This is a genomic window from Rhizobium sp. BK379 (assembly GCF_014193955.1).
In the GTDB taxonomy this organism is placed as follows: domain Bacteria; phylum Pseudomonadota; class Alphaproteobacteria; order Rhizobiales; family Rhizobiaceae; genus Rhizobium.
Genome location: NZ_JACIAD010000002.1, coordinates 1,016,787 through 1,071,555, shown reverse-complemented (window position 1 = coordinate 1,071,555; position 54,769 = coordinate 1,016,787). Strand labels below are relative to the sequence as shown.

Below are 54,769 nucleotides of genomic sequence, written 5' to 3'. Positions count from 1 at the left end.
TCATGGAGGGCGCCGGCCCCGTCAGCATCGTTGCCGCCGAGTTGCGCGAGCTGGAAGCGGCCATGTCCGATCCTGATCGCATGGACGAGATGGAAGAGATCATCGAGCGCTATGGCGAAGTGCAGGCACGCTACGAGGAACTGGATGGCTATGCGCTGGAAGGCCGCGCCCGCGAAGTTCTGGACGGCCTGAGCTTCAGCCAGGAGATGATGGACGGCGATGTTGGCGCGCTTTCGGGCGGCTGGAAGATGCGCGTGGCGCTCGGCCGCATCCTGCTGATGCGTCCCGACGTGATGCTGCTCGACGAACCGAGCAACCATCTGGATCTCGAGAGCCTGATCTGGCTGGAAGAGTTCCTGAAGACCTATGAGGGCGCGCTCTTGATGACCTCGCACGACCGCGAGTTCATGAACCGCATCGTCACCAAGATCATCGAGATCGATGCCGGCTCGCTCAACAGCTATTCCGGCGACTACGGCTTCTACGAGCAGCAGCGGGCACAGAACGAGAAGCAGCAGCAGGCGCAGTTCGAGCGTCAGCAGGCGATGCTTGCCAAGGAAATCAAGTTCATCGAGCGCTTCAAGGCGCGCGCCAGCCACGCTTCGCAGGTGCAGAGCCGCGTCAAGAAGCTGGAAAAGATCGAACGCGTCGAGCCGCCGAAGCGCCGCCAGACGGTGGCCTTTGAATTCCAGCCGGCGCCGCGCTCGGGCGAAGACGTCGTCAACCTCAAGAACGTGCACAAGAAATACGGCAGCCGCACCATCTATGAAGGGCTGGACTTCATGGTCCGCCGCAAGGAGCGCTGGTGCATCATGGGCGTCAATGGCGCCGGCAAATCGACGCTTCTGAAACTGGTGACAGGCACGGCCGAGCCGGATACCGGCAGCGTGGCGCTCGGTGCCAGCGTCAAGCTCGGCTATTTCGCGCAGCACGCCATGGACCTGCTGGACGGCGAACGCACCGTGCTGGAATGGCTTGAAGATTCCTTCCCGCTTGCCGGCCAGGCGCCGCTGCGCGCGCTTGCCGGCTGCTTCGGCTTTTCGGGTGATGACGTCGACAAGCGCTGCCGCGTGCTGTCCGGCGGCGAGAAAGCCCGCCTCGTCATGGCCCATATGCTGTTCGACCCGCCGAACTTCCTCGTGCTCGACGAGCCGACCAACCACCTCGACCTCGATACCAAGGAAATGCTGATCAAGGCGCTCGCCGATTTCGAGGGCACGATGCTCTTCGTTTCGCACGATCGCCACTTCCTGGCAGCCCTTTCCAACCGCGTGCTGGAGCTGACGCCTGATGGCATCCACCAGTATGGCGGTGGCTATACCGAGTATGTCGAGCGCACCGGTTACGAAGCGCCCGGCATCCACGCTTAACGGCTGAACGCGTTTACACCGTTCAATTCCGCCGAGAGCGCCCAGAGACGGGCAGCCTCGTCGGGATCGACGGCGTAGGCGCGCACACTGGTCTCCGCCCCGTTGTCGGAGATGGATGCGATATCGCAGTTGGCGCAGTAGAGGCCGCCGAAGCCTGCAAGCTGTGGTGAGGTCGCGGCCCAGACCTGTGTTGCGGCACCCTGCTCGGGTGTCTTGAAGGTCGGGTCGATGGCATTGCCGTCAGCGTCGATCCAGCCGGCGGCGACCATATCCTCTTTCTTCAGATGCCGCTGCAGCGGCGTCAGGATCTTGCCAGGATGCAGCGAGAATCCACGCACGCCGGCATCCTTGCCCAGCCTGTCCAGATGTACGGCGAAGAGCGCATTTGCGGTCTTCGCCTGCCCGTAGGCCTGCCATCTGTCGTAGCCACTATTGAACTGGATATCGTCCCAGCGGATCGGCGTGATGCCGTGAGCGGCTGAGGAGACGGAGACGATACGGCCTCCTTTTGATATTGCCGGCCAGAGGCGATTGACGAGTGCGAAATGGCCGAGATGGTTGGTGGCGAACTGCGCCTCCCAGCCCGGGCCTACCCGCGTTTCCGGGCAGGCCATGATGCCGGCGCTGTTGATGACGATATCGGCCTTGCGGCCGGAGGCCACGAAGCGCTCGGCAAACTGCCGCACGCTTTCGAGATCGGAAAGATCGAGTCTGTCGACCTCGATATTGGTGGTGCCCGAGAGCGCCTTGGCCGCCACTTCCGACTGACGTGCGCCGACAAGCACATGTGCGCCGGCCCGCGACAGCGCCTTCGTCGTCTCCAATCCGAGGCCGGAATGTCCGCCGGTGACGATTGCCAGTTTGCCTGTGAGATCGATGCCGACGAGCACGTCTTCGGCCGTCGAGCGAGCGCCAAAACCGGAACCGATGGGGTGTTGTGCGTTTTCCATGGATGTCTCCTTCTCTATTTTCGCCCGGAGACTAATATGGTGGCGGCCATACGATCTATGCGTTAGAGTCCACGATATGTTTGCGATCGTCCGGATTTCCCGATGACCTCCGTTTCCATGGATCCACTTTCCGATGTGCTGGCGCTCTTGAAGCCGAAAAGCTACGTCTCGCTCGGGCTCGATGCCGGCCGCGACTGGGCGATCGATTTTCCGCCACCGCAGGGTATCAAGTTCAACGCCATCCTCTCAGGCGGCTGCTGGCTGGAGGTGGATGGTGTCGCCGAGCCTGTTCGACTGGAAGAAGGCGATTGTTTTCTGCTGACGCAGAGCCGGTCCTTCCGGATGACGAGCGATCGCAGCCTTGAGCCAATCCCGGCTGACGACATCTACGCGCATGCGAAGGATGGTGTCGCGGTCTGCAATGGCGGCGGCGCCTTCTTCCTCGTCGGCAGCCGTTTCGGCTTTTCCGGCGCCGGCGCCGACCTGCTCGTCGGCATATTGCCGCCGGTCGTGCATGTCCGCGAGCATTCGGACCAAGCATCGGTCTTGCGCTTTGCGATCGACCAGATGGCGCGGGAGCTGCGCGGTCGGCACCCTGGCGGCTTCCTGATGACCGAGCATCTGGCGCATATCATGCTGATGCAGATCCTGCGGCTCTATCTCGCGGCACCCGATACGGAGGGCACGGGCTGGCTCTTCGCGCTCGCCGACCGGCAGATCGGCATGGCGATAGGCGCCATGCATGCCGAGCCGGCGCGGCGCTGGACGCTGCAGCAGCTTGCAGCCATGGCCGGCATGTCGCGTTCCTCCTTTGCGGAGCGTTTCAAGCAGAAAGTCGGTGCTGCTCCGATGGATTACCTGACGCGCTGGCGCATGATGCTGGCGGGCGAGCGGCTGGCCAACAGCCGCGAACCGATCGGAACGATTGCACTTTCCCTCGGCTACGAGTCCGAAAGCGCATTCAGCACCGCCTTCAAGCGGGTGATGGCGCGCTCGCCACGGCAATACGGCCGGGACGCGGCGGAGTAAAAGACCGCAGGCAGCGGGTCTTGCAGAAACGGCTGTCGTTTCATACCTATACAGAGAATGATATGCGTCCGGCCTTTGCCGGCCCTCGCTGCATTCTGGGCCTTTGTGCCGCGCCTTACGAGGATGAAACCATGAATATCGACAGGATCCTGCGGTCAGTTGTGGCCGTTCGCGCCTCCATCCCCGAAGATGCCTTCACCGCGAATACGCTGGGCACCCGCCGGGAAGGTAGCGGCGTTGTCATCAGGGAAAACGGGCTGGTGCTCACCATCGGCTACCTGATCACCGAGGCAGACGAAATCTGGCTGACCCGCCATGACGGCAAGGTGGTGCCGGGTCATGCGCTCGCCTACGACCAGGAAACCGGCTTCGGCCTCATCCAGTCGCTTGCGCCTCTCGACCTGCCGGCCATCGACATCGGCGACAAGGTCAAGACGACGGTCGGCGACGCCGTGATCTTTGCCGACGGCCTTGGTGAATTCGTGCAGGCCAATATAGTCGCCAAGCAGGAATTTGCGGGCTATTGGGAATATCTGCTCGACGAGGCGATCTTCATCGCACCCGCCCACCCCTCCTGGGGCGGTGCCGCGCTCGTCAGCGACGACGGCAAGCTGCTCGGCATCGGCTCGCTGCGTCTGCAGATGGTACAGGGCGACGAGGTGGCCGACATTAACATGGTCGTACCGATCAACCTTCTGCCGCCGATCCTCGACGACCTGCTCAATCGCGGCCAGATCGACCGCCCGCCGCGCCCCTGGCTCGGTGCCTTTTCGGCCGAAAGCAATGGTGAAGTGGTTGTCATGAGCGTTGCGAAGGGTAGTCCTGCGGCACAGGCGGGTCTGCAGCAGGGCGACGTCATCTCGGAAATCCGCGACGGCGAAGTGGACGGGCTTGCCGATTTCTACCGCAAGGTCTGGGGGAGCGGCCCGGCAGGGGCGGAAATTCCCATGCGCGTGCTGCGAAACGGCCGCGAGGCCTGGCTGCGCATCAAATCCGCTGACCGCAACAGCTTCCTCAAGAAGCCGCTGATGCAGTAATCGGAAATGGAGCGGCGCCATTCGGCGGCATTCAGATGTAAAGTGGCGCCATCCGGCAGCGTCTAGATGTAGAGTGGCGCCATCCGGCGCCAGGCTCCTGCGCGATGCGCCCTGCCATCCCAGAAATGCAACTGATGGCCGACGGCCTTTTCGGCGAGCAGGCGGCTGAGATAGCGGTTGTTGTCGAGGAAGGGATCCTCGTTGCCGATCGTCAGAACGATCTCGACCTGCCGCAGCTTTTCCAGCCGCCAGTCGGACGTGAGACCCGGCAGGAAATGCGTCGGCGTGTGGAAATAGACCGTCTCGTCGTAATAGCCGTCGAAAAGATCACCAAAGGACTCGACCTTCATCGTCAGGTCGTAGCGGCCGGAAAAGGCCACCAGCTTGCGAAAGAGATGCGGGTGGCGGAAGACGAGACTGGCGGCCTGGAAGGCGCCAAGGCTGCAGCCGTGCACGATGGTGCATTCGTGGCCGTTGCGGCTCTCCATCAACGGCAGGACCTCGTTCAGTACATATTCCTCGAACGCGATATGGCGACGGATACGATCGGCCGGGTGACGACCGAAATCGTAGAAGGTCTCGCCCGCCAGGCCTTCGATGCAGAACAGTTGCAAATGGCCGGCCTCGAGCTTGTCAGCGAGGCTGGCGACGATGCCGAGATGTTCATATTCCCAAAAGCGCCCTTCCCGCGTTGGGAACATCAAAACTTTGGCGCCGGCATGCCCGAACACCAGAAGCTCCATGTCACGATGGAGCCGATCGCTGTACCAGCGCAGATATTCTCGGTTCATAGACCCCTGAAAAACCGCCCGACTCGCTCGCGCAGCGCAGTTTGCTGCACTGCACTATCAGCATAGTCGAAATGCCCGGCATCCAGGATGAAGATTTCGTTAAATTTTGACTTCGGCAAAGCGTTCGCAACCGCGAACTGACATGGCGGCGCGACGGCTGGATCGAAGAGGGCCACGGCGGCCAGCATCGGTATGCTGATGCGGGTCGCAGCCGTTGCGGCATCGAAAAGGCGCAGCTTTTCCAAAACACCCGAGTGGGTCTTTGCGTATTCCTGTACCGAGTGGGCGCTGCCTACCGTCGGCAATGTCAGCCAGAGCTTGCGGTTTCCGAAGGTCGGCACCGTCAGATGGCCGCGATCGATCCTGCTGTCGAAGGGAATGGCGAGCGCGCCGATACCGCCGCCGAAGCTGATCCCGCTATAGCCGATATGACCGTCGAGTGAAGGATAAAGGGAGAGCAGCGCCGACACTGCTACCCACAGATCCTCGACGCAGCCGCCGATCACGTAGTGTTCGGGATCATCGATATCATGCAGCACATGCCCGGGGGCGTCGGGCGAAATCGGCGGATGAGCGCTGCGCGACATGCCGCGAAAACAGGGAAAGAGGATTGCGGTTTCCTCGACCGGAATATCGAATTCCGGCTGGTCGCGCCCGCCATAGCCGTGGCCGACGACGAGGCCGCGCCTGACTTCGCCCTTGCGGGGCGTGAGCAGCCAGCCGCCGATGCTGATATCATCAGTGGAGGTGTAGGCGATATCGCGCACTTGCCAATCCGGATGGGTATCCTTGCTCGGGCCCAGGCGCGGCCCGGGCTTGACCGCCAGCGCCTTCTCATAACGCTTCTGCCAGAAAGCATCGAATCCCTCAGGCGCCTCCGGCGGGCGGATGGCCTGCAGATCGGCAAGCGTCATCCCGTAGGTGGGATCGAAGTCGAACGGATAGTCTGTCGGAATGCTCATGCCCTGCTTGTTGCCGCGAAACCGCTCTCGAAGCAAGGTACGCCCTCTGCCCGAAATTGCGTGACAGCCGTGCCCGGCTGGTCTTAACTGGAAACGCACTATGTCTGCCGACTCAGGCGACAACGCGTTCTGGTTTGCGTTCACTTCATCGGTCGGAGGACCGTTTCAAATGAAAATCCTTGTGATCGGCGCAGAGTTTCGATGCCAGCCGCACCCCTTCGCCCGGTTTCACAGCCGGGACATCCCTTGATGACACCATCGGCGTCCATATCGAGGACCAATTGAACAATAGTCTACCGGAGCGCACCTGACATGCTGCTTGGAGCCATTGCCGACGATTTTACCGGCGCCAGCGATCTAGCCAACACCCTTGCCCGCGGCGGCATGTCGACGATGCAGTTCGTCGGCCCCGGCCGCGGCAAGGTCAATTGCGAAGCAGGTGTGGTGGCGCTGAAGACGCGCTCGATACCGGCCGAGGAAGCGGTGTGGCAATCGATGGATGCGGCACGTTGGCTGCTGGATCAGGGCTGTGAGCAGATTTTCTTCAAATATTGCTCGACCTTCGATTCCACGCCTGAAGGCAATATCGGCCCGGTGGCCGAAGCGTTGCAGCGACTGACCGGCGCCAATGTCACCGTCGTCTGCCCGGCCTTTCCGGCAACCGGCCGACGGGTCTTCATGGGTCACCTCTTCGTCAAGGACAAGCTGCTCAGCGAATCCGGCATGGAGAACCATCCGCTGACGCCGATGACCGATCCGGATATCCGCCGCTGGCTGCGGCTGCAGACGCGCGGCGGTGTCGGCGGCATCACGCTCGATACGGTGCGCCAGGGTTCGGAAGCCATCCGCCGCCGGCTGCGCGATGAGCTGACCGATGGCAATCGTCTCATCGTCGTCGATGCGATCGAGGATGCCGATCTACTGACAATCGGCGAAGCCGTCGCCGATCATGAACTCGTAACCGGCGGGTCGGCACTGGCCCAGGGGCTGGCGCGCAATTTCGCCAGGCGCGGCAAGCTCTCCGGCGCCCCGGCCGAAGTGCCTGTCGTCAGCGGGCCTGGTGTCATCCTCTGCGGCTCCTGTTCGCTCGCCTCTCAGAACCAGGTCGCCTGCCATCTCCAGAACCATCCAGGCCTTTCGATCGACCCGGCGGCGATCATGCGCGGCACCATGTCGGTGGAGCATGCCGCCCACTGGGTTGCTTCCAATGCGGCCGACAATCCGATCGTTTATTCCACCTCCTCGCCTGAAGTCGTGAGCTTCGTGCAGCAGCGCTTCGGCCGCGAGGAATCGGCGAAGATTCTTGAGGATTTCTTCGGCGGCCTTGCCAAACGGCTTGCCGATTCCGGCACCCAGCTGATCGTCGTCGGCGGCGGCGAAACCTCAGGCGCGGTGGTCGAGGCGCTCGGCCTCAGGCATATGATCATCGGCGCCGAGATCGATCCCGGCGTGCCGGTGCTGGTATCGGAACGCGGCAACCCGATGCAGCCGATCGGACTCGCGCTGAAGAGCGGCAATTTCGGCTCGCCCGACTTTTTCGCCAAGGCATTGGACAGGATTGCAGGCCATGAGTGAGACCCTACTGCGTGAAGCCATCGTACGCTGGGGAAAATCGCTTTTCGACCGGGGGCTTACGGCCGGCTCTTCCGGAAATATTTCGGTGCGCACCGCAGAAGGCTATCTCGCGACCCCGACCAATTCCTGCCTCGGCTTCCTCGATGCCGAGCGGCTGTCGAAGCTTGATAGCGACGGCAGGCATGTGTCGGGCGATGCGCCGACCAAGGAACTGCCGCTGCATTTCTCCTTCTATGAAAAGCGGCCGCAAACAGGAGCCGTGGTGCACCTGCACTCCACCTATGCGACTGCCCTTTCCTGCCTTGCGGATACCGATCCAAAGGACGCCATTCCGCCGCTGACGCCCTATGTGGTCATGCGCGTCGGCAAGGTGCCGGTCGTGCCCTATACGCGGCCGGGCTCAACCGACGTGAAGCCGCTGATTGCCGAGATTGCGGCCGAACACAGCGCGGTGCTCCTGGAAAATCACGGGCCCATCGTTTCGGCCGCCACGCTCGACTCCGCCGTCTTCGCGATCGAAGAGCTGGAAGAGGCGGCGAAGCTTTCGATCATTACGCGCGGTATGAAGGTGCGGCAGCTGAATGAGGAGCAGATCGCCGACCTCAACCGGCATTTCAAGCTGCGCTAATTCCTGCTCCATTCGGGACGCAAAACCGCTTCTCGCCTTTGGAATTGCTTAGGCAAGCTCAATCAGGAGCGCCCGGTGATCGGAAACTTCGGGCTGTTCGACGACCTCGAAGCGCTCCACCACGACCTCTGGCGTCACCAGCATATAATCGGCAAAGCGCCCTTCCTTCGGATAGAGCGAGGTGCGGGTATCGGTAAAACCCCTGCTGGTGACGAGATCGTTGAGGCCGAGGCGGCCGAGCTTTTCGAAACTTACGCTGTCAGGCAGCACATTGAAATCGCCACAAACGACGAGGCGTTCGTCACCCGGCCAGACGCGTTCGATCAGCTCGACGAGTGCATCCGCCTGGGCATGACGTGCCGGGATGTCGCCCTTGCCGGCGGGATCGCGCAGGCCGTGAAGCTGGGCGATGGTGACGGAAAAGCCGCCGGCATAATCGAACAGGCGGATGCAATGGGCATTGCGCGAGCGCGGATGCTCGCCCCAGCCATCCGGCGAGAAACGGCCATGGATGAAATCCGCCGCCTGCCCGATGACAGGATAGGATCTGCGGACGAAGGTGGCGATCCCGAATTCGGACGGGAAAAGGATCTCGCCGTGAAAGAGGTCGCCGCGCGCAAACGGGCTGAAATAACCGTCGTGATCGGGAAGAACGGCAGCGATTTCGTCATAGAGACGGGCGCGCTGGGCCAACCGAGTGCCGCCGTCGCGATATTCCAGCCATTCCGGCGTATCGGGCGCTGACCGGATCAACTCCTGCAGGCAAAAGACGTCGGCCTCCGCATGCGCGAGATAGTCGATCAGCGGCGCGTGGACGCTGCCGCCCCAGGCATTCAGTGAAATGATACGCAAAGTCGTGCGAGCTCCCTTTCCGGGAGGAGACTAGCAGATTCGCCGGCCGATCAATGCCCGGGGCCGCAGTCCATCGGATCAGCGATAGCCAGCGTCATCTGCCGGCTTGCCGGGCTCCTGCACTTCGGCGAGATACCGCCAGCAATCCGGCCGGGTGCCATCGAGATCGGTGAAACCATAGGCATCGGCCAGCTGGAAGCTCGAGAGCGACTGGCCGTTCCATCTGTTGCGATCGGGATCGGCAGCGAGTGCGGCGACGGCTCGGCCGGTGAACCGCGGCGTTTCCGATATGACGAAATGCGGCTGGACTTTTGTACCGTCACGCCAATTTTCTTCCTTAATCCCATAAATTTCCAGCATCATTTCTGAACGCATCCAGCCCGGCGAGAGCGAGACGGCAGTGGCGCCATGGGCTGCCAGATCCTTGGCATGCGCCCAGGCCATGCGGTTCGTGCCTGTTTTCACCAGGTCGTAATAGGGGCAGAGGCGATAATGGGTGGCGTTGTAATCCGCCGTGCCATCCGTGACCTCTACCAGAAGGCCCCCCGGCTGCTCGATCATCAGCGCCAGCGCATAGTGGGCGGTGATGAAATGGGTGTCGACTGCAAGCCGCAGCATGCGCAGGCCCTTGTCGAGAGAATGTTCCCAGACCGGTTTGTTCCATTCCGTCAGATGTTCGCCACCCCAGATGTCGTTGACGAGAATATCGAGCCTGCCCTGCTCCGCTCGGATGCGGGCAACCAGCGCTTCGACCTGCTCGGGCACCAAATGGTCCACCTGCACCGGGATGCCGCGCCCACCCTCCGCACTCACCAATTCGGCTGTTTCCTCGATGGTCTCGGGCCGGCCATATTCGGATTGCTGCGCGCGTGTCGTCCGGCCGGTCACATAGACGGTCGCGCCTGCCGCGCCCAGTTCCACCGCAATGCCACGGCCGGCACCACGCGTTCCGCCGGCAACGAGTGCTACCTTTCCATTCAAGTTCACTGTCACTTCGCTGTCCTCCCCGCTAGAAAGAATTGGCCATATCGATCGGCTCACTTGTATATAAACGAATGTTCGTTCATAAATAAGGCGAGTGCAAGAGGGAATTTCATGCCGCGTCCGCGCACGCTTTCCGATGAACAGTTGCTTTCGATCGTTCTCGATGTGATCCAGTCGGAGGGACCGGATGCGGCGACCTTTGCGGCGGTCTCGAAGGCGAGCGGCCTTTCCGGTTCGACGCTGGTGCAGCGCTTCGCCACCAAGGCCGGCATGTTGCGCGCCGCCCTGCTCCACGCCTGGGACCGGCTGGATGCTGAAACCGCCCGACTTGCCGATACATTGCCGAAGACCTCGGACGGAGCGATCGCGCTTCTCGCCGCCCTTTCCCAGGACTATGGAGATAATCCCGCCTCCTATGCGGAAGGCCTGCTTCTGCTGCGCGAAGACTTCCGCGACCCGGTGTTGCGCGCCCGCGGCGGGGCGTGGGGGACCGCACTGATCTCGGCACTTGCCGAGCGTTTCGAGGGGCACAGTCAAGCACAGACCATTGCCAGGCTGATGCTCTCGCAATGGCAGGGATCGCTGCTCTGGTGGGGCTTCTCGTCCGATGGCGCGGTTGCCGATTACGTGGAGCGGGAACTGCGGCTCTTTCTTGCCGCTCTCAAGCCCAAATTAAACTAGGGCCTCCTGCGAGTTCTTATCGTTTGTGGAGGGGCAAACGGCCACGCTATCGACGGTGTGTCGGCCGTATCGCCGGCTGCGCAAAGAGGAACCGTCCGATGAACACAAGACATTGCCTTATCGCCCTCGCCTTGTCGGCGAGCCCGCTTCACGCGGCAGACATGACGGACAAGGCATTCCAGGAGATAGCAGATCGCGTTTTTCAGCCGGTGATCAGGGAATACGACATTCCCGGACTAGCCGTCGGCGTGACGATCAATGGCTCGGAATTCTATTATACCCGCGGGGAAGCCTCGCGCGAGACGAAAGCGCCGGTCACCAGCGACACGATCTTCGAACTCGGCTCTGTCAGCAAGATTTTTAATGTCACGCTTGCCGCCGCTGCCGAACAGCGCGGCCTGCTGTCGCTGTATCAGCCGGTTTCGACCTACCTGCCGGAGCTCAAGGGCAGCGCCTTCGACAAGATCTCCCTCGTCAATCTCGCCACCCATACATCAGGCGGCCTGCCGCTGCAGGTTCCAGACAGCGTGACTGATGATAGCGAGCTGATGACCTACCTGAAGAGCTGGAAGCCGGCCTACAAGGCTGGCACCATGCGCTCCTATTCCAATGTCAGCATCGGCCTGCTCGGGCGTATTGCCGGACAGCGTCTCGGCGGCACCTACCGGCAAGCCGCCGAAGGGCAGCTGTTTCCCGCCCTCGGTCTGAAAAGCACCTTCATCGCGGTTCCGCCTGATGCCATGGATCGCTACGCCTTCGGTTATGGCAAGGCGAACAAGCCGATCCGCGTCGGACCTGGCGTCCTCGACGACGAGGCCTACGGCATCAAGACCACGGCCCGCGACATGATGCATCTGCTGGACGCCAATTTGAAGCCGGACGCTCTTGCACCTGAATTCAGGGCTGCGATCGAGAAAACGCATACGGGATATTTCGATACGGCCTATTACACGCAGGACATGGTCTGGGAGCAATATGCTTGGCCCGTCGCGCTAAAGCAGCTTCTCGACGGCAATTCCGCAAAGATGAGCCTGGAAAGCCAGCCCGTGAAAAAACGGACAAAGCCGCTTGCGCCGCAGACGGCGGTGCTGATGAACAAGACGGGATCGACGAACGGTTTCGGCGCCTATGTCGTGCTGGTGCCGAAGTTGCATATCGGCCTGACGGTGCTGGCGAACCGGAACTATCCGAACACGGTCCGCGCCGAAGCGGGGCTGAAGCTCGTCCAAGCGCTGGAAGCCTACGCGGCGCAATAGCTGTCAAATGGCCGGCCGGGCAAGAATCCCGGCCGGCGTTGTCCGCGGTCACGACACCCTATCCATTCGTGTCAGAGGACAGGACTTCTTCTTCCGTGATATAGGGTCCAACCCCCAATCAGGATGTCCTGCATGTCATGGCAGACGCTCGAAGATCCGCTATACCAGTTTATTGTTCTCGTTCTGGCCAGTGCCGCGGCGCGGTTCATTTTCGGACGGGAACCCGCCTTCCGGCTGATCGCCAACTTCATCTTCTTCGCGCTGCTGACCGTGCTGCTCGTGAAACACGAGATTGCCCCCTATACGTCCGACATGGGCAAGGCCGAAGATCTTTTCCGGCGCATTTTCGTCGGGGTCGCCAAGGCCGTCTGGTGGATCGGTGGCGCAATGGTACTGGCGAGTTCGGTGCGGCTCTTCCTGATCTTCGAGCGCAAGCCGCGCGAGGCACGGCTGCTGCAGGATCTCGTTGTCGGCATCATCTATCTCGGCGCCGGGCTGTCGGTCGTGGCTTACGTCTTCGGCGCACCGATCGGCACACTGATTGCAACATCGGGTGTCTTCGCCATCGTGCTCGGCCTTGCGCTTCAGAGTACGCTGAATGACGTATTCTCGGGCGTCGCGCTCAATCTCGGCAGGCACTACAGCGTCGGCGACTGGATCGTTCTCGAAGACGGCGTGCAGGGCCGCGTGGTGGAGACGAACTGGCGCTCCACCCATCTCCTGAACGGCACAAACGACCTTGTCATCGTACCCAACAGCGCACTCGCCAAGGCGCGGCTGACGAACCTGACCAGCCCTGAAGAAGCCCATGGCGTCTCGCTGAAAATCCGGGTCGTGCCTTCAAGCCCGCCGGCGACCATCGAGGAGACGATGCGCACGGTACTCTTGAGCAGCAACGCCATCCTGAAGTCCCCCGTCCCGACTGTCAGCGTCACCGGGCTTGACAGCAGTGCCATCGAATTCGAGCTCTCCTTCCGTGTCTCCGGACTGGGCGAGGCGACCGCTGCCCGGAACGAAGTCTACGATCTCGTCTATCGTCACATCAAGGCGTCAGGCCTGCAGCTTGCGTCACCTGCAGGGTCGTCGCTTCCCCCAGCTGCGGATCCGCCGGAGGACGCCGGGAAACATCCGAACTCGGCCTGGCGCCTGCTCAACGCCATTCCGCTCTTCTCGACGCTGACGGAAGACGAAAAGGAATCGCTTGCGGCCGACATGAAGCGGCTGACCTTCCGGAAGGATGCGTTGATCGCCACGCAGGATACGTCGCTGACATCATTGATGGTCGTGCGGCGCGGTGTTGCCGTCGTCGAGCGGAAGGAAGGCAACGAGACGATCGAACTCGCCAGAATCGCGCCCGGTGATCTCTTCGGCGAACGCGGCGTGCTGATGGGTGCGCTTGAGCCGGCCAATATCCGTGCGCTGACATCCGTCGTGGTCTACGAAATCGCCAAGGATCACCTCGCGGCGATCATGCAGGAGCGGCCGGCACTTGCCGAAGAGCTTGGTCTGCTGCTGTCTCGCCGGATCGAATCCGAGAAGCATCACTTCAGTGCAGGCGTGTCGGGCGAAGCCAGCCATCCAACGACGCTGACGACGCGCATAAGGCATCTGTTCCAGATACCTCACAGCACCTGGTCATGACGGTCAGCCGGCCTTTTCCTCGGGCTCCTTGGCATCATCTCCGACCGTCAGCGGCCAGTCGACGACGTAATCTTCGAAATCGTCGACAGCGACCTCGTTTTCGCTGATGGTGCGGCCGCGGGCGGAAATCCCGGCGGCATGGACAGTCTCGGGATCGCCTGAGACTAGCGGATGCCACCAATAGAGATCGCGGCCCTCATTGACGAGGCGATAGCCACAGGTCGGCGGCAGCCATGCGATTTCGGGAACGTTTTCCCTGGTCAGCTGAACGCAGTCGGGCACGAAATCCCAGCGGTTCGGGTAGCTGGAACAGCGACAGCTTTCGCTGTCGAGCAGCTTGCAGCGGATGGAGGTGAAATAGACATCGCCGCTATCCCATTCCTCGATCTTGTTCAGACAACAGAGGCCGCAGCCGTCGCAGAGGCTTTCCCATTCCTCGGCATTCATTTCGGCAAGTGTCTTACGCTTCCAGAAGGGCAGATCGTTCATCGTTCGTTTCTTGCAACAGCCGCCCGCAAATTCGCGTGACGACCGTTCAACTCTCTTGTTCTTGTGCGCAAAATCAACCAATTATTCAACTTGCTCCGGCTATCCGGAGAGTTGCGGCCCCTTTCAGGCCCCGCTCCGGCGTCCGGATTTTACGGTGCCGAGCGTGCTCAGGCGGGAATATAGGACGTGCAGGATCCGGACAACCCAAATAATGGGTCAGATGTTGGTTCAGAGGGCCCCGAAAACGGGCAAGGCAAGCAGCAGTCGAAAAACCGTCACCTGCTGCTGCGCATCGATTCGTGGATCGACTCGACCGTCTGGAATGCCGGTTTTCGCGCAGCAGAGATCTGGGAAGACACGACCATCTTCTTCCGCCGCTTCCGCGTTCGCGGCTGGAAACGTGCGGTGTTCGAACTCGCCGGCGAAGGGCTGACGCTCGGCGCCGTCGGCATGGTGCTGATGCTGGCGCTCGCCCAGCCGGCTTTCGAGGCCACCAAGGAAGACTGGCGCAACCGCGGCGATTTTGCCGTCACCTTCCTCGACCGCTACGGCAACATTATCGGCCATCGCGGCGTCATCCACCAGAATTCCGTGCCGATCGACGAGTTGCCGGATTCCCTGATCAAGTCCGTGATCGCCACAGAAGACCGGCGCTTCTTCGACCATTTCGGCATCGACGTGATCGGCCTCTTCCGCGCCATGGTGACCAACGCTCAGGCCGGCGAAGTCGTGCAGGGCGGCTCGACGCTGACGCAACAGCTCGCCAAGAACCTGTTCCTTTCCAACGAGCGCTCGATCGACCGCAAGATCACCGAAGCCTTCCTGGCGTTCTGGCTGGAAGCCAATCTCTCCAAGAAAGAGATCCTCGCGACCTATCTCGACCGGGCCTATATGGGCGGCGGCACATTCGGTGCGGCGGCCGCGGCGCAATTCTATTTCGGCAAGAGCATCACCGATGTGAATCTGGCCGAATCCGCCATGCTCGCCGGCCTGTTCAAGGCGCCTGCCAAATATGCGCCGCATGTGAACCTGCCGGCCGCCCGCGGCCGCGCCAACGAGGTGCTGACCAATCTCGTGCAGAGCGGGCTGATGACCGAGGGTCAGGTGATCGCGGCACGGCGCAATCCGGCCAATGTCGTCGACCGCAACGAGGTGGAATCGCCCGACTTCTTCCTCGACTGGGCCTTCGACGAGGTACAGCGCCTGTCGCCGCGCTTCCACCAGCGCTCGCTGATCGTGCGCACCACGATCGACATGGGCATCCAGCAGGCGGCCGACGATTCCATCGAGACGTCGCTGCGCGAATATGGCGAGGCCTATCACGCCAAGCAGGGCGCGATGGTGATGATCGAAAACGGCGGGGCCGTGCGCGCCATGGTCGGCGGACGCGACTATGGCGAGAGCCAGTTCAACCGCGCCACAAAGGCGCTGCGCCAGCCGGGCTCCTCCTTCAAGGTCTATACCTATTCGGTGGCCATGGAGAGCGGGATGACGCCGAAAACGACGATCATCGACGCGCCGATTTCCTGGGGCAACTGGAGCCCGCACAATTACGAAAACCGTTATGCCGGCCGCATCACGCTGGAGACTGCGATCGCCCAGTCGATCAACACCATCCCGGTGCGCCTTGCCAAGGAAAAGCTCGGCATCCAGCCGATCCGCGCCATGGCCAAGGCCATGGGCGTCGAAACGCCGATCCGCGACGACGTGACGATCCCAATCGGCACGTCCGAGGTGACGGTGCTGGACCAGGCGACCGCCTATGCCGTGTTCCCGACCGGCGGCTATCAGTCCCGTCGCCATGGCATTACGCAGGTTCTCGATTATGACGGCGACGTTCTCTACGACTTCGATCGTGACGAGCCGCCCGCCCGGCGGGTGCTGTCCGAACAGGCCGACAGCTACATGAACCAGATGCTGTCGCGGGTGCCCTATGTGGGCACGGCGCGCAAGGCAGCCCTCGACAACGGTGTCGTCACCGCCGGCAAGACGGGCACGACGCAGGCCTATCGCGATGCCTGGTTCGTGGGCTTCACCGGCAACTATACTTGCGCCGTCTGGTTCGGGAACGATGACTACACGTCGACCAACAACATGACCGGCGGCTCGCTACCGGCCATGACCTTCAAGCGCGCCATGGATTATGCCCATCAGGGCGTCACGCTGCGCCCCATCCCCGGCATCGAAAACCCGCTGCCATCCGAAAAGGATGTCGCCAAGGCACAGGCCAACAAGCCGAAGGACGGCGTGCCAACGCTTGTCCGCCCGCGCATGCTGTCGGTGCAATCGACAAACATTCTCAAGGGTATCGGCGAGAAGCTGAAGGATGCTGCGCCGCTCGAGGTGCAGAAGGTGGCGAGCGCGGAATGATGCTTCCGCTGTTTTAGTCGGACCGCCCTTCGACTTGCCAAGAGTTGGGGGACACATCGCCCCATGGCATTCCACCCTCCCAGAATCAGTGGTAACCCTTTCAACTGATTTGATCTTCAAGTTTGATCTTCAAGGGCGCAAGGTGTTTCGGTTTCCCCTTTTCATCCTGATCACGCTGATCGTCGCCTTCGGCGGCGGCATCATGATTTCGCTTTACGCGCTGGATGCGACGCAGGGATTCGGAGCGATCAAGCTCGGCGCCTGGGAGGCCTTTCCGGAACTCCAGACCGTCGACGCCGACCCCTATGCGAAGTCGCATCGCGCGCGCGCCGGCAAGCTGCTCTATGGCAGCGCCGAAGGCCTGACCTTTACAGCAAGCGTGGACGACAGCGGCGAGCGACTGAACGCTGCCTGCCATTACCGCATCAGCGGCCAGACGCCGCCGGCACGGCTGTGGACTCTGTTTACCGCAGACAATGCCGGCAATCCCGCCTCCCTGCAGCAGGCCCTGCCGGCGGCGCTGAATTCATGGACGGTCCTTCGCCAGCCGGACAGCAGCTTCACCATCGACATTGCGACGCGGGCCGAGCCCGGCAACTGGCTGGCACTGCCGCAAGCCGGTACGTTCCGGCTGGTGCTGACGCTGTTCGACACGCCAACGGCCGGCAGCTCCGGCGTCATCGACCTGTCGATGCCGAAACTGACCAAGATCGGATGCGGCAATGCTTAGGGTGTTCTTTGCCCTTCTCGCCGGGCTTTTCGGCGCAGCGCTTCTGCATCTCGTCATCATTCTGGCACTGCCGCATTTCACCGGCCGCGATGCGGCGACGCGGGTGGAAGCGGAGGGCGATCCGAACAATTTCTATCTGCTGACCGGCCGATATGATGAAGCAGGGCTCGCCAATGGCGATCCCTTCGTGCGCACGGCCGTCTGCTCCTTCGATGTGGGCGAGGATCCGGTGCACTTCACCGCCAAGGGAAATGTGCCCTTCTGGTCGATCGCGATCTATGACAGCGCTTCGAACGAGGTCTTCAGCATGAACGACCGCACCTCTGTCGGCGGCGCTCTCGATGTTCTCGCAGCAGGCCCGATCCAGTTGACGGACCTTCGAAAGAACCTCCCGCAAGAGCTGGAGCAGACGATCATGGTCGAGATGGCGCATCCCGAGGGCTATGCGGTGCTGCGCACGCTGGCGCCGCAGGCAAGCTTCGACGAGGCTGCGCGCGCCTTCCTGACGGAAGCGGGCTGCGAGGAACTCGACGCCCGCTAGGGTTGTTTTCGTGAATTACTTATTCTTGACGCGCGGCGCAGAATGCGCCGGATTTTTCTTCGGGGTTTCGACGATCCGTTCGTAACGGACGCCGGTGAACCAGAGTATTTTTGCTTCACCGGGCTCCTTGCCCGAGCGGCGCGGCGCCTGCGGCAGCCGGTCCGCCAATGCGACTACAATTGCCATTCTCGTCTCCATGCACTGCCCGAGACGGATGAACTTGCGTTGGATTTCACCCTGCCCGCCTTGCTGCGGGCCAGCGCGTCCTCAAGCGCCGGATGAACCGGACCGAGGGCATTCGCGCCTTTCTCACGGCACCTACCGAAATACCGTGATGTTGCGGAGCTTCCACGATCCATATTCCCAAATCGCGTCGTTCCTGTCCGAATTGAGACACACGACCGTTAACAGATTACTAATATTCAGCCGCTGCTTTGGGCAGCCTGCTCGGCACTCAGATAACGCGCAGAACGGTTGTTTGGTTTCAGCCGCGGAAAAGAAAAGACAGGCTGAAAGCCGTCCGATAAAATTAGAGATAATTCATATAGTTAATGGCTCCCCGCCAATGAAACGGCGCCCAAGCCCCCACTGTTGCAAATATGCATCATTAAAATATGAATTGCGGCCAGGATGGATGGGTGTATCGTAACTCCATCGGCCCAAAGCTTTTAAGGCGATGGCCGCTTGGAAGTCACACGTGCTCTTGCTGTCATACGGAGAGCAGCCCATGCCCTTTTTATATGGTTGCGCATTCACGTCAGAGGATTTGGACGTGTTAAGTGGCGTGCTAAATGCGTGGTGCGCTGAAAGACATATCGACATCAGAAGTGTCGAGGCGCAGTTCGCTGCTTCGACCGCGCTCGACCTCTACCAGTCGGGCCACCACGAACACGACAAGCTTCTGTCGGCACTCAACGGCCGCACTGGCCTATAGATTATTTGCCGGCTATTTATCCGCATGTCTGGAAACTGCGAATGCCCGTGTTCCGGGGGCAGGTGATTTTATTTTGCCGGCTTACTATTATGCGACACGCGAAACGTGTATATTTCTGTTGCATTTTAATAGAATCTTCAGCATGCATTAACCGTGCCGGTGTAGGATTTGTTCATAACCGTATGGTCTGACGCGCGTCCCGCCAGCGCTTGTCGGCCCACGGTGTCCCGCTTGTTCTGCGTTTTCAGGGTGTGCTTGTGCGTGACCGGTTTCGAGACCTAGAGGGCCCGTTGGCCATCAGGAAGAAGGACGTGGTGTTAATGGCGACTGTCAGCAGTTTCGAGAACCTGTCACATCCGACACGCTCCGAACTGCGCCAGTTTGCCGAACTCTTCATGCCACTTTTCCAGGCATCCTCCGAGGAAGCACGGCGCCAGGCCGTCGCCGCACTTTCCCAATGCGAGAACATGCCGGCAGCAGTCGCCCTCTTTATCGGCAACCAGCCGATCGAAATCGCCGCTCCTTTCCTCACCTCCTCCAAGGCAATCGGCGACGATACGTTGATCACGATTGCCCGCACCCACGGTGCCTCGCATGTGAAGGCGATCGTCAGCCGGGACTCTCTCTCGCCCAAGGTCATCGATGCGCTGGTGGCATTGCGACAGGCCGAGCCGCGTCCTTCCGCCGCCACGCCTGCCGAACAGCTGCCCATGCCTCTTTCGCCGATGCCTGCTCCGCCGGAAATGGACCAGGAAGAAGCCCAGCGTCTCGCCAATGAAGAGGCGCTGCGCGAGCGCATCCGCGGCCTTGCCGGCCATCTCGGCCGCGATGACGACGACCGGCTTGGCCTTCGTTCGCTATCCGATATTCAGGAGGCGCTGCTGGTGCGCTTTGCCCGCTCTCGGGAAGCCACGCATTTCGCCACCGCACTTGCCGATGCGCTTTCCGCCAGCCGCTGGCTTGCTGAACGTATCATGCTCGACCTCTCCGGCCAGCAGCTCGCGACGACGTTGACAAGCCTTGGCATGGGCTTTCTTGACTCCGTCTTCGTGCTGGAAAAGCTCTATCCGCATCTTGCCGAGGTGCAGCACAATGTCAGCCGCGCCTTCCTCGTCCTCGATGCGCTGGACCCGGAAGAGTGCCATGCTCGTGTCGAGGCCTGGCGGCGGGCCGACAGCTACACCTACAATCCGGACAGTCCGGCCGCAGCCAAGCCGGCGCCCGCAGCCCAGGCGCAGGCTCCCGCCTATCGCTTCATCCGGCAGGCGCCGCTGCGCGACCTCAAGAGCGTCAACCGGGCGCGCTAGAGCGCTGTGCGTCCGTTCGGACGCACAAAAGTCGCTCTAACTCTTTGATTCTACACATCAGGCTTTCCAAAAATCGATTCCGATTTTCGGGCCGATGCTGTAGCCATCTGGTGTTCGCGCCTGTACTGCTGCGGCGCAACGCCGGTGATACGCTTGAACGCATTGCTGAAAGCGCTTTCCGATTGATAGCCCAGCGAATAGGAAATCGCCGAGATCGGCTCCGCGCCTGACCGTAGCGCCTTCGCGCCAAGCCGCATGCGCCAGCGCAGCAGATAATCGAGCGGTGAGATACCGGCTAGCTCCCGGAACCGCAGGGCGAAATTGGAGCGCGACATGCCGGCCGCATCCGCCAGATCCTGCAGCCGCCAGTTTCGCGCGGGATCGCCGTGCAGCAATCGGATCGCCGCGCCAACACGCCGGTCGTTCAAGGCCTGCATCCAGCCCGGCGCTGCCGTCTCGGCCTGAGCTAGCCAGACACGGATGAGCTCCACAAAGAGAAGCTGGGCCAAATGATCCGCCGCAACCGACCCGCCGGCGCGCTTCTCATCCCATTCCTCTCCCAGACGCGACAGCAGCCAGCGGATGGCGGCTGCCTCCCGCGACTTGCCACTGACGAAGAGGATAGGAGGCAGCGCATCGAGCAACAGGCCGGCATCGGCATCATCGAAAGTCACGCGCCCACCGACGGCAAACAGGCATTCCCCCGGCAAGTCAGCATGGATGGAACCGACATGGTCGGGACCGAATACCTCGGACGGCGAAAGCGGCGGCAGCGATGGGTCACTGCACAGGATATGGGTGCCGCAATTGACGAGGAGGAAGCAATCGCCGGCCTCCAGCCAGCGTGGTTCACTTCCTTCGGAGACCAGGTAACAGCCGCCTTCGAGCACGGCATTGAACTTCACGCCATCGGAGGCAAAGCGGATGGACCAGTCACCCTTGGCTCTGAGACTGGCGGAAAGCAGGCTCCTGGCCGAGAGCAGCGACAGGACATCGGAGAGAGGGTCGACAGGAAACATTTAGGACGATCACGCAAGCAGATTGGATTTCAGCGCATGGATAATCCTACATCGGATGGCCTAGGTCTAGTCCAGTAGGAGCGGACAAGCCGCCCACAAGACAAATGCGAGGACTTCATGCCGACTTCCCAATATCCCCTTCCCTCCGGATTCAGCCGCTCGACGACATCAGAAGAAGCGCTCGGCAATGCCGATCTCACCGGCAAGCTTGCCGTCGTTACAGGCGGCTATGCCGGCCTTGGCCTGGAGACGGTGCGTGTGCTTTCGAAGGCCGGAGCTTCGATCATCGTGCCGGCGCGTGATACCGAGAAGGCCAAAGCGGCGCTCAAAGACCTGCCGCGTATCGAGATCCATTCATTCGATCTTTCCAACCCGGCCTTGATCAATGCCTTCGGCCGGGAATTTGCCGCGAGCCACCGGCCGCTCGATCTCTTCATCGGCAATGCTGGTATCATGGCAACGCCGCGTGCCCATGACGACAGGGGGTTCGAGCGGCAGTTTGCGACCAACCATCTCGGTCATTTCCAGCTTGCCGCATGGCTCTGGCCAGCGCTGAAGCGCTCCGGCAATGCCCGCGTCGTGGCACTGTCATCGGGCGCGCATCGCTTCTCCGCCATCGATTTCGACGATCCGAATTATCAGCGCCGACCCTATGATGCCTGGAAATCCTACGGCCAGTCGAAGACCGCCAACGCACTCTTCGCACTCGAGCTCGACCGGCGCGGGGTAGAACATGGCGTACGCGCCTTCTCGGTCCACCCCGGCTCGATCCGGACGGAGCTGACCCGCTATGTCTCGGACGCGGATATGGAAGCGATCGGCTTCCGCGATACCGACGGCAATATACCCTCGCATATCGCGGCCCTCTTCAAGACGATCGAACAGGGTGCGGCAACCACCGTCTGGTGTGCGACGAGCCGCCAGCTCGACGGCATGGGCGGCGTCTATTGCGAGGACTGCGATATTGCTGAGGCGCTGCCTGCCGATACGACGGAGCTGCGCGGCGTCATGCCCTGGGCAATGGACGAGGAGGCCGCCGCGAGGCTCTGGACGCTGAGCGAAAAGCTGCTCGGTATCTCATTCGAGTAACTTTCTCGCAGGCAATTCCAGCCGACGCGTGATGCCGACCATCTCCAGGAACACCTCGTCATGGCTGACAATCAGCAGCGCGCCGTCATAGGCTCTGAGGCCTGCTTCGACGGCCGCGATGGAATCGATGTCGAGGTGATTGGTCGGCTCGTCGAGGATCAGCAGCGACGGCGGTGTCGCACCGCCGAGAACGCAGGCAAGGCCGGCACGCAGAAGCTGGCCACCTGACAGAGTAGAGACGATCTGCAGCGCAGCATCCGCCCGGAACATGAAACGGGCAAGGGCTGCGCGGCAGGCATTCTCATCCGATTGCGGGTTCAGCCGACGGAAATTGTCGCGGATCGAGGTTTCGGGGTCGAGCAGGCTGACGCGCTGGTCGAGCATCGAGAAAGAGGTCAAAACACGCACCGCTCCCTCCCATGGCTGGAGATCGCCCGCGATCAACGCCAGCAGGGTTGTCTTGCCCGAGCCGTTCGGGCCGGTGACTGCGATGCGTTCGGGTCCGGTCATGTCGACGGATAGTTTACGGATGATCGGCTCGTCGATTTCGTAGCCGGCGGTCACCGCGTCGATCTTCAATACCGATCTGCCCGGCGGCAGGCCGGTCGAGGGCAGCTTGACAGAGAGCGGTTGCAGGACCTCGATGCGTTTGCGGGCCTCCTCGGCATCCTCAAGCGCCTGGCTATGGCGGCGTTCGGCAAGGCGGGCATTCTCGCCGCTGGTATTTTCCGCCTGCCGCTTGAGACCACCGGCAACGATTCGCGGCATGTCGCCCTTGGCCGCTTTCTTCTTGCCGGCACTGTCCCTGCGGGCCTTGCGCTCGGCCGTTTCCTGGGCACTGCGGGCGACCTCCGCCACGCGCTTTTTGGCGTCCGCCAGATCGTGCTCGGCGGCGGCCAATTCCAGCGCCTTGCGGGCGCGGTAATCGCTCCAGTTTCCGCCATAGCGGGTGGCGCCCAAAGTCGTCAGCTCGACGATCGCATCCATCGTCTCCAGCAGTTCGCGGTCGTGGCTGACGACCAGGGCGCCGTGGCGCCAGCCTCCAAGAAGCGAGATCACCGCTTCGCGTCCATACCGGTCCAGATTGTTGGTCGGCTCGTCGAGGATGAGGAAATCCGGCTCTTCGAAGATCAGGGCGGCGAATGCCGCGCGCGTGCGCTGGCCGCCGGAGAGAGTTGCCAGCAAAGTCTGCGGCCCAGCGGCAAGACCGGCACGTTCCAGTGCGGTTTCGATGCGGGCTTCGAGCGTCCAGTCGGCAACAGCAAGCTCATCGGCAGTGGCTTCGCCGCTTTCGGCACGGCTGAGAATGGCAAGCGCCTGCGTTGCGCCGAAAAGATCGGCGACCGTTTCATCCGGCCCAACCTGCACACTCTGGCGCAGGATGCCGATAGTGCCGGATACGGCAACGGAGCCCGTCTGCGGCTGCAGTTCGCCGGCGACGAGCTTCAGGAGCGTTGTCTTGCCGACGCCATTGCGACCGACAAGGCCGGCGCGCTCCGCGTTGAAGCTCAGATCGATATTGGAGAAAAGCGGCCGGCCGTCAGGCGTGGACCACGAAAGATTGGAAACTGTAATGGATGCAGGCATGGAAATCCCCGATGGCAAGGCGAATTGGCGTTGCGATCAGGTTCATATCCATTGAGCACACATCCTGTTGGTATTGCGGATGGCGGTAAACTAGGCGGGAATTGGCGTAAATTCAAGGCAGCGGTCAGCTGGCCGTCGGGATGAGTTCCGAGACCTCGTCCGCCTCCAGCTCGACGATCCAGAGATCCGGGTCGAACTTGCGCTCGCGCTCCAGCATTTCCTGCACCTTTTCGGGCTCGGCGCGTTCCAGCCTGATTTCGAACAGCCGGTCGCCGCTGCTCTCCTCGTCGAAGAAGCTTTGCGGGGCCGGCGCATAGAGGGTTTCAAGCCCGTCGCGGAAGCGCTGGCGAATGAAGATCGCGCCAGCTTCTTCCGCGCCCTTCTTCTCCACGGCAGCAAAATCGCCGGCGGAGAAAACCCTGCGGACAAGAGCGGAAACGTAGATATCGGCGCGCAATCTCATGGGCGGGACATAGACCGGATGGCAGATGGCGGCAACGCTATACTTTTACCGCCAATCGCAAACCACCCCAATGCCTACCGCGGACTGTGATCGGGGCGGAAATATCTTTCATCATGACGAAGTTGCCGCCGCCCATGTCCCGCCGGTAAGTCTGGACAAGGAAGGGCGCAGTGCTTCTGCCGGCAGCAAGTCCGACGCGATCGTTGAAGATGCGGCGATTGCGGCAATTGGCAGTGTTCCAGACGACATCGCCCGGCCGCTGCGGCTCGGAGAATTTGCGATTGTGGGTCGGCAGGTAGCCGTTTTCATCAATGGCGGCACAGAAGGCGATGCGCTGGTCGGAACCCGCCACCGGCTCCTGGATCGGCGGCAGCAGCCGGTCGGCGAGTTCAGTGAAGGGCGCCATCATCTGTACCGGATCGGTGCCCGATATCGGCTGGTAGTGGCGGTTGAACAGGCTCTCCATGCCGATTGCGCCTTCGGCAACGGCACGCTCCAGGGCATGCGATATCTGGCCGGCGACGGATTGGGCCTGTTCGATCCAGTGGCGGTCGGCGGTTTCCACGCCGGCGCTCGCGGTCAGTTGGATCAGCGTTTCCGACAGGCCGACGACGCTGTCGACGCGTCTGGCTGCCTGCTGCAGCCGGCCGTTGGAATCCAGCACCTCGGCCGACATTTCTCCGAGCTTGGCGACGAAGCCGGCGCAATCGCGATCCACGGCCTCGGTCGTGTTGGCCATGACGGCGGATGAATCGAGGATGCGGGTAATGACATGTTCCATGCTTTCGAAGGCGCCGCGCATCGCTTCGGACTTTTCGCTGACGCCGGCAGCGCTCTTGCGGGCGCCGCCGCCGACAGTCGAGAGACGATCGATCTTGAGCCGAAGCTGCTCCAGCGTTTCCTGGATGGAGCCCGTGGCCTTGGAGGTCTGCAGCGACAAGGCGCGGATCTCGGAGGCGACGACGGCAAAGCCCTTGCCAGCCTCGCCGGCACGGGCGGCCTCGATTGCCGCATTGAGCGCCAGGAGATTGGTCTGGCGGGCGATGGTGCTGATTTCGGCGGCCACCTTGTCGACGTCGGTCAGCGAGCGGGAGAAGCCGGAGATTTCCGCGCTGATCTCTTCCGAGGACTGTACCATGTGACGGATTTCCGAGACCGATCCGGACAGGCGATCTGCCGATTCCTTCAGCATGTGGCGCGCTTGCGTGGCGGTACTGTCCGTCTCACGCAGCGAAACGGCAACGGAGCGATTGGTCTCGGCGATGGAAAGGGCTGTGCGGGTGACCTCATCGAAGGCGGCGGCATGGCGGGCCGACATTGCCGCCATGTCCTGGATGGCGCCGGCAATATCGACAAGGTCGACGCCGAGCGTGGAAGCCTCTTCGGCGAGGCGCGAAAGGATATGGCGCAGCGCGTCGCGATCCGGCCCTTCCGGCTCGTAAGCCGGGCTTACGGCATTCTCCTCCACCGCCTGCAACGCCTGCATGATCGAGCTCCCCCAAGCTACATTAGGGAAGCTTCAAACAACATGGTTAACAACTGGCTAAGAATAGCGGCGCTTATACTTAGGTCTTAGACCCCCGCCCCCTTAAGCCTTCAGCTCTGCGTCAGACCCGTCAGTCTCTCACTCATCTGCCAGAGGCGCTCGGCAAGCTCGGGATCGGTCGCCCAGGGGCGCACGCCGAGCAGTTCCTCGGAGTCGGCCGGCACGGCCTTGGCGATATCGCAGTTCTCGCAATAGACGCCACCCATGCCATCCAGCTCATCGCTGACAGCGCACCAGACAGTGGTTGCCGCACCCTGGGCAATGGTCTTCTTGTTGTTTTCAGGGTCGATGACCGGGTTGCCGTCGGCATCTACATAACCGCTCGCCAGCAGATATTCGCGCGACTGGTGGCGAATGAGATCGGTCGTGACGATACCGCCCGGATGAAGAGAGAAGGCCCTCACGCCCTCTCGTGCGCCCAAAGCGTCCAGCGCAACGGCAAATAGCGCATTGGCTGTCTTCGACTGGCCATAGGCGACATAGGGCAGGTATTCGCGGTTCTCGAACATCGGATCGTCGAAATCGACGCCTGCGCGGACATGGCCGCGCGAGGAGACGGCAACCACACGCGCGCCTTCCGCCTTCACCAGCGCCGGCCAGAGCCGCGCGGTGAGCTGGAAGTGGCCGAGATGGTTCGTGGAGAATTGCGATTCATAACCGCGGCTGTCGCGCGTCAGCGGGTTGGCCATGACGGCGGCATTGTTGATGAGGAAATGCAGTGGCTTGTCGTCTTCGAGGAAACAATCGGCGAACTCGTCGATCGAATTGGGATCCATCAGGTCCATATAGGCGAATACCAGGCCGGGCACGTTTTCGCCCGCCGCCCTCGCCTTCTCGATATTGCGGGCGGGCACGATCACCTTGGCGCCGGCGGCCGCCATCACGCGGGCGGTTTCGAGGCCGAGACCGGCATAACCGCCGGTGACGATCGCCACCTTGCCGGTGAGGTCATGGCCGGCAATCACCTCTTGCGCCGTGGACGCTGCACCGAAACGTGAACCGATGGGAGCCTGGGGAGTGGACATGAAATGTCTCCTTTCAAGAGGATTCCGTCCCGTGGGTGACGGAAATGTTCTATCTCTTTGTTTTTATGCAGTTCGAGACGTAAAACCGCTGCACACGTCTGCCGGAATTGCTCTGGTCGGGAAATATCTATCTCCGGCAGGTGGGATTCTGAATGCTTGTAAATCCCGATTTCTTGCGCCATCGTACAGAGATGACAAGCGATCCCCTCTCCGAAATGCTCAGCCTGCTCGATGCCCGCTGCCTGATGGCGGGCGGTCTGATTGCCGGCGGCCCCTGGGCGCTTGCCTTTCCGCAGCCGAACCGCATCAAGATCAGCGCGGTGGCCAAAGGCCGCTGCTGGCTGGTGCTCGACAATGGCAGCGAGCCTATCCTGCTCGAAGCCGGTGACGTCGTCCTGCTCAACGGCAAGCATTCCTTCATGCTGGCAACCGATCTTGCGATGGAGCCCGCCGATGCCGTCACAACCTTCAAGGAGAAGAAGGTCAATGGCATGGCGCGGCATGGCGTGGGCGAGGATTTCCTCTATATCGGCGGGCATATCGCGCTTGGGCCGGCCGGCACGGCGCTGCTGCTCGACGTATTGCCTCCGGTCATCCATGTGCGGGCGACCCTTGCCGAGGCCGGCGTGCTGCGCTGGCTGCTGGACCAGCTGGTGCGGGAAATGGCGGCCGGCAAACCGGGCGCGCTGCTTGCCTCGGCCCAGCTTTCTCAGCTCATCTTCGTGCAGGTGCTGCGCGCCCATATCATGACGTCGGAGCCGCTGACGGTCGGCTGGCTGCGCGCCTTTGGCGACGAGAAGATCGCGCCGGCGCTGCGACTGATGCATTCAGACCCAGCGCATGACTGGCAGCTCGGAGAGCTCGCGAAATCCGCCGGCATGTCGCGCACCAGCTTCGCCCTGCGCTTCAAGACGGTCGCGGGCGTTGCCCCACTCACCTATCTCACCGCCTGGCGCATGCGCCTTGCCGAGCGGGCACTGCGCGAGGGATCGATGCCGGTCTCCTCGCTGGCGCTTTCACTCGGCTATACCTCGGAGAGCGCCTTCAGCAATGCATTCAAGCGCGTGACCGGTATTGCGCCGAAGCGCTACCGGACTTCGGCCGCTATCAATGTCGGGCCGATCGAAGAGGTGGTTGATGTCGAAGGTCGGGTGCGAACTGTGGACTACCGGCTCCTGCGGCTGGCGAGCCAGCCGTCAGCCCTGTCGCAGCAGGGCTGATTTCAGTCCGTTATTGCTCAGAGCGCACCGATTTCCTTGAGCTTCTTCAACACGGCTTCGCTGGGTTCGCCATTTTCCGGGAGATTGTAGTGTTTCTGGAAGTGCCGGATGGCGGCGCGGGTCTGTTCGCCGGCGACACCGTCGACGCCGACATTGGCGTAGGCCATGTTGACCAGGCCCTTCTGGATCTTCAACACCAGATCGACACTGGAAATGCCTGACAGCGGAACCTGTTTCGGCCCTGATGGCGCCGTCTTGACGGTCTTTTCGGCGCTGCGGATAGCGGCTGCGACCGGATCTTCCTCCGTCGCCTTCGACGTCACGTCTTCCCGAGGTTTCTCCGGCGGGACGGTCGAGGGACCGACTGCATCGGTTCTGAGCGCAGCAAGCACTTCGGGCGTCGCATCGCCGCTTTGCGCCATACCGACCGTTTCCTCGAAGAAAAGGATGGCTGCGCTGGTGCGCGGGCCGATGACGCCGTCGGCATTGCCGTTATAGAGGCCGCGGCGGATCAGTTCCTTCTGGATGTCCATCACGAGCTGGCTCGGCTGCTGGCCGGCCGCTGCAGATGGCGGCGTGGTCTGGGTCGTCGCCGCGGCGTCGTCCGGCCGCTCGATGCGGAACGTGGTGACATCGCCCTGCGGCTCGACCTGCGGGCGGAAGCCTATGGCGGTCGGCGCGCCCGGATCGCGGGTGCGGAAAATCGGATGCGGATGCGCGCCTGGCTGATACCAGAGTGCATTGGCAGCGACGAAGGAGAAAATGACGACGAAGGCGATCGTGCCGCCGGCAATGGACGGATTACGGCCGATGACGCTTCCAAGCGCACCGGCGCCCTGAAGACCGAGGCCACCCAGCGCAGTCGCACCCTGCAGGCCGATGCCGCCGAGTGCTGCCGCACCGGTCATCACAAGGCCCGGCTGCTGCCGTCCCTTCCTGCCCTTAGGCGATTTTCGCTTGCGCGCGGCCATCGAATAGCCCCTTTTCCAGTTCTGCGGCACCCGCCGCGCCCTTCAGCCGCGGCGGAAACTCGACCGTTTCCACCTGGCCGGCATTTTCTGCCGCCGGGGCTCCGGAACCATCCGCCGCAATCTCGATGGTGATGATCGTGCCCTCGCCAGGCTGGCTGGCAATGGCGAAATTGCCGCCATGCAGGGCGACAAGGCCTTTGACCAGCGACAGGCCAAGACCCGTGCCCTCGAATCGACGGGTATAATCGTTCTGGATCTGGACGAAAGGTTGGCCGAGTGTGGCGAGCCTGTCGGCAGGAATGCCGATGCCGGTATCGCTGACAGTGAGCTTCAGAATGCCGTCGCGCATGGCCGCATCGACGGTGACCACGCCGCCCGTTTCGGTGAATTTCACGGCATTGCCGACAAGATTGATAAGGATCTGCTGCAGCGCGCGCTGATCGGCCACGACCTCTGCGATCCCGCGCTGGACACGGCTCGTGAGCGTCACGCCCTTGCTCTTGGCCTGCAGCGCCAGCATGGATTCGCAGGACCGGATCGATGCGCCGATATCGAAAGGCTCGAGCATCAGCTCGTAACGGCCGGCCTCGATCTTGCTCATGTCCAGCATCGTGTTGACGACGGAAAGCAGATGCGCACCGGATTCACGGATCAGGCCGACATATTCGCGCTGGCGCTCGTTCTCGAACTTGCCGAAATATTCGCCGATCAGGATATCCGAAAAGCCGAGGATGGCATTCAGCGGCGTGCGCAACTCGTGGCTGACGGCGGCCAGGAAACGGGATTTGGCATCGTTGGCCGATTCCGCATCTGCCGCGCGCGTCTGCGCCTCGGCGCGAAGCCGTTGCTCCACCGAAACATCATGCAACTGGGCAATGACGGCCGAAAGTATGCCGTCGACATCACGCCGTGCGGTCATATCCATGCGCAGATAAGCGAACTGCCTGTTATCGCGCGAGACGGAGGGGCGCTCCAGCCTGAGATCGACGGTCGCCTTTTCCTCGCCCTGGCGCAGCGCATCCAGCGCCTGCAGGAAAAGGATGCGATCGGAAACATGCACTTGCTCGAAGAAGCCACGGCCCTTCAGGTCGCGCATCCAGACGAGATAGTCGCGCTTGTCGCGGCCGCCGGCCATCGTCACGCTGCCAAGCGGATCGAGGAAGAGGACGAGGCCCGGGCTCATCTCAAGGAAGAGATCGTCGGCACTGGCTGCGGCTACGTGCTGTGGAATAGCCTGGCGGGCGAGCGCAATGCTGCCGACGGCAGAAAAAAGAAAGGCGGCGCAGACCGTGGCGACGCCGGCCGGCAGTGCAACTGCGGGGCTGGTAACGATGGAGAGGCCGACCGGAGCGGCGACAAGAGCGGCAGAGGAGAGGAAGACCAGGCGGCGCAGAATGGTGAGCTCGCTCTGACGCACAGCTTCGCCGCCGCTCGTGCGGGAAAGCCAGCTTGCAGCTGCCCGGTCCACGAGGGCTGTCGCCCAACCGCCAATGTCACTCAATACACGCACGCAATACCTGCCCGAAAAGGCCTTTCATTGACCCGGACAATAGGCCCTCGCGGCTTAAGGAAAGGATAAGGCAAAGTCGCCTTCCACAGCCCAAAAATGCTAAAAGTCCCGTTTTGGGCCATCTGCCTGGCTCTTTGAATTTCGTGGTTAATAGCAGGTAAGCGCCGGATTTTCCTCATATTTCAGCATCACGTTAACTCTTGTGGCAGAGCGGCGGGGCAAAAGTCCAGCAATTGCAGGCGGCGGCTGCCACCATGCTTAACGACATCTGTTAGAATTTGAGTGAAATGCCCCGAAAATACCGATCATTAAAATTTGAGATAAATTTGCCGCAAATGCCGATGAGTTTCGAAAAGCTGCATTCGCAACTCGGCTGTAAGGTGCAGACATACCGGACAACCGGCCCGATTCGGCGACAAGACCGGACGGGAAAAACAGGATGGGCAAGACAATGTGGTTTCTGATCAAAGGATCATTCTGGTTTGGCCTTGTGCTCGTCGCTCTCTCCGTTTTCTCTTCGGAGAGCTCCGACAATGCCGGCCACCCGCAATTGCAGCTTTCCGACGCCTTCACCGCGGCAAGCGGCGCTTACGTCTATATCACCGGCATGTGCTCCGAAAAGCCCGAGGTCTGCAGCAAGGGTGGGGAGACCCTGACGGCTCTCGGCTACCGGGCCCGCGAAGGCGCCCGTGTCGCCTATGAGCTGCTCGACAGCCAGTTCAGGGACGACAACTCCAAAATGGCCTCCGCAAAGACGGCCGTGCCGCCGGCGCCTGTCGCGCTTGCCGCTCCTTCCCTGCCGGAGGCCATCACTAATACAATGCGCGAGGCTCAGGCCGCGCTGAACCAGCCGATGCCGCACCTGCCGCAGCCCTACCGCCCACCGGTAGACGACGGCGCTTCGACCGAACGTGTGGTAACCGGAACCATTCCGGCCGGGTCGATCCCGCTGCCGACGCCGAAACCGGCGATCTGACGAATTTCGCGGGCACCTCGCCCGCACCCCAGCTTGCATCGGTGGTCCGCATGACGCGGAGATGCCCCATGCCTGACGTGCCTGCCCTGTTTATTTCAGCACTTTGCTGCGCCGTGAGGATGCCCATCCCTCACGGCGTTTCTTTTTAACGGTTCAAATCTGCGGTCGCTTCGCCTATATGAACTGATAATAGTGAAAGGCCTGAACAAGCATGGCGACCCTCGACCAGATCATCGACGACTTTTCCTTCCTGGACGATTGGGAAGACCGCTACCGCTACGTTATCGAACTCGGCAAGGCGCTGCCTGATCTGGCAGACGAGAAGAAGACTTCCGAGAACAAGGTGATGGGCTGCGCCAGCCAGGTATGGCTGGTCACGCATACAGCAGGCAATCCCGACAATCCAATCATGACATTCGAAGGCGATTCCGATGCGCATATCGTGCGCGGCCTCGTCGCCATCGTGCTTGCCACCTATTCCGGAAAGACTGCTGCCGAAATCGCCTCGCTCGATGCTTTCGAGATCTTCTCAAAGATCGGTCTGACTGAAAATCTCTCCTCGCAGCGCTCGAACGGCTTGCGCTCGATGGTCAACCGCATCCGAGAGGAAGCGCGCGTGCGGGCTACCGCCTGACAGGTGCGATCCGCACGAGAAAACAAGCCTTGAGACCAGACGGTTCGGCGCCCGGAGAAATACGCCGGCCGCCGAACCTGATCTTGACGATCCGTTATTTGCCGTTTGTCATCCTCTCACCGAGACGTTCGGCCCGCTCGGCAAGCTCCGGCGTCAGCGCCTCGCCGAAATCGGCCGCTTCGAACACCTGACGGATTTCGATCTCGCTCGGACCGAGCATTGGATTGGGGCAGCGCTTTACCCACTCGACGGCTTCGTCCATATCCTTGACCTGCCACAGCCAGAAACCGGCGATCAGTTCTTTGGTCTCGGCGAAGGGGCCGTCGATGACCACGCGCTTCGGGCCATCGAAGGCGATGCGCTTTCCCTTGGAAGACGGATGCAGGCCTTCACCCGCCATCATGATGCCGGCATTGACCAGATCCTCGTTATACTTGCCCATAGCCCCCAGAAGCTCAGTCGTGGGCATGATGCCCGCTTCACTGTCTGCCGTCGCCTTGACGATGACCATTACGCGCATGTCTCTTCTCCTCTTGTTTGCGGCGGCATGAGTGCCCGCCCGTCCTCGATCTTTCATGTCATTCCGTCGTTATCGCAAAACCGCTGCGCACTTTTGCGCGACATGCTTTAGAGACGGATGAGCAATCGCGGGACCGACATTTTTTGCCGCGCTTTTTTTGAAGATAGATGACGAGAGCCGAAATCACCGGAAGAGACGACCGGTAAATACAAAAAAAGCCGGGCAACAGGCCCGGCTCTTTATCATGCAGCGGTGCAATACTCAGCCGCGGCCGCGCTTGCGGCGCTGTCCCAGGCCCATTTCCTTCGCAAGGCGCGAACGCGCTTCGGCATAGGCCGGGGCTACCATCGGGTAATCGGCAGGCAGGTCCCACTTCTCGCGATATTCTTCCGGCGCGAGATTGTGATGCGTCATCAGGTGGCGCTTCAGGGACTTGAAGTTGCCGCCGCATTCGAGGCACGTAATCTGCTCGTCCTGCACGGACTTGCGGACAGAGACCGCAGGCTTCTGCTTTTCGACGACCGCTGCCACCGGCTGCGGTACGGATGTGTTGCTCAATGCCGAATGTACGTCGGAAATCAGATTAGCCAGGTCGCTGACCGGGACAACGTGGTTGCTGACATAGGCCGCGACGATATCGGCCGTCAGTTCCACAAGCAGCTCCGGCGCATTGCCGGTCGCCATATCCGTCATATTCTTTCTCCTGTTAGCATGCTCAAACGGTCCTTCTCCCAAAAAGACAAAGAACCCTCGTCGTAGAGCCAAACACCAAAAGAGCAGCTTACAGCCTTTGTTTCGAAAAACCGGAATCCACCCCTAGATTCCGAAGACCGTACTCTGCACCAATACTGCCTGACGGTGAGCTACTACGTATTCTTCCAGGCCGTCACCCAGTTAGACATTGACAAACAAGGCTAGGAGACCTGGAAGCAGTACGATTCTAATTCACAATCAGAACTCTACTTGGATTTTCAAATAGCATCGTTTTCGCAAAAGGCCAATTATTAATTGTGATTTTCCTAGAAAAAAAATCCATCACAAAGAATTGGTCAGCGGTTCAGCAAGCTTTACTCGTGCTTCCAGTGCATAAGTTTGCGTAAAATTGCTTAAAATTCTGAGTAGCCCTCGCCCTCAGCGCATTCGCATATCGTCACGTACTGAGATATCGGCCGGAAAATGTCCTGATATATGCGAAGCTCTCGCAAGAAGGTGTGCAGAAACCGGTGCAGTCAGGATAAAAAAGAGGAAACCGGCCAACGCTCTTGCAAGCACAGCAAGTTCGCCCGAATAAAGCCCGGCAGCAAGCAACAACAAACCGGAACCGACCGTGCCGGCTTTTGAAGCGGCGTGCATGCGCGTGTAGAGATCCGGCAAGCGCGCGATACCGATCGCGGCCACCAGGGCGAAGAAGGCACCTGCCAGCAGCAGGACCGCAGTGACGATAGCAAGCGCATAGTCCATTATCATTCGCCTCTCCCCTGCGTCCCAGATGCCACGGCTCTCCGCGAGAGCACGAAACGGGCGAAGGCGACGGTCGCCAGAAAACCGACGAGGCCGAGCGCGATGGCGATATCGATGTAAAGCGAAAACCCGGTGCGCACCGCAACGACGGCAATGAAACCAATGGCGATGCCCGTCATCATGTCGAGCGCCAGGATGCGGTCGGGAAGAGTGGGGCCGGCAATGACGCGCCAGACGGTCACAAAAAGCGCAATACAGAGAATACCGAGGGCTGCAATGGCGGCGGCGGAAACGATGGCGGCAGGCGTTATCATCCAAAGGCCTCCATGATACGGCGCTCGAAACCGCCAGCAATATCGCGCCTGACCGCGGCAGGATCGGCGCAGTCCAGCGCATGCACATAGAGCGTGCGCCGGTCCTCGGAAACGTCAACCGAAAGAGTACCCGGCGTCAGTGTGATGAGATTGGCAAGGAGCGTGATCTCAAAATCGGTTCTCACCGTCAGCGGGAATGCGAGGATACCGGGCGCCAGCTGCATACGCGGCGAAAGCACCGTCAATGCCACCCGCCAGGCCGAAAGCGCCAGTTCCCAAAGGAAAAGCCCCGCCAGCAGGAAGATGTGCCAAGGGCGGATGCGGCGCGGCGGCGAACGGCCGGCGAAGGCCTCGCGCACGACTGCGAGCGACAGCAGCGACAGGGCGAGGCCGAGAACGAAATTAAGCGGCGAGGCGCTGCCGGTTACGGCGACCCAAGCGACGGCAAGAGGCAGGCTGAGGAACAGGACTGTCATCGTATGGTCCCTTCCGGAAAGACGGAGAAGATATAGGCGGAGGGATCAGCAAGCCCGTCGGCGGCGGAGCGCGCGAGTTGCAGCAACTGTTCCGGCAGGAGACCGATGCCGATGACGAGGATCGTCAATGCCGCAAGCGGAAGACCGGCCGTCCAGCCGGTCCGCACCGGAGGGAGCGCCGGGGACGCGGGACGCCAATAGGCAAACAGGAAGACGCGGCCGCAGGCAATCGTCAACAGGAAGCCGCCGAGCAGGATCGTGCCCGCCAGCCACCACGCGCCGACATCGAGCGAGGCCTTGACCAGCAACACCTTGGGCCAGAAGCCGGAAAAGGGCGGCAGGCCGCAGGCGGCCAGCAGCAGCATCAGCGAAATCGCCGCGAACCAGCCATTCTGACGATAGAGGCCGCCGAGCGCAGCCAGCGAGAAGGAGCCGCCTCGCCTGCCTGCTTCGCCGGCCAGAAGATAGAGCGCCGTCATCAGCACTACCGAATGCAGTGCATAGAAGACTGCGCCGCCGAGGCCTTCGGCGGTGCCGAGTGCTGCACCGACCAGCATATTGCCTATACCCGAGATCACCACATAGCCGAGCAGACGACGCAGGTCGGTTTCGGCGAGGGCACCGAGTGCGCCGACGAGGACAGTCAGGGCTCCGACGACAGCTATCAGCAGGCTGAGCTCGTCGCGCTCGGCCGGCAGCAGCATGACCAGGACGCGCAGCAGCGCGTAGATGCCGACCTTGGTCAGGAGGCCGGCAAAGAGTGCGGAAACCGCGATGCGCGGCGTGTGGTAGGAGGCCGGCAGCCAGAAATTGACCGGAAAGGCCGCAGCCTTCATGGCAAAGGCGAGCAGGAAGAGGCAGGCGAGCGTCATCAGCGGCGCCGTGCCGCTCAAGGCTGCTGCCCGCTCGGCAATGTCGGCCATGTTGAGCGTGCCGAAGCTCGCATAGAGGATGCCGACAGCAATGAGGAACAGCGTCGTGGCGATGAGGTTGAGCACCGCATATTTCAGCGCCCCATCGATCTGCGCCCGTTCGGAACCGAGGATCAGCAGGCCGAAGGAGGAGATGAGCAGCACCTCGAACCAGACGTAGAGGTTGAAAATATCGCCGGTCAGGAAGGCGCCGGTGACGCCTGCCATCAGCAGCATCAGCAGCGGGAAGAAACCGTATCGGCGGCCGCTTTCGGTGGTATCTGACAGGGCATAGATGCCGGCTGCCAGGGCAGCGACCGCTGCGGCCAGCGCCATCAGCGCGCTGAAGACATCGACCGTAAAGGCGATACCGAAGGGCGGCAGCCAGCGGCCCATGACCATGGTGAGCGGGCCGTGTCCGACGACCTGCTGCAGGAGGGCAGCGTCAAGGAGCAGCAGGACTACGAGGCCGGCAATTGCGATCCATGCCTGCAGGCGCGGAAGGCTGCGCAGCATCAGGAGCAGCGCACCGAGGCTGATGCAGAGCACGACCGGCAGGATCGCCAGCCAGTGGGCGGGCGGGACGGGAGCGGTGACCATGGCGGCCGAGAGGTCGGTGACGGGGGCGGCCATTAGTGGGTGCCTCCCGCGAGGGTCGGCGCATGGGCACTGAACATCCGCATCTTACTCACGATCAATACCCCAAAGGCGGCAGCGGCCGGTCTTCAGGTTCGGCATCGTGCATGCGGGTCGTATCATCGGTGCCGAGCTCCTGATAGGCGCGGTAGGTCAGCACCAGCAGAAAAGCGAGGAAAGAGAAGGAGATGACAATGGCCGTCAGGATCAGCGCCTGCGGCAGCGGATTGGCCGCACCTGATGGCAGCATGTCGGCCCCGGCGGGTATGATCGGCGGCACGACACGGGTCAGCCTTCCTGCCGTGAAGATCAGCAGGTTCACGGAGTTACCGAGAATGGCGATGCCGAGCATCATGCGGATCGAGAAGCGCGACAGGATCAGATAGACAGCGGCCGAAAAGAACAGGCCGACGAGAATGGCAAAGAGCGCTTCCATCAGTCCAGCTCCCTTTCTTCCAGCGCCAGCGCGATCGAAGCGACGGCGCCGAGCACCACGAAATAGACGCCGAGATCGAAGAGCATGACGCTGGAGAGCGGCACTTCCACACCTGCCAGGACGGGATAGACCCAAAGGCCGGTCATGAATGGCACGGCAAAGAAGATCGAGATCAGGCCGGCGAGGCAAGAGAGCAAGAGACCGAAGCCGGCAATCGCCAATGGATGGAAGCGGATCGCCCGGCGCACCGCGTCCACGCCGAAAGCAATGCCGTAAATCGCCAGAGCCGAAGCGGCGATCAAGCCGCCGATGAAACCGCCACCCGGCTCGTTGTGGCCGCGCAGCAGGATAAAAACGGAAAAAAGCAGCATCAGCGCGGTGATGAAGGGGGCGACCGTACGGAAGATGAGGGTGTTCATCGCGTGCCTCCACAAAGAGACTGAGACGGCCGGGGACGTCTACAAACCTCCCTCATTCCTGTGCTTGTCACAGGAATCCAGCCACGACGCGTCTGCGTCGTGAATGACTCACTTGCAGCAAACCAAAGAGTCTCTCCTGCCCAAGGACTTGGGCAGGCTGGATTCCTGTGGCAAGCACATGAATGAGGTGAAACGGTAACGTCTCGCGATACCTCGAACGCTGCATTCGCTGCGAGGACAGAATCAGATTCCAAAGAGACCTGTCTCATGCCTCCTCCGCATCCGGATCGTTTGTCGCCAGCCGGCGCTCCGTGTTGCCGCGGATGCGGATCAGCGCAAGGATGGCGAGGCCTGTCACCGCCACGACGGCGATTTCGCCGAGCGTGTCAGTGCCGCGGAAATCGACGATGATGACGTTCACGACATTGGCGCCGTGGGCGATCAGCTTCGAATGGGCATTGAAGAAATCGCTGAGGGCCGTGTTGAACGGCGCCTGCGTGGCGCGCATCAAAAGCAGCGCGAAGCCGAGACCGCAGGCGAGTGAAAGTACGATATCGAAGAAGCGGCGGACGCCGTGGCGCGGATCGGTCGGCGACAGGCGCAGACGGGTCATGACGAGGGCAAGAATGACGACCGCGAGCGTTTCGACCATGAACTGGGTGAAGGCGAGATCCGGGGCGCCGAAGAGCAGGAAGATCAGCGCGACGGCAAAACCCTGAATGCCGAGCGATACGATCGCCGTCAGCCTGTCGCGGGCGATCAGCACGGCGACAAGGCCGAGTACGGCGATGACCATGATGCCCGCTTCGCGCAGGCGCAGGTCTGCAGGCCAGGCAAAGCCTGACGGCAGCCCGTCATTGATGACGAGCGGTACAAGCAGGATTGCGGCAACGCAGAGGAATGTGCAGGCGACGTAGATATCCAGCCGCCTTGGCTGGACGATGCCGATGAAACCGTGGGCGAAACGGACAAGTCCGGCGATGAAATGATCGAAACCGCGATCCGGGCCACGTGCGGAGTGCAGCACGTGGGCGACGAAAGCCCTGCTACGGTCGAGCTGCCAGTAAACAGCGATGCCGAGTACGATCGTCAGCAACGACAAGGCAAGCGGCAGGCCGATATGCGGGGTCAGCGAAATGGAAACCTCTTTGGGAGCGCCAGCAATAGCGGAGGCCATGGGCGAGGAGATCGCACTGTGGGTGACGCCGGAAAAGACTGCCGCAAGCGGACCTGCCAGAGCAAGGACGGCAGGGCCGAGCCAAAGCAGGACCGGCGCCTCATGCGGATGTTTGGGCGTCTCCACCAGTCTGCCGGCGAAAGGTCTCAGCCCCACCGCAAAGGCGATCGCAAACATCAGCGCATTGCCGAGGACGGCGATGGTGGTGGCAAGGACGGGATAGAGATCACTGCCGACGATAGCCGTATAAATTTCCTCCTTGGCGAGGAAACCGAAGAAAGGCGGCAACCCGGCCATGGAAAGTGCGGCGACGATAGCGATCGCAAAGGTCAGCGGCATGGCCCCTCGCAGGCCCCGCAGCCGCGTAATATTCCGCGTGCCGGTTTCGTGGTCGATGATGCCGGCGACCATGAAAAGCGCGCCCTTGAAGAGCGAATGCGCCACGAGATAGAGCACTGCGCCCTCAATGGCATAATCCGATCCGAAGCCGGTCAGCAGCACCAGCAGGCCAAGGGAGGAGACAGTCGTATAGGCGAGCTTCAGCTTCAGATCCGTCTGTCGGATCGCAAGCACCGAGCCGGTGACGAGCGTCAGGCCGCCAAAGACCGGCAGCAGAACCTCCCATGCGGGTGTTGCGCCCATGACCGGGTTCAGCCGCATCAGCAGATAGACGCCGGCCTTCACCATGGTGGCGGAATGCAGGTAGGCCGAAACGGGTGTCGGCGCCTCCATGGCGTTCGGCAGCCAGAAATGGAATGGAAACTGTGCCGATTTGGTGAAGGCGCCGCCGAGCACCAGCAACAGGGTGGCAAAATAGAGCGGGCTGCCTCTGACGACATCGCCGAACTGCATCAGTTCCGACAGCTGCGCAACGCCTGTCTGCCCCCAGAGCAGGAGCAAGCCGGCAAGCAGCAGCAGCCCTCCCCCGCCTGTGACGACGAGTGCCTGCAAAGCGGCGCGCCGTGCCGCCTGCCGTTCATAGTCGAAGCCGATCAGCAGAAAGGAGGTGATCGAGGTGAGCTCCCAAAAGATGAAGAACATCAGAAAGCTGTCCGACACCACGACGCCGAGCATTGCGCCCATGAAGAGGAAGATGAAGGAGAAGAACCGGCCCTGATCCGGATGGCCCTTCAGATACCCGCCGGCATAAAGCACGATCAGCGTGCCGATGCCGGTGATGAGCAGGGCGAAGGTGAGCGACAATCCGTCGAGGAACCAGGAAAAACGCAGGCCCAGGCCCGGCACCCAGTCATAACCGCCGGTTATGATTTCGCCATCAGCGATCTGCGGCACGAGACGCAGGAAATGCAGGAAGGCGAGCAAAGGGGCGACGGCGAGCAGCCAGGCGCCGCCTGCGCCGAAGGCACGAATGATAAAGGGAGCCGCAAGAGCGCCGATCAACGGCAGACACAGGGCCAGAAATGTCAGAGCCGTGACATCGGCCATGTCCCCTCCCCGTGAGCACGGATGAAAGCCGGCAATCAGCCTTTTCCAAGGCTTAGGTGAATCGGCTGATAGCCTCAAGCAATTTCGACAACCCGCAATGGATGCGGGCTGTGTTCACAGGCTTGACGTTCAGGAAAGGCGCGTGGCGAGACGCAAAACGGAACCGTGCAGGATGAAGAAAGCGAGCGGCAGCGGCCAGACCAGACAGGCGACCAGCCCTGCGATACGGAACACCGTCCAGCGATCATGATTGACCCAGCCCTCCAGCAGGGTCACACCCATGGCAATCGCGGCGACTGCGCCATACAGAACAATCATCAGAGTATGAAACACCGTTTGTCCCCGAAACACGCAGCATTAAGCTTATTGGCACACTAAAGATAAAGCACGGGTGATTCGTCGTCTTCCCCCGAATTGGGTAGATGACAATTGGGGCGCTGAAGCGGCACAGTCTGCTTTGGGGACTTGATCACACCGAGGTTTCCATCCTCAGGCACTCTCAGGACAGGCCGAGACGGCTATTGGCGGGCGAAAAAGCCGCGGCGACGGCCTTCGTCCCAAGAGAACATCAGTTCTCCTACGATGACCGCAAGAAAGATGTAAGCAACGACCCCCATACTCACTTCTTTTCGCACGTATTTTGCGTTATAATGACACCTCTTTTAGTTCGCACCCGTCCAGTAAACATCCAACTCTGCTGAGGCAGAGTGCGTGGCATGTGTATTCAATTGAGTTTCTACGAAGCGAGCACAAGGTTTTGAACTGGAGCAAGACAGCCGCTGACGCCGGGACGCGGCTATAGTGACATCGTCAAAATGCCCGGTGAAATGTCACGAAAGCGACTGAATTTCCGATCGGAGCAGTGGCCGTGTCCCACGAAACCCACATGGCAGTCAGTAGAAACGGTGGCGGTGCCTCGTTCGCGGCTGGCGTTCGGTTCGATATAATGGCGGGCCTTGTCGCCGCTGCGGTCGTACTGCCCAAGGCGATGGCTTATGCCACGGTTGCCGGGCTGCCTGTGAGCGTCGGTCTCTATACGGCATTCGTGCCGATGATTGTCTATGCATTGCTCGGCACATCACGCGTGCTGAGTGTCAGTTCGACCACCACCCTTGCCATATTGGCCGGGACCGAGCTTGGAACCGCCGTTCCAGATGGCGATCCAGGCAAGCTGGTCACCGCCGTTGCGACACTTGTGGCGTTGACCGGGGCTCTCCTCATTGCAGCCTCCGTGCTGCGCCTGGGGTTTGTGGCCAACTTCATTTCATCGCCAGTGTTAACCGGTTTCAAAGCAGGCATCGGCCTGGTGATCGTACTGGATCAGATACCGAAACTGCTGGGCGTGCATATTGAAAAGGCGGGCTTTTTCCGCGACATCATGAGCGTGGTCCAGCATATACCCGAAACGTCGCTGCTTACGCTGGCCATTGCAGCCGTGGCGCTGATCGCCTTGTGGATGATGGAAAGGCTCTGGCCCCACTCTCCGGCCCCACTCGTGGTCGTCGGCGCGGGCATTCTGGTATCCTGGCTCGCCGGTCTCAATGCCTTGGGTATCGCGACAGTCGGATTCATCCCGCGGTCGCTGCCGTCACTCACTCTCCCCAGCGCCAGTTTGGTCGAGCAACTCTTGCCCGGAGCGCTCGGCATCGCACTTATGAGTTTTACCGAAACGATTGCCGCGGGTCGGGCGTTTGCCGCACCGTCCGAGCCCCCAATCAGGCCCAACCGCGAACTTCTCGCGACAGGCACGGCCAACGTGGTCGGCGCATTCTTCGGCTCGATGCCCGCAGGTGGTGGCACTTCGCAGACGGCGGTCGTCCGCGCAGTGGGCGGGCGGTCCCAGACGGCCTCGCTTGTCACTGCTGCGACTTCTGCGGCCACAATGCTGTTCCTTGCGCCGCTGCTCGGCTTGCTACCACAGGCCGTTCTCGCCGCGATTGTGATCATCTACTCGGTCGGCCTCATCGCTCCGGCGGAATTTGCGGCCATCCGCAAGGTGCGGCGAATGGAATTTCGCTGGGCACTGGCGGCATTCCTCGGCGTGCTCGTGTTCGGTACGCTTCAGGGCATCGTCGTCGCGATCGTTCTTTCGCTGATCGGTTTGGCCAGTCAGTCGGCGAAACCGAAAGTTTACGTGATCGGCCGCAAGCCGGGCACTGACGTGCTCCGGCCGCTGTCTCCGGACCATCCTGACGACGAAACATTTGATGGTCTGCTGATACTGCGCCCGGAGGGACGGTTGTTTTTCGCCAACGTCCAGCAAGTCGCGGATCAGATTCAGGCATTCGTAGCCGAATACAAACCGAAAGTGCTCGCACTCGATATGAGCGGGGTCTTTGACATCGAGTATTCCGCTCTCCAGACGATGATTGAGAGCGAACGCCGCGTTACTGCCCAGGGCATAACCGTGTGGCTCGCAGGATTGAATTCCGATGTACTCGACTATCTACGCGCCTCCGGTTTCGCCGACAAGCTCGGCCGTGAGCGCCTCTTTTTTAGCATGAATGCCGCTCTGCAACGCCATTTGGAGCAAAAGAGCGGCAGCTAGGTATGGACTGGAGCCGGCAGCATTGCCGTGGTGCGTCGCTGCGCCGCTCTCCTTGGCATCTTCAATCTTTGCAATGCAGTCTTTTTGAGGGAGCAAGCTACTTCAGCCGAAAGTCGCTGGTGGACCGTCTCAGCGAGGGCCACACGAGCGCTGTAGGACAGTCCATCCCGCGCGTTTGTTTGAGCCACGCGGGTCGTCTTCTCACTATCTTAGCGGAGGAAACACCCATGCGATCTCGATCGGAACACCCCTTTCAGAATGCCCGCCTGCTTGCCGCTGGGCTTGCCCTGGCGGCGCTGACTTGCGCAACGTCCGCCCAGGCCGACGACACACAGGCGAAGAGCCTGCTAAAGGCGATGTCGGACTACATGGCAGCGCAGGACGCAATCTCCTTCGAATATGACACGAGCCTGGAGGTCGTTACCAAACAGAAGCAGAAACTGGCACTTGCAAGCTCCGGCGCGGTGAAGCTCAATCGGCCCGACAAGCTGAACGTCACACGCCAGGGCGGCTTCGCTAACGTCGAAATCGTTTTCGACGGCAAGACACTCTCGGTTCTCGGGAAGGACGCCAACCTTTACGCTCAGACGGAAGTGCCCGGAACGACCGACCAGCTGATCGACGCCTTGCGGGACAAATTCCATCGGCCGCTGCCGGCCGGCGACATCTTGATGTCGCACCCTTACGACGCGCTCATGTCCGAGGTCACCGACGTCAAGGATCTCGGGAGTGGCGTAATACGCGGCGAGGAATGCGATCACCTGGCATTTCGCACCAAGGAAGGGGTGGATTGGCAAATCTGGATTGCCCAGGGACAGAACCCCTACCCTTGCCGCTACGTTGTTACCAGCACCAAGGTCGCAGGCTTTCCGCAATATACGATTGACATACGGTCATGGAAGGCAGGGGCGGACGTGGCGGCAGGCGACTTCAGCTTCAAGGCGCCCGACGGGGCTCAAAAGCGGGATTTGAGCAAGCTTCCAGACGCTGACGAACTACCGGAAATATTCTCCATGAAATGATCGAACTTGAAAGGAGAGACGGCATGCTTAAATGGATCGCTATCACGTTGCTTGCTGTAGTCGCCGGGGGGTCAAGCATCGAATTTCGCGGCGCCCTCCCGGTCGAATTCAACCTGATGCCTTCCGCAGAGGCCAGGGTTGGGCGCCCGCTGACACCCGTCAGCGTCGCCGGCGTTGCCCGCAGGAGCGCAAGGCGATGCGCGGCAGGTGTCTATAACTGTTAGCCAAGGCAACTGCGCGCAGCGACCACGTCCTTTCAACGACAAACTGCGCGCAGCCGCCGGATCTGTCTGTGCAGGGGGTGTCGACATGGCAAAGGGCTCTACAGAAGACCATTCGTGTGAAACCTCTGCGTTGCTGGCCGAAGTGATCTATCGGTTCGCGTTCGATGCGCCACACAGGCCCCTGCCGCAGGATGCAGATGCTGCCCGTTTGCGGCTCGAGGCTGGCAATCGGGCTTTCGCCGAACTCCTGACCCGATTCGGATCTTCCAAGGCGACAACATTAAGTATCGATATCGACCCGCGGGATCTCGGCCTTTATCCAAGGGGCAGCGGCGCGCCAGTTCAGCAGCCGTTCGCGGCAATTGTTGGCTGTGCCGACGCCCGTGTTCCTGTCGAGCTAGTCTTTTCCGAGGGCCCGAACGACTTGTTCGTCGTCAGGACCGCCGGCAACGGCATCGGAGATGATGTCGTGGGGAGCCTGAGCTATGCGATCAGCCATCTCGGGGATAGTCTCAAGTCTATCGTGGTTCTTGGCCACAGCCGGTGCGGCGCCGTTTCTGCGGCAGTCGATGTCTATTTGCAGCCCGCCAAATACATGCACATCGTGCCGCTGAAGGATCTGCGGTGCATCGTGGACCGCACACTGGTCATCGTCCAGCTCGCAGCGACCTGGCTGGAAAGGGCTCATGGAGTGGAGGTCATTCGCCAACCGGGCTATCGCGCCGCACTGGTCGAGGTTGCGATCGTGCTGAACGCCGCTCTCACCGCCTATAGCATTCGGACGTGCCTCGGGCTAACCGGAAGCGCTTCGATCGATGTCGTTTACGGCATCTATCTTCTGGAGCAACGGCTCGTATGGGCGCCACGAGAAGAAGGGCAGAACTGGTTTGGGCTTGCGTCTGCGCCTCACGACGCGAATGAATTTGCTGTTCTGTGTGATCTCGTGGTTTCCTGCCCCAGGATACAGGCTTTGCTCGTTGCTTAGGGGCGTATCGAGAGCAGGAATAATCTCCGATCACGTGCGATGCCCCCAGGTTCAGCTCCCGGAGGCGCGATCCCAGTCTTGATCAATTGCACTCAACGCACCACATTTGCGCACGAAAAGAGATTGCCCCCATCGGCGAAAGGAGCACTCCATGGCCGAAACGACCACCACACCGAAAGTCCACAAGACCGATGCCGAATGGAAGGAACTGCTGACTCCCGAGCAGTACCGTATCACCCGCCAGCACGGTACCGAACGCGCCTTTACCGGTCCCTACTGGGATTCCTTCGAGACCGGTCTCTACCGCTGCGTCAGCTGTAATTCGCCGCTCTTCCGCTCCGACACGAAGTTCGATGCCGGATGCGGCTGGCCGAGCTATTTCGAGCCGGTCTCTCCGGAGTCCGTCACCGAACACAGCGACACGACTTACGGCATGGTGCGCACGGAAATCCGCTGCGGCACCTGCGAGGCCCATCTCGGCCACGTCTTCCCGGACGGACCGCCGCCGACCGGCCTTCGCTATTGCATTAACGGGCATGCGATGGTTTTCGAGCCCGGCAAGTAAAAGCTTGAAACCAAAACGAAAAGCGGACCCACGGGTCCGCTTTTTTCATATCAGGCCGGCGCATGGGATGAGCGGCGAGCGCCGGTCTTCCAGCACATGCTCTGCTGCAAGCCGTCCGAGCAGCGGTGCGAGAATGACGCCGGGATGACCGACGGCGACATAGGCGCCCTCGATGCCGGGCAGGAAACCGAGCCGCGGCATTTCATCGGAGAAGAATGGCCGGTAACCGGCAGCAGCCTCGACCAATGAGACGCCTTCGGGCAGGCGCAGGCGCTCATGCATGATCTTCAAGATCCGCTCACCAACCTTTTCCGGTGCGTTCTCCGCGGAATCATCGATATAGCCCTTGGCGACATGCAACATCTTGTCCGCTGATTGGCGAATTTCCAGGCCGGGGCCGCGGAGGATGCGGTTCACGACAGGCTCTGCGCACCTATAGCGCAGGATGATCGAGGGTGAGGCTTCGACGCCCGTTTGGAAATCCACGCTTTCCGTCAGGCGGTCGACCGCTGTTCCGCCTGCGAGGATCACGAGATCGGCCTCGATCGTGCCATCGGCCAGACGTACGCCACGCACCCGATCGCCCGAAAGGATCAGGCTTTCGACCTTCCGGCCGAAGGTAACGGGCACGCCGGCGGCATCGATCAGGTCCCGCGTCAGCCTTGCAGGATCGAGCGCGAGATCGCGAGGCGAGAAGATCGCGCAGGCGGGAGGCTCAAGCAGATTGGGCTCCCATGCTGCGATCTTTGCGGCATCGACCAGTTCGACATCCGTCCCTTCGGCGCGATGGGCTGCGGCGAAGTCTTCGGTTTCCGCAGTGCCTTTGAGCCAGAACAGGGAACCGGGACGCGCGGCGACAAAGGCATCCGGCAGATCGGACTGCAGGCGGGCATAGTCGGCGAGCGCCTGCTGCACGAGGCCGTAATTGACGGCTCCCGGTACGACATTGATGATATTCACCCAGCCGAAGGCCCGTGCCGTCACGCCGCTGCCGGCTCGCACATTTTCATCCACGACTTGGACAGTGGCTCCACGCCGGGCCAAATGGAAGGCAAGCGAAGCGCCGACAACGCCGGCACCAACGATAATGACGCGTATCTTTGCAGATGCCATGGCCGAAGCTCTCGTATAAAGCGGACTGAAGAAGTTGGCGGGCTTAGGCGCGCTGGATGACAGAGGGATGAAACAATGTCCATCGTCCGCGAAATCCTGCGCAGCGATCGGCTGGTGTTGCGCGAAATCACCGTCGCGGACCTGCCGGCGCTCGAGCGCATCTTCGCCGATCCGCTGTGCATGCGATATTACCCTTCCGTGAAGGATGCCGCGGCAACGCGCGATTTCTTCGACAGGCTCGCCTTCGGAAGCTATGAGAAAAATGGTTTCGGCCTCTGGGCGATGATCGATCGCGAGAGCGGCGAACTGCTCGGCGACTGCGGGATCACACTGCAGGACACGTCGCGCGGATTGGAGCCCGAGCTTGGCTACCACCTCTGGCCGGATTACTGGGGCAAGGGCTATGCCACCGAGGCCGCGCTTGCCTGCCGCGATCATGCCTTTTCGACCATGGGGCTGTCGCGCCTCGTCAGTATCGTCAGCCTGGAAAATCTTCCCTCGCAGAAGGTCGCCGGACGCGTGCATCAGCGGCGAGAGATCTTCAGCAAGCAGAACGCGGCCGGCGAGACGGTGGAACGTTATCTCTACATCAGCGAAAGGGCATCAGACGTATGAGCGCAGTTTCCGACGATCCCCTCTACCGCGACCCTTCGCTTGCGCAATTCTATGATACCGCCAATCGCTGGGGGCCGGATTTCAACTTCTGCATGAAGCTTGCGGAAGGCGCCCATTCCGCGCTCGACCTCGGCTGTGGCACCGGAGAACTGACGGCAGCGCTCGCAGCGACACGCGACGTCACCGGCGTCGACCCGGCCGCCGCCATGCTGGATATCGGCAGGGCGCGGCCAGGCGGCGACAAGGTGGAATGGATCGAGGGTGATGCGCGCACCGTTCGCCTCGAGCAGAAATACGATCTCATCGTGCTGACGGGCCACGCTTTCCAGGTCTTTCTGACGGAAGAAGACCAGCGCGCCGCCCTTGCGACAATTGCCGCACATCTCAGTCCCATCGGCCGGTTTGTCTTCGATACGCGCAATCCCGGTTTTCTTGGACAGCAAGACGTGCGTCATAGCAAGGTGCGCCAGCTCGAACATGCGGAGCTTGGTGCGATCGAGGCCTCGGACGAGTCGCATTACGATGAGACGAGCGGCATTCTTTCCTACGAGAACGGCTATCGCGTACTCTCGACCGGCGAGCGTTTCGCCGGACGTTCGAAAATCCTCTACACCCCGCGCGACAAGCTTGCCGCAATGATCAGCGACGCCGGGCTAACCGTCGATGCATGGCATGGCGACTGGGAAGGCAACCCTTTCCAGGCACAGTCGCGGGAGATCATTCCGGTCGGCCGCCTAGCCTGAGTTAATCCTGCTCCTGCGGGCAAGGCCAGTTTGACGGGACGGTAAGCCCCGAAGGCAGCTTCGTGGAGGAATCGCCACAGGCAAGATCGATCTGCGCCTGCTGCAGGCCTGTGGCGGCGGACAGATCCAGCCCCTCGATGCGGGTCAGGAACATGAAGGCACGGTCGAAGCTGATCGGGCCTTCATAACGTGCACCCGTCAGATCGGCGCGCGAGAGATTGGCGAGCGCGAAGCTCACGCCCGTCAGCACCGCCTTGTCGAAATTGGCGCGGCCAAGCTCGGCTTTCTCGAAATTGGCCTTCGTCAGTTGCGCACCGGTGAAATCGGCCCGCTGCAGCTCTGCACCGGCAAAGCTTGCGCCGTCGGCGGCCGCACCTGCAAAGGTGGAGCGGTAGGCCTCGATCTTGCCGAAATTGGCCCCCTGGGCACTTGCTCCGGCCAGAGAGGCGCGCACGAGGGTTGCCTTTTCCGCATTGGCAGATTTGAGGTTGGCACCGCCGAGATCGGTCAGCGAAAAATCCGTGCCGGCAAGGTTGGCGCCCTGCAGGTCGCTGCCCTGAAGCATCAGGTTCTTCTTGTTGCACTCCTGCCAGTCGAGCTCCGGCGAAGCCGTGCTGCCGCAACTGGCCGCCATCGATGGCAGCGAATAAGCTGTCATGACCAAGAAGGCCGAAAGACCGAGCACCGAGCGTCCAAACATCAACCTCTCCTCCGCGAGTCGCGCCATCAGAGATTCCTACAAGGCGCAGACTACGATAAAAATATGGTTAGTCCTCGCCAGCAATCAATCTGGAACCGGCCCTATCAGGCCTTCGGTACGCGCAGTTCCATGCAGGTCAGATCCAGCCAGCGGCCGAATTTGATGCCGACCTCGGAAAATGTGCCGGCGATGCGGAACCCGAGCTTCTCGTGCAGTTTGATGGAGGCGGCATTTTCGGCCTCGATGCCGGCAATCATGACATGGATGTTGGCGGCGCTGGCGCGCTCGATCAATGCACGCATCAGCTTTTCGCCGATGCCGGCGCCGCGGCAATCCTTGTCGACATAGACGGAATGCTCGACCGTGTGGCGGTAGCCATCGAAAGCACGCCAATCACCGTAAGAGGCGTAGCCGGCGACCTTGCCATCCATTTCGGCGACGATGACCGGAAAGCCCCTGCCCTTGCGGGCCTTGAACCATTCCAGCCGGTTGTCGAGATCGACAAGCGTTTCGTTCCAGATCGCCGTCGTATGTTCGACGGCGTGATTGTAGATATCTCTGACAGCAGGAAGATCAGCTTCGGCAGCGTCCCTGATAAGAACGGTATTGGTCATGTGGCAGGCCCGGCTCGGAATGGTCGTGTTCGAATAAGCTTGTTTGCACGGGGCATACGCCGGGCGCGGGCTTATGTAAACGCAAGATGTCAGAAGGTGGGGACCGAGAGGCTGAAGCAGGTCAGCACGGCCGAATAGTGCACGGCGGCGGCGGCCACCACGAAGGCGTGCCAGATCGCATTCTGGAAGCGGAGCCTTTCCCAGACATGGAAGATGACGCCTAGCGAATAGATGATGCCGCCGATGATGATCAGCAGCATGGAGGCATAGGGAATGCGCGAAGCGACGGGCTCTGCCACCAGTACGCCGCTCCAGCCCATGGCGAGATAAAGCAGGATCGCCAGCCGGTCATACCTGCCCGGGAAAACACATTTGACGAAGATGCCGAAGGCTGCGATCGCCCAGATGGCGATCAGCGTACCCAAGAGCAGCGGGTCATCGGCGCCGCGCTCCAGAAAGGGCGTGTAGGTGGCGGCTATCAGGATGAAGATCGCCGAATGATCGAACCGGCGCAGATACCATTTGGTGCGCGAAACCGGCCAGATATTGTAGGAAAAGGAAATGCCGAGCGTCAGCACCAGTCCCACGCCGTAAACCCAGGCGGCAACAAGCGCGCCGGCCGGGCTCCAAAGAGTGGCGTAGAAGATCAGTACGGTCACGCCGATCAGCGCAAAGAACAGCCCGACGCCATGAACAATGCCGTCCGCGATCAGTTCATATCTGTCGTAGGCCCAGCGAATGCCGTTGAACTCGCCCATGCACGCACCCTTACTCAGAGTAAGGGGATGGTCGCACCGAATTGGGCAAGGCGCAACCGGACGCCTGGTGGCGTCAGGTTAAATCTTTGTGACGAGCCAAGCGTGTTCTTGATGGCGCGCTTACTTGCCCGCCGCGCAATCCTCGCAGAGCGGCGTCTGCGGCAGCACTGCAAGGCGGGCCGCGGAGATCCCGGCGCCGCAGCGGGCACAGGTGCCGTAAGTGCCTTTGGCGATGCGTTCGAGGGCGGCATCAATGGCGCGCAACTCCTCTTCTCCGGCCTGGCCGAGACCTTCCAGCACTTCGTCGTTCTCGTTTTCGATGGCGCGGTCTTCGTCATCGATCGCCTTGGTGCGGCCGAGATCCGTGTCGATCTTTCGCAGGCGCGTTGTCAGTTCGTGCCAGCGATCACGCAGGATCTTTTCCTGTAATTTCATGTCCATGGGTTTCACGTCCTACCGGTCCACCAGCACCGAGCACTTGGCGTGACGCACCACGCGATCGGCGGTGGCACCGATGAAGTAGTTGTAGATATCGGGAAGATGCGAGGCGACCATGATGAGATCGGCACCGTGGTTTTCGGCAGCGGCCAGAATGCCGTTGGCGGGCGGACCGTTGCGGACTTCGACGGTGGCCGGAATGCCGGTCTTGGCAACGAGGCTATCCAGCCTGTCACGGCCTTCCTTCATGGCGTTTTCAACGACGTTTGCCGGCAACTCTATGGCGACGTAGGTCGGAATATCCTCGACGACGTTGAGGAGGATGATCTCGCCGCCATCGTCGAGCAGCTTTTCCGCCTTGCGGAAAATCTTCTCGCCTTTTTCGATGCTGCCGATTTCAATCGGAACGATGATCTTCCTGTACATGCGATCCTCCTTGAGGTGTTGCTCTTCGTCGTCAACTATCCTCTCTGGATAGATAAAGCGCATTGACTGATATCAAGTGGAGAGCCAGGCATCGTCAACGTTTTCAGAACGCTTCATCGTCAAAAATGGGCCTTCTGTGAACAATGCGAATAGGCCATATAGATATCAAGTACAGCAGCCGAGGGGAGCTTACAGGCGAATGGACCGGCGAAAATTCCTCGCGCTCGCTACGGGCGGCACACTTGCCGCCACCGCCGGTACGCCTTTCAATTCCAGGGCAGGAGATCATTTCATGACATCATCAGAAACTTCCTATGCGCTGACGCGCCCTGCCTATATCGACCAGTCGCACCTGGTCGTAAGAGACCTGGCGGCGGTCTCCGGTTTCTATCAGAAGATGCTTGGTCTCTCGGTGCTCGAAAAGACCGCAAGCGGTGAGGTTCTCGGTGTTGCCGGCCTGCCGCTCCTGACGCTGACGACGGATAGCAACGCACGCGAAGCGCCCCGCAACGCCGCCGGCCTGTTTCACACCGCCTTCCTCGTACCCAATCGTACCGAGCTCGCGCGCTGGCTTCGTCATGCTGCGCAGAACAATGTCACGCTCGAAGGCGCGTCCGACCATGTGGTCAGCGAGGCGATCTATCTTTCCGATCCGGAGGGTAACGGCATCGAAATCTATGCCGACCGGCCACATGAAGGCTGGAAATTCCACCCAGACGGCATGGTGGAGATGGCGACCCTGCGGCTCGATCTGCAGACGCTCTACAATAGCGCCCCCGATGACGCCTGGACCGGAATGGCTGACGGCACTGCGATCGGTCACATCCACCTGCAGGTCGGCGACATTCCGCAGGCGGATGCCTTCTATCGCGACGTGCTTGGCCTGAAGGTGATGGCCCGTTATCCGAGCGCGAGCTTCTTTGCAAGCGGCGGCTATCACCACCATCTCGCCGCCAATATCTGGAACAGCCGCGGCGCCGGCATGCGCGCCGACCACATGACCGGCCTTTCCGACTACAAGATTCGCTTCAACGACAAGGAAACGCTCGACAAGGCCGTGTTGAAGCTCGACGAACTGGAGATCAAGAGCGAGAAACGCGACGGCGGCGTCTTCCTCAGGGATCCGTGGGGCATAGGGCTGACGCTTTCAGCCTAAGGCGTCCACCCTCAGACAATATCAGAAGGGTCGTTTCGGCATTTTCCGAAACGACCCTTTTGTTTTCAGGCAATTACCAGTCGCCACAGGCTGGCGATGCAGCGGGTCTCGACGCCATCATGCCGCTGTAATAAACTGGGCGTATCCATCTACTTTGCAACCCTCAATAGATTTCGCAGCCATTCCCGATCGTAGCCCAACGAAATGTCCGCTTACGGACTGAGGAGGCAGAATGACAGTCGAGGACTCCCAGCGCGTCAAGCTGGTGGCGCAGCAGGTCGCGGCTGCCAGTCCGCCTGATGTGCAGGCAGATATCCGGGCGCTGATGCACAGCGCCGATAAACCGGAATGGCTTAGCGAAGCCGGCCGCGCCATGAACGTCCGCTATGGGGGCGTGCGCGCCCTGATGAACAAAGACCAGCCTGTCGAGGAAGGGGTGGATATCGGGCCGCCACCTGTTGGTAACGACGAGACGATCGTCTTTGCCGTGGGCACGCCGGTTTTCCTCGTCAAGAACAATGCCGTCGATATCGACAGCGCCCGCGAGGAGGCCAGGGCGTGGCGTCGCATCCTCACGGAAAACGCCGCGAATGTGAACCGGGCGATGGTCTCGATCGGCCGTGTCGACGTGAGCAACGCCGATCGCGATTATGCCGGCACGGCCTGGGTGATCGATGATGGCCTCGTTGTAACCAACCGGCATGTGGCCAATCTTTTCGCCGAAGCAAGCGGCACCGGCTTCAGGTTCAAGATCGGTTTCGACGCACGCCGCGAGATCGGCGTCAATATCGACTTCCTGGAAGAATACGGCAATGACGCCAGCGACGAGGTGAAGATCGAACGCGTCGTCTGGGTGGCGCCGGAAAGCGGGCCCGATGTCGCCTTCCTGAAACTGGAGCAAAAGTCCTCGCCGGTCGGACGTTTGAAACTCGACCTTGCTGTCGATCTGCCAGTACGCAATCTGCCGGTTGCCGCCATCGGTTATCCCGCCAGCGATTCCCGCTTTTCCGACCAGAGGCTTGCCGAAAAGATCTTTGGCGGCGTCTTCACCAAGAAGCGGCTTGCGGTCGGAAACCTGCTGGCCGCCGATGAGAACCGTGTCACGCATTCCTGCTCCACCCTCGGCGGCAATTCCGGCTCTCCGCTGCTCGACATCGGCACCGGCAGGGTGACCGGGCTTCACTACAGCGGCACCGAATTTATCGAGAATGACGCGGTCCCGGCAGCCGTGCTGCAGCGCTGCCTGCAACGCGCCCGCGGACTGCTCGAAGCGCCATCGAACGGGGAGATCATCGTGAGCAGCAAGGACGGCAATAGCAGCGGCGGCGGAAACGGAACAGGCAGCAACGGCGGGAAAGTAACGTTCACGGTGCCACTGAAGATCACCGTTGAACTCGATACAGCTGCGCTGCAATCATCGCTTTCCGGCGGACCGACACTCTCTTCTTTGGGGTCGACCTTCGTCGTGAATACGGCCGGTTCCGGCATTGATGCGGCAGCGGTTGCGCCGATCGCGATGCCGACCAAGGAACAGGTGTTTGCAGCGGTGCGCAGCGCGCGATCGCAATTTGCCAATCGCGAGGATGTCGTCGCAATCAAACCGGGCTATCGCTTCGAGAATGGCGAGATCACCGATCAGCGCGCCGTCGTGATTGCGGTCAATCGCAAGCTCGAGTTGGGTGCCCTGGAAGCACGCGGCCGCACGAAACTGCCTGATTATATCGATGGCGTTCGCACCGATATCACCGTCGCCTCGGCACAGGATCTCTTCGGCATCGATCTGGACGAAGCCGCGACAGCAAGCTGGCACACGAATTACAAGCCGCGCCCCGATCTGCCACTGAGCCGGCGCCCGGTCAGCGGCAAATTCGTCATCCATACCGGACCCGACGCAAGCTGGCCGCAGCTTAGCCCGTTCCTGTCGAAGACCCGCACCTCGCTGGTCGTTGCCATGTACGATTTCGGAGCGACGAATGTCGCCAACGGCGTGCTGGATGCGGTCAAGGGTCAGGCCGAGACCATCTCCATGGTGCTGCAGATGGGCGGAAAGGTGCATGATGGCGACCTGACGGATGCCGAGGCGGTCGCGCAGATCCGCGATGCGAAGGGCAACAAGTTCGATTTCGCGCCGGCCAGCGTCGGCAAGGATGGCATCTTCGATTCCGCCTATCATATCAAGGTCGCCGTGCGTGACCACAAGGCCATGTGGCTCTCGAGCGGCAACTGGCAAAGTTCCAACCAGCCAAACGTGGCGCCTTTGACGAACAAGGATGACGAGGCATCGGCGCTGCGGCTCTACAATCGCGAATGGCATGCCATTCTTGAAAACGCTGAGCTCAGCAAACTCTACGAGGCGCATATCCTGCGCGATCTTGCAGAGGCCAAGACGGTGACGGAGGCGAGCATCGTGCCGGAACAGCTGGTGTTCCTCCCAGCCAATCTCGCCATGGATACGCTCGAAGCGCCTCAGAAGCCGCGCTATTTCCAGCCGCTGACCGGCGAGCGCACGATCGACGTGCAGCCGATCCTGACGCCCGACAACTATATCGACGTCGTATTGCCGTTCATCCAATCGGCCAAGAGCCGGATCTATTTCCAGAACCAGAGCTTCAATACCAAGACAGTGGGCGACAACTATCGCCGGCTCCTGGATGCGCTGCTTGAAAAGCAAAAGGGTGGCCTCGACGTGCGCATCATCTTCCGCAGCTTCGGCTCCGAGGACCGCGACGTCATCAGCAATGCCAAGGATTACGGCTTCGATACCAACAAGATCCGCAAGCAGAAGAACTGCCATACCAAGGGAATTATCATCGACAGCGAAGCCGTCCTGATGGGCAGCCACAACTGGACGACAGCCGGCACCGGCTTCAACCGCGATGCGAGCCTGATCTTCTATGAT

At 61.2% G+C, this 54,769-nt stretch carries 56 protein-coding genes (2 of these 56 only partly in view); 26 read left to right on the top strand and 30 right to left on the bottom strand.

Translation table 11 applies throughout. From position 1 onward, the window contains the following. Window positions 1–1,370: the 3' portion of an ABC-F family ATP-binding cassette domain-containing protein gene (locus FHT93_RS16300; RefSeq protein WP_112970609.1), read on the top strand. The gene continues 253 nt to the left of window position 1, outside the view; only the last 1,370 of its 1,623 coding nucleotides appear in the window; its start codon lies off the left edge, out of view; the stop codon is at window positions 1,368–1,370. Here FHT93_RS16300 and FHT93_RS16295 read toward each other — a convergent pair. Then, window positions 1,367–2,320, bottom strand: a complete 954-nt coding sequence (locus FHT93_RS16295) for an SDR family NAD(P)-dependent oxidoreductase (protein WP_183848345.1) — start codon at window positions 2,318–2,320, stop codon at window positions 1,367–1,369. The genes FHT93_RS16300 and FHT93_RS16295 overlap by 4 nt on opposite strands. A 117-nt stretch (window positions 2,321–2,437) precedes the next feature. Here FHT93_RS16295 and FHT93_RS16290 point away from each other — a divergent pair, with 117 nt between their 5' ends. After that, window positions 2,438–3,349 carry an AraC family transcriptional regulator gene (locus FHT93_RS16290; RefSeq protein ID WP_183848412.1) on the top strand — a complete coding sequence of 304 codons (912 nt, stop codon included), beginning with the start codon at window positions 2,438–2,440 and terminating at the stop codon, window positions 3,347–3,349. A gap of 131 nt (window positions 3,350–3,480) precedes the next feature. Next, window positions 3,481–4,386, top strand: a complete 906-nt coding sequence (locus tag FHT93_RS16285) for a S1C family serine protease (RefSeq protein WP_112547460.1) — start codon at window positions 3,481–3,483, stop codon at window positions 4,384–4,386. 62 nt (window positions 4,387–4,448) lie between these two features. Here the strand turns inward: FHT93_RS16285 and FHT93_RS16280 are convergent, their stop codons facing one another. Beyond that, a complete protein-coding gene (locus FHT93_RS16280; RefSeq protein ID WP_183848343.1) occupies window positions 4,449–5,177 on the bottom strand; it encodes an alpha/beta hydrolase-fold protein in 729 nt (242 codons plus the stop codon). Then, complete coding sequence (locus FHT93_RS16275) at window positions 5,174–6,139, bottom strand: acetylxylan esterase (RefSeq protein WP_183848341.1); 966 nt, start codon at window positions 6,137–6,139, stop codon at window positions 5,174–5,176. Before FHT93_RS16275 ends, FHT93_RS16280 begins: the two co-directional genes overlap by 4 nt. Window positions 6,140–6,451: 312 nt before the next feature. Here FHT93_RS16275 and otnK point away from each other — a divergent pair, with 312 nt between their 5' ends. Both otnK and FHT93_RS16265 read left to right on the top strand, forming a co-directional pair. Then, window positions 6,452–7,714, top strand: coding sequence for a 3-oxo-tetronate kinase (otnK, locus tag FHT93_RS16270; protein WP_183848339.1), 1,263 nt, complete (start codon window positions 6,452–6,454; stop codon window positions 7,712–7,714). Beyond that, on the top strand, window positions 7,707–8,342 hold the full coding sequence (locus FHT93_RS16265; protein WP_113146352.1) for an aldolase: 636 nt from the start codon (window positions 7,707–7,709) through the stop codon (window positions 8,340–8,342). Before otnK ends, FHT93_RS16265 begins: the two co-directional genes overlap by 8 nt. A 48-nt stretch (window positions 8,343–8,390) precedes the next feature. Here FHT93_RS16265 and FHT93_RS16260 read toward each other — a convergent pair whose 3' ends face one another. Together FHT93_RS16260 and FHT93_RS16255 are read right to left on the bottom strand one after the other, a co-directional pair. Further along, a complete protein-coding gene (locus tag FHT93_RS16260) occupies window positions 8,391–9,194 on the bottom strand; it encodes an endonuclease/exonuclease/phosphatase family protein (RefSeq protein ID WP_183848337.1) in 804 nt (267 codons plus the stop codon). A 78-nt stretch (window positions 9,195–9,272) separates the two neighbouring features. Continuing rightward, entirely contained in the window at window positions 9,273–10,187 is a 915-nt protein-coding gene (locus FHT93_RS16255) for an SDR family oxidoreductase (protein ID WP_183848335.1), read from the bottom strand. Window positions 10,188–10,289: 102 nt separating this feature from the next. Here FHT93_RS16255 and FHT93_RS16250 point away from each other — a divergent pair, with 102 nt between their 5' ends. From FHT93_RS16250 to FHT93_RS16240, 3 genes are all read left to right on the top strand, one after another. After that, window positions 10,290–10,859: a TetR family transcriptional regulator gene (locus FHT93_RS16250; RefSeq protein WP_113208210.1), complete on the top strand. Its 570-nt coding sequence runs from the start codon at window positions 10,290–10,292 to the stop codon at window positions 10,857–10,859. Between the two features lie 98 nt (window positions 10,860–10,957). Beyond that, complete coding sequence (gene ampC, locus FHT93_RS16245; RefSeq protein WP_183848334.1) at window positions 10,958–12,115, top strand: class C beta-lactamase; 1,158 nt, start codon at window positions 10,958–10,960, stop codon at window positions 12,113–12,115. A gap of 132 nt (window positions 12,116–12,247) precedes the next feature. Then, entirely contained in the window at window positions 12,248–13,756 is a 1,509-nt protein-coding gene (locus FHT93_RS16240) for a mechanosensitive ion channel family protein (RefSeq protein WP_183848332.1), read from the top strand. A gap of 3 nt (window positions 13,757–13,759) precedes the next feature. Here FHT93_RS16240 and FHT93_RS16235 read toward each other — a convergent pair whose 3' ends face one another. Further along, on the bottom strand, window positions 13,760–14,245 hold the full coding sequence (locus FHT93_RS16235) for a YcgN family cysteine cluster protein (RefSeq protein WP_112547434.1): 486 nt from the start codon (window positions 14,243–14,245) through the stop codon (window positions 13,760–13,762). Window positions 14,246–14,431: 186 nt separating this feature from the next. Here FHT93_RS16235 and FHT93_RS16230 point away from each other — a divergent pair, with 186 nt between their 5' ends. The 3 genes from FHT93_RS16230 to FHT93_RS16220 all read left to right on the top strand — a co-directional run bounded on the left by FHT93_RS16230 (window position 14,432) and on the right by FHT93_RS16220 (window position 17,886). Continuing rightward, on the top strand, window positions 14,432–16,615 hold the full coding sequence (locus FHT93_RS16230) for a transglycosylase domain-containing protein (protein ID WP_183848330.1): 2,184 nt from the start codon (window positions 14,432–14,434) through the stop codon (window positions 16,613–16,615). 142 nt (window positions 16,616–16,757) lie between these two features. Continuing rightward, complete coding sequence (locus FHT93_RS16225) at window positions 16,758–17,345, top strand: DUF1214 domain-containing protein (protein WP_112547459.1); 588 nt, start codon at window positions 16,758–16,760, stop codon at window positions 17,343–17,345. Next, window positions 17,338–17,886, top strand: coding sequence for a DUF1254 domain-containing protein (locus tag FHT93_RS16220; RefSeq protein ID WP_112547432.1), 549 nt, complete (start codon window positions 17,338–17,340; stop codon window positions 17,884–17,886). The genes FHT93_RS16225 and FHT93_RS16220 overlap by 8 nt, the downstream gene beginning before the upstream one ends. A 15-nt stretch (window positions 17,887–17,901) precedes the next feature. On the opposite strand, the gene FHT93_RS16215 is transcribed toward FHT93_RS16220, so the two are convergent. Beyond that, window positions 17,902–18,072: a hypothetical protein gene (locus FHT93_RS16215; protein ID WP_183848328.1), complete on the bottom strand. Its 171-nt coding sequence runs from the start codon at window positions 18,070–18,072 to the stop codon at window positions 17,902–17,904. A 541-nt stretch (window positions 18,073–18,613) separates the two neighbouring features. Here FHT93_RS16215 and FHT93_RS16210 point away from each other — a divergent pair. Beyond that, window positions 18,614–18,820: a hypothetical protein gene (locus FHT93_RS16210; protein WP_113017143.1), complete on the top strand. Its 207-nt coding sequence runs from the start codon at window positions 18,614–18,616 to the stop codon at window positions 18,818–18,820. 257 nt (window positions 18,821–19,077) lie between these two features. Continuing rightward, window positions 19,078–20,127, top strand: coding sequence for a DUF2336 domain-containing protein (locus FHT93_RS16205; protein WP_183848326.1), 1,050 nt, complete (start codon window positions 19,078–19,080; stop codon window positions 20,125–20,127). A gap of 50 nt (window positions 20,128–20,177) precedes the next feature. Here FHT93_RS16205 and FHT93_RS16200 read toward each other — a convergent pair whose 3' ends face one another. Beyond that, complete coding sequence (locus tag FHT93_RS16200) at window positions 20,178–21,146, bottom strand: AraC family transcriptional regulator (protein ID WP_183848324.1); 969 nt, start codon at window positions 21,144–21,146, stop codon at window positions 20,178–20,180. A gap of 117 nt (window positions 21,147–21,263) precedes the next feature. On the opposite strand from FHT93_RS16200, the gene FHT93_RS16195 reads away from it, so the two are divergent. Further along, window positions 21,264–22,235, top strand: a complete 972-nt coding sequence (locus FHT93_RS16195; protein WP_183848322.1) for an oxidoreductase — start codon at window positions 21,264–21,266, stop codon at window positions 22,233–22,235. On the opposite strand, the gene FHT93_RS16190 is transcribed toward FHT93_RS16195, so the two are convergent. The 4 genes from FHT93_RS16190 to FHT93_RS16175 all read right to left on the bottom strand — a co-directional run bounded on the left by FHT93_RS16190 (window position 22,224) and on the right by FHT93_RS16175 (window position 26,856). After that, window positions 22,224–23,822: an ABC-F family ATP-binding cassette domain-containing protein gene (locus FHT93_RS16190; RefSeq protein WP_183848320.1), complete on the bottom strand. Its 1,599-nt coding sequence runs from the start codon at window positions 23,820–23,822 to the stop codon at window positions 22,224–22,226. The genes FHT93_RS16195 and FHT93_RS16190 overlap by 12 nt on opposite strands. A 124-nt stretch (window positions 23,823–23,946) precedes the next feature. Beyond that, window positions 23,947–24,285 (bottom strand): DUF1491 family protein, encoded by a 339-nt coding sequence (locus FHT93_RS16185; protein WP_113208203.1) that lies wholly within the window; start codon window positions 24,283–24,285, stop codon window positions 23,947–23,949. 37 nt (window positions 24,286–24,322) lie between these two features. Beyond that, window positions 24,323–25,771: a methyl-accepting chemotaxis protein gene (locus FHT93_RS16180; protein ID WP_183848318.1), complete on the bottom strand. Its 1,449-nt coding sequence runs from the start codon at window positions 25,769–25,771 to the stop codon at window positions 24,323–24,325. A 110-nt stretch (window positions 25,772–25,881) separates the two neighbouring features. Then, window positions 25,882–26,856: an oxidoreductase gene (locus FHT93_RS16175; RefSeq protein WP_183848317.1), complete on the bottom strand. Its 975-nt coding sequence runs from the start codon at window positions 26,854–26,856 to the stop codon at window positions 25,882–25,884. Between the two features lie 152 nt (window positions 26,857–27,008). Between FHT93_RS16175 and FHT93_RS16170 the strand changes: the two genes are divergently transcribed. After that, the gene (locus FHT93_RS16170) at window positions 27,009–28,076 is read left to right on the top strand and encodes an AraC family transcriptional regulator (protein ID WP_183848314.1); all 1,068 of its coding nucleotides are present in this window, start codon (window positions 27,009–27,011) and stop codon (window positions 28,074–28,076) included. 17 nt (window positions 28,077–28,093) lie between these two features. Here FHT93_RS16170 and FHT93_RS16165 read toward each other — a convergent pair whose 3' ends face one another. Both FHT93_RS16165 and FHT93_RS16160 read right to left on the bottom strand, forming a co-directional pair. Further along, the gene (locus FHT93_RS16165; protein WP_183848313.1) at window positions 28,094–29,047 is read right to left on the bottom strand and encodes a peptidoglycan-binding domain-containing protein; all 954 of its coding nucleotides are present in this window, start codon (window positions 29,045–29,047) and stop codon (window positions 28,094–28,096) included. Further along, window positions 29,019–30,557, bottom strand: a complete 1,539-nt coding sequence (locus FHT93_RS16160) for a HAMP domain-containing sensor histidine kinase (RefSeq protein WP_183848311.1) — start codon at window positions 30,555–30,557, stop codon at window positions 29,019–29,021. The genes FHT93_RS16165 and FHT93_RS16160 overlap by 29 nt, the downstream gene beginning before the upstream one ends. A 451-nt stretch (window positions 30,558–31,008) precedes the next feature. On the opposite strand from FHT93_RS16160, the gene FHT93_RS16155 reads away from it, so the two are divergent. Both FHT93_RS16155 and FHT93_RS16150 read left to right on the top strand, forming a co-directional pair. Then, on the top strand, window positions 31,009–31,533 hold the full coding sequence (locus FHT93_RS16155) for a DUF5330 domain-containing protein (RefSeq protein ID WP_113146375.1): 525 nt from the start codon (window positions 31,009–31,011) through the stop codon (window positions 31,531–31,533). Window positions 31,534–31,744: 211 nt separating this feature from the next. Then, on the top strand, window positions 31,745–32,167 hold the full coding sequence (locus FHT93_RS16150) for a SufE family protein (protein ID WP_183848309.1): 423 nt from the start codon (window positions 31,745–31,747) through the stop codon (window positions 32,165–32,167). A gap of 94 nt (window positions 32,168–32,261) precedes the next feature. Here FHT93_RS16150 and FHT93_RS16145 read toward each other — a convergent pair whose 3' ends face one another. The 10 genes from FHT93_RS16145 to FHT93_RS16100 all read right to left on the bottom strand — a co-directional run bounded on the left by FHT93_RS16145 (window position 32,262) and on the right by FHT93_RS16100 (window position 40,296). After that, entirely contained in the window at window positions 32,262–32,687 is a 426-nt protein-coding gene (locus tag FHT93_RS16145; protein WP_029868904.1) for a YciI family protein, read from the bottom strand. Window positions 32,688–32,948: 261 nt separating this feature from the next. After that, complete coding sequence (locus FHT93_RS16140) at window positions 32,949–33,380, bottom strand: MucR family transcriptional regulator (protein ID WP_007821525.1); 432 nt, start codon at window positions 33,378–33,380, stop codon at window positions 32,949–32,951. Window positions 33,381–33,818: 438 nt separating this feature from the next. Next, a complete protein-coding gene (mnhG, locus tag FHT93_RS16135; RefSeq protein WP_029868903.1) occupies window positions 33,819–34,151 on the bottom strand; it encodes a monovalent cation/H(+) antiporter subunit G in 333 nt (110 codons plus the stop codon). After that, window positions 34,151–34,462: a cation:proton antiporter gene (locus tag FHT93_RS16130; protein WP_029868902.1), complete on the bottom strand. Its 312-nt coding sequence runs from the start codon at window positions 34,460–34,462 to the stop codon at window positions 34,151–34,153. Before FHT93_RS16130 ends, mnhG begins: the two co-directional genes overlap by 1 nt. Further along, a complete protein-coding gene (locus tag FHT93_RS16125) occupies window positions 34,459–34,938 on the bottom strand; it encodes a Na+/H+ antiporter subunit E (RefSeq protein ID WP_029868901.1) in 480 nt (159 codons plus the stop codon). Before FHT93_RS16125 ends, FHT93_RS16130 begins: the two co-directional genes overlap by 4 nt. Then, window positions 34,935–36,482: a Na+/H+ antiporter subunit D gene (locus FHT93_RS16120; protein WP_183848307.1), complete on the bottom strand. Its 1,548-nt coding sequence runs from the start codon at window positions 36,480–36,482 to the stop codon at window positions 34,935–34,937. The genes FHT93_RS16125 and FHT93_RS16120 overlap by 4 nt, the downstream gene beginning before the upstream one ends. Before the next feature lie 61 nt (window positions 36,483–36,543). Continuing rightward, complete coding sequence (locus FHT93_RS16115) at window positions 36,544–36,921, bottom strand: Na+/H+ antiporter subunit C (RefSeq protein WP_183848305.1); 378 nt, start codon at window positions 36,919–36,921, stop codon at window positions 36,544–36,546. Next, entirely contained in the window at window positions 36,921–37,340 is a 420-nt protein-coding gene (locus FHT93_RS16110) for a Na+/H+ antiporter subunit B (protein WP_113145913.1), read from the bottom strand. The genes FHT93_RS16115 and FHT93_RS16110 overlap by 1 nt, the downstream gene beginning before the upstream one ends. Window positions 37,341–37,605: 265 nt before the next feature. Next, the gene (locus tag FHT93_RS16105; protein WP_183848303.1) at window positions 37,606–39,963 is read right to left on the bottom strand and encodes a putative monovalent cation/H+ antiporter subunit A; all 2,358 of its coding nucleotides are present in this window, start codon (window positions 39,961–39,963) and stop codon (window positions 37,606–37,608) included. Window positions 39,964–40,092: 129 nt separating this feature from the next. Then, complete coding sequence (locus FHT93_RS16100; protein WP_029616312.1) at window positions 40,093–40,296, bottom strand: hypothetical protein; 204 nt, start codon at window positions 40,294–40,296, stop codon at window positions 40,093–40,095. A gap of 553 nt (window positions 40,297–40,849) precedes the next feature. Between FHT93_RS16100 and FHT93_RS16095 the strand changes: the two genes are divergently transcribed. From FHT93_RS16095 to msrB, 5 genes are all read left to right on the top strand, one after another. Next, window positions 40,850–42,511, top strand: coding sequence for a SulP family inorganic anion transporter (locus FHT93_RS16095; protein ID WP_246781612.1), 1,662 nt, complete (start codon window positions 40,850–40,852; stop codon window positions 42,509–42,511). Window positions 42,512–42,738: 227 nt separating this feature from the next. Beyond that, on the top strand, window positions 42,739–43,533 hold the full coding sequence (locus tag FHT93_RS16090; RefSeq protein ID WP_183848301.1) for a DUF2092 domain-containing protein: 795 nt from the start codon (window positions 42,739–42,741) through the stop codon (window positions 43,531–43,533). Between the two features lie 23 nt (window positions 43,534–43,556). Continuing rightward, the gene (locus FHT93_RS35530; protein WP_029616223.1) at window positions 43,557–43,757 is read left to right on the top strand and encodes a hypothetical protein; all 201 of its coding nucleotides are present in this window, start codon (window positions 43,557–43,559) and stop codon (window positions 43,755–43,757) included. Window positions 43,758–43,842: 85 nt separating this feature from the next. Continuing rightward, entirely contained in the window at window positions 43,843–44,742 is a 900-nt protein-coding gene (locus FHT93_RS16085; protein WP_183848299.1) for a carbonic anhydrase, read from the top strand. 151 nt (window positions 44,743–44,893) lie between these two features. Next, complete coding sequence (gene msrB, locus FHT93_RS16080) at window positions 44,894–45,307, top strand: peptide-methionine (R)-S-oxide reductase MsrB (RefSeq protein ID WP_112970944.1); 414 nt, start codon at window positions 44,894–44,896, stop codon at window positions 45,305–45,307. 45 nt (window positions 45,308–45,352) lie between these two features. On the opposite strand, the gene FHT93_RS16075 is transcribed toward msrB, so the two are convergent. Then, window positions 45,353–46,420, bottom strand: coding sequence for an FAD-dependent oxidoreductase (locus FHT93_RS16075; protein ID WP_183848297.1), 1,068 nt, complete (start codon window positions 46,418–46,420; stop codon window positions 45,353–45,355). 75 nt (window positions 46,421–46,495) lie between these two features. On the opposite strand from FHT93_RS16075, the gene FHT93_RS16070 reads away from it, so the two are divergent. Further along, window positions 46,496–47,035 carry a GNAT family N-acetyltransferase gene (locus tag FHT93_RS16070; RefSeq protein WP_113017187.1) on the top strand — a complete coding sequence of 180 codons (540 nt, stop codon included), beginning with the start codon at window positions 46,496–46,498 and terminating at the stop codon, window positions 47,033–47,035. Then, window positions 47,032–47,778, top strand: coding sequence for a class I SAM-dependent methyltransferase (locus FHT93_RS16065; RefSeq protein ID WP_183848294.1), 747 nt, complete (start codon window positions 47,032–47,034; stop codon window positions 47,776–47,778). The genes FHT93_RS16070 and FHT93_RS16065 overlap by 4 nt, the downstream gene beginning before the upstream one ends. A 1-nt stretch (window position 47,779) precedes the next feature. Here the strand turns inward: FHT93_RS16065 and FHT93_RS16060 are convergent, their stop codons facing one another. From FHT93_RS16060 to FHT93_RS16040, 5 genes are all read right to left on the bottom strand, one after another. Next, the gene (locus FHT93_RS16060) at window positions 47,780–48,478 is read right to left on the bottom strand and encodes a pentapeptide repeat-containing protein (protein WP_018114159.1); all 699 of its coding nucleotides are present in this window, start codon (window positions 48,476–48,478) and stop codon (window positions 47,780–47,782) included. 104 nt (window positions 48,479–48,582) lie between these two features. Then, on the bottom strand, window positions 48,583–49,092 hold the full coding sequence (locus FHT93_RS16055) for a GNAT family N-acetyltransferase (RefSeq protein WP_113145906.1): 510 nt from the start codon (window positions 49,090–49,092) through the stop codon (window positions 48,583–48,585). A gap of 89 nt (window positions 49,093–49,181) precedes the next feature. Continuing rightward, complete coding sequence (locus FHT93_RS16050; protein ID WP_183848292.1) at window positions 49,182–49,850, bottom strand: hemolysin III family protein; 669 nt, start codon at window positions 49,848–49,850, stop codon at window positions 49,182–49,184. A gap of 120 nt (window positions 49,851–49,970) precedes the next feature. Continuing rightward, window positions 49,971–50,291 (bottom strand): TraR/DksA family transcriptional regulator, encoded by a 321-nt coding sequence (locus tag FHT93_RS16045; protein WP_112543106.1) that lies wholly within the window; start codon window positions 50,289–50,291, stop codon window positions 49,971–49,973. Window positions 50,292–50,303: 12 nt separating this feature from the next. After that, window positions 50,304–50,714: a universal stress protein gene (locus FHT93_RS16040; protein WP_018114083.1), complete on the bottom strand. Its 411-nt coding sequence runs from the start codon at window positions 50,712–50,714 to the stop codon at window positions 50,304–50,306. 199 nt (window positions 50,715–50,913) lie between these two features. On the opposite strand from FHT93_RS16040, the gene FHT93_RS16035 reads away from it, so the two are divergent. Both FHT93_RS16035 and FHT93_RS16030 read left to right on the top strand, forming a co-directional pair. Further along, complete coding sequence (locus FHT93_RS16035; RefSeq protein ID WP_183848290.1) at window positions 50,914–51,870, top strand: VOC family protein; 957 nt, start codon at window positions 50,914–50,916, stop codon at window positions 51,868–51,870. Window positions 51,871–52,102: 232 nt separating this feature from the next. Further along, window positions 52,103–54,769, top strand: partial view of a phospholipase D-like domain-containing protein gene (locus FHT93_RS16030; protein ID WP_183848289.1) — the 5' portion only. Its footprint extends 171 nt past the window's final position; only the first 2,667 of its 2,838 coding nucleotides appear in the window; it begins with the start codon at window positions 52,103–52,105; the stop codon falls past the right edge of the window.

Excerpts from the sequence above, each read along its gene's own strand:
- FHT93_RS16295 (WP_183848345.1), bottom strand. The coding sequence starts at position 2,320 with ATGGAAAACGCACAACACCCCATCGGTTCCGGTTTTGGCGCTCGCTCG.
- FHT93_RS16290 (WP_183848412.1), top strand. The coding sequence starts at position 2,438 with ATGGATCCACTTTCCGATGTGCTGGCGCTCTTGAAGCCGAAAAGCTAC.
- FHT93_RS16285 (WP_112547460.1), top strand. The coding sequence starts at position 3,481 with ATGAATATCGACAGGATCCTGCGGTCAGTTGTGGCCGTTCGCGCCTCC.
- FHT93_RS16280 (WP_183848343.1), bottom strand. The coding sequence starts at position 5,177 with ATGAACCGAGAATATCTGCGCTGGTACAGCGATCGGCTCCATCGTGAC.
- FHT93_RS16275 (WP_183848341.1), bottom strand. The coding sequence starts at position 6,139 with ATGAGCATTCCGACAGACTATCCGTTCGACTTCGATCCCACCTACGGG.
- otnK (WP_183848339.1), top strand. The coding sequence starts at position 6,452 with ATGCTGCTTGGAGCCATTGCCGACGATTTTACCGGCGCCAGCGATCTA.
- FHT93_RS16265 (WP_113146352.1), top strand. The coding sequence starts at position 7,707 with ATGAGTGAGACCCTACTGCGTGAAGCCATCGTACGCTGGGGAAAATCG.
- FHT93_RS16250 (WP_113208210.1), top strand. The coding sequence starts at position 10,290 with ATGCCGCGTCCGCGCACGCTTTCCGATGAACAGTTGCTTTCGATCGTT.
- ampC (WP_183848334.1), top strand. The coding sequence starts at position 10,958 with ATGAACACAAGACATTGCCTTATCGCCCTCGCCTTGTCGGCGAGCCCG.
- FHT93_RS16240 (WP_183848332.1), top strand. The coding sequence starts at position 12,248 with ATGTCATGGCAGACGCTCGAAGATCCGCTATACCAGTTTATTGTTCTC.
- FHT93_RS16235 (WP_112547434.1), bottom strand. The coding sequence starts at position 14,245 with ATGAACGATCTGCCCTTCTGGAAGCGTAAGACACTTGCCGAAATGAAT.
- FHT93_RS16220 (WP_112547432.1), top strand. The coding sequence starts at position 17,338 with ATGCTTAGGGTGTTCTTTGCCCTTCTCGCCGGGCTTTTCGGCGCAGCG.
- FHT93_RS16215 (WP_183848328.1), bottom strand. The coding sequence starts at position 18,072 with ATGGCAATTGTAGTCGCATTGGCGGACCGGCTGCCGCAGGCGCCGCGC.
- FHT93_RS16210 (WP_113017143.1), top strand. The coding sequence starts at position 18,614 with ATGCCCTTTTTATATGGTTGCGCATTCACGTCAGAGGATTTGGACGTG.
- FHT93_RS16200 (WP_183848324.1), bottom strand. The coding sequence starts at position 21,146 with ATGTTTCCTGTCGACCCTCTCTCCGATGTCCTGTCGCTGCTCTCGGCC.
- FHT93_RS16195 (WP_183848322.1), top strand. The coding sequence starts at position 21,264 with ATGCCGACTTCCCAATATCCCCTTCCCTCCGGATTCAGCCGCTCGACG.
- FHT93_RS16190 (WP_183848320.1), bottom strand. The coding sequence starts at position 23,822 with ATGCCTGCATCCATTACAGTTTCCAATCTTTCGTGGTCCACGCCTGAC.
- FHT93_RS16185 (WP_113208203.1), bottom strand. The coding sequence starts at position 24,285 with ATGAGATTGCGCGCCGATATCTACGTTTCCGCTCTTGTCCGCAGGGTT.
- FHT93_RS16180 (WP_183848318.1), bottom strand. The coding sequence starts at position 25,771 with ATGCAGGCGTTGCAGGCGGTGGAGGAGAATGCCGTAAGCCCGGCTTAC.
- FHT93_RS16175 (WP_183848317.1), bottom strand. The coding sequence starts at position 26,856 with ATGTCCACTCCCCAGGCTCCCATCGGTTCACGTTTCGGTGCAGCGTCC.
- FHT93_RS16170 (WP_183848314.1), top strand. The coding sequence starts at position 27,009 with ATGCTTGTAAATCCCGATTTCTTGCGCCATCGTACAGAGATGACAAGC.
- FHT93_RS16165 (WP_183848313.1), bottom strand. The coding sequence starts at position 29,047 with ATGGCCGCGCGCAAGCGAAAATCGCCTAAGGGCAGGAAGGGACGGCAG.
- FHT93_RS16155 (WP_113146375.1), top strand. The coding sequence starts at position 31,009 with ATGTGGTTTCTGATCAAAGGATCATTCTGGTTTGGCCTTGTGCTCGTC.
- FHT93_RS16150 (WP_183848309.1), top strand. The coding sequence starts at position 31,745 with ATGGCGACCCTCGACCAGATCATCGACGACTTTTCCTTCCTGGACGAT.
- FHT93_RS16145 (WP_029868904.1), bottom strand. The coding sequence starts at position 32,687 with ATGCGCGTAATGGTCATCGTCAAGGCGACGGCAGACAGTGAAGCGGGC.
- FHT93_RS16140 (WP_007821525.1), bottom strand. The coding sequence starts at position 33,380 with ATGACGGATATGGCGACCGGCAATGCGCCGGAGCTGCTTGTGGAACTG.
- FHT93_RS16130 (WP_029868902.1), bottom strand. The coding sequence starts at position 34,462 with ATGATAACGCCTGCCGCCATCGTTTCCGCCGCCGCCATTGCAGCCCTC.
- FHT93_RS16125 (WP_029868901.1), bottom strand. The coding sequence starts at position 34,938 with ATGACAGTCCTGTTCCTCAGCCTGCCTCTTGCCGTCGCTTGGGTCGCC.
- FHT93_RS16120 (WP_183848307.1), bottom strand. The coding sequence starts at position 36,482 with ATGGCCGCCCCCGTCACCGACCTCTCGGCCGCCATGGTCACCGCTCCC.
- FHT93_RS16115 (WP_183848305.1), bottom strand. The coding sequence starts at position 36,921 with ATGGAAGCGCTCTTTGCCATTCTCGTCGGCCTGTTCTTTTCGGCCGCT.
- FHT93_RS16110 (WP_113145913.1), bottom strand. The coding sequence starts at position 37,340 with ATGAACACCCTCATCTTCCGTACGGTCGCCCCCTTCATCACCGCGCTG.
- FHT93_RS16105 (WP_183848303.1), bottom strand. The coding sequence starts at position 39,963 with ATGGCCGATGTCACGGCTCTGACATTTCTGGCCCTGTGTCTGCCGTTG.
- FHT93_RS16095 (WP_246781612.1), top strand. The coding sequence starts at position 40,850 with ATGGCAGTCAGTAGAAACGGTGGCGGTGCCTCGTTCGCGGCTGGCGTT.
- FHT93_RS16090 (WP_183848301.1), top strand. The coding sequence starts at position 42,739 with ATGCGATCTCGATCGGAACACCCCTTTCAGAATGCCCGCCTGCTTGCC.
- FHT93_RS35530 (WP_029616223.1), top strand. The coding sequence starts at position 43,557 with ATGCTTAAATGGATCGCTATCACGTTGCTTGCTGTAGTCGCCGGGGGG.
- FHT93_RS16085 (WP_183848299.1), top strand. The coding sequence starts at position 43,843 with ATGGCAAAGGGCTCTACAGAAGACCATTCGTGTGAAACCTCTGCGTTG.
- msrB (WP_112970944.1), top strand. The coding sequence starts at position 44,894 with ATGGCCGAAACGACCACCACACCGAAAGTCCACAAGACCGATGCCGAA.
- FHT93_RS16075 (WP_183848297.1), bottom strand. The coding sequence starts at position 46,420 with ATGGCATCTGCAAAGATACGCGTCATTATCGTTGGTGCCGGCGTTGTC.
- FHT93_RS16070 (WP_113017187.1), top strand. The coding sequence starts at position 46,496 with ATGTCCATCGTCCGCGAAATCCTGCGCAGCGATCGGCTGGTGTTGCGC.
- FHT93_RS16065 (WP_183848294.1), top strand. The coding sequence starts at position 47,032 with ATGAGCGCAGTTTCCGACGATCCCCTCTACCGCGACCCTTCGCTTGCG.
- FHT93_RS16060 (WP_018114159.1), bottom strand. The coding sequence starts at position 48,478 with ATGTTTGGACGCTCGGTGCTCGGTCTTTCGGCCTTCTTGGTCATGACA.
- FHT93_RS16055 (WP_113145906.1), bottom strand. The coding sequence starts at position 49,092 with ATGACCAATACCGTTCTTATCAGGGACGCTGCCGAAGCTGATCTTCCT.
- FHT93_RS16050 (WP_183848292.1), bottom strand. The coding sequence starts at position 49,850 with ATGGGCGAGTTCAACGGCATTCGCTGGGCCTACGACAGATATGAACTG.
- FHT93_RS16045 (WP_112543106.1), bottom strand. The coding sequence starts at position 50,291 with ATGGACATGAAATTACAGGAAAAGATCCTGCGTGATCGCTGGCACGAA.
- FHT93_RS16040 (WP_018114083.1), bottom strand. The coding sequence starts at position 50,714 with ATGTACAGGAAGATCATCGTTCCGATTGAAATCGGCAGCATCGAAAAA.
- FHT93_RS16035 (WP_183848290.1), top strand. The coding sequence starts at position 50,914 with ATGGACCGGCGAAAATTCCTCGCGCTCGCTACGGGCGGCACACTTGCC.